Annotated in this window: 47 protein-coding genes, 2 tRNA genes and 1 other RNA gene (1 of these 50 running past the window's edge); 31 read left to right on the forward strand and 19 right to left on the reverse strand. The window is 58.5% G+C overall.

Annotated features, from left to right (window positions below):
• Positions 1–394: 394 nt before the first annotated feature.
• Together E1573_RS19415 and E1573_RS27040 are read left to right on the forward strand one after the other, a co-directional pair.
• Positions 395–646 carry a hypothetical protein gene (locus E1573_RS19415; protein WP_256659586.1) on the forward strand — a complete coding sequence of 84 codons (252 nt, stop codon included), beginning with the start codon at positions 395–397 and terminating at the stop codon, positions 644–646.
• 240 nt (positions 647–886) lie between these two features.
• Positions 887–1,180, forward strand: a complete 294-nt coding sequence (locus tag E1573_RS27040) for a hypothetical protein (protein ID WP_133216196.1) — start codon at positions 887–889, stop codon at positions 1,178–1,180.
• Between the two features lie 206 nt (positions 1,181–1,386).
• On the opposite strand, the gene E1573_RS19430 is transcribed toward E1573_RS27040, so the two are convergent.
• The 10 genes from E1573_RS19430 to E1573_RS19480 all read right to left on the reverse strand — a co-directional run bounded on the left by E1573_RS19430 (position 1,387) and on the right by E1573_RS19480 (position 16,734).
• Positions 1,387–4,557, reverse strand: coding sequence for a type I restriction endonuclease subunit R (locus E1573_RS19430; RefSeq protein ID WP_133216198.1), 3,171 nt, complete (start codon positions 4,555–4,557; stop codon positions 1,387–1,389).
• Position 4,558: 1 nt separating this feature from the next.
• Positions 4,559–5,797, reverse strand: a complete 1,239-nt coding sequence (locus E1573_RS19435) for a restriction endonuclease subunit S (protein WP_133216199.1) — start codon at positions 5,795–5,797, stop codon at positions 4,559–4,561.
• Positions 5,794–7,350, reverse strand: coding sequence for a class I SAM-dependent DNA methyltransferase (locus E1573_RS19440; RefSeq protein ID WP_133216200.1), 1,557 nt, complete (start codon positions 7,348–7,350; stop codon positions 5,794–5,796). The genes E1573_RS19435 and E1573_RS19440 overlap by 4 nt, the downstream gene beginning before the upstream one ends.
• A gap of 707 nt (positions 7,351–8,057) precedes the next feature.
• Positions 8,058–9,563 (reverse strand): YfjI family protein, encoded by a 1,506-nt coding sequence (locus E1573_RS19450; protein ID WP_133216201.1) that lies wholly within the window; start codon positions 9,561–9,563, stop codon positions 8,058–8,060.
• The gene (locus E1573_RS19455) at positions 9,560–9,808 is read right to left on the reverse strand and encodes an AlpA family transcriptional regulator (protein WP_133216202.1); all 249 of its coding nucleotides are present in this window, start codon (positions 9,806–9,808) and stop codon (positions 9,560–9,562) included. Before E1573_RS19455 ends, E1573_RS19450 begins: the two co-directional genes overlap by 4 nt.
• Positions 9,809–10,046: 238 nt before the next feature.
• Positions 10,047–10,438: a transfer-messenger RNA gene (gene ssrA, locus E1573_RS19460) on the reverse strand.
• 101 nt (positions 10,439–10,539) lie between these two features.
• Positions 10,540–10,812, reverse strand: a complete 273-nt coding sequence (locus E1573_RS19465; protein ID WP_133216203.1) for a hypothetical protein — start codon at positions 10,810–10,812, stop codon at positions 10,540–10,542.
• A 151-nt stretch (positions 10,813–10,963) separates the two neighbouring features.
• Positions 10,964–13,774, reverse strand: coding sequence for an FAD-binding and (Fe-S)-binding domain-containing protein (locus E1573_RS19470; RefSeq protein ID WP_133216204.1), 2,811 nt, complete (start codon positions 13,772–13,774; stop codon positions 10,964–10,966).
• Between the two features lie 80 nt (positions 13,775–13,854).
• Entirely contained in the window at positions 13,855–15,000 is a 1,146-nt protein-coding gene (gene lldD, locus E1573_RS19475; protein ID WP_133216205.1) for an FMN-dependent L-lactate dehydrogenase LldD, read from the reverse strand.
• A 69-nt stretch (positions 15,001–15,069) separates the two neighbouring features.
• Positions 15,070–16,734 (reverse strand): lactate permease LctP family transporter, encoded by a 1,665-nt coding sequence (locus E1573_RS19480; protein ID WP_133216206.1) that lies wholly within the window; start codon positions 16,732–16,734, stop codon positions 15,070–15,072.
• Between the two features lie 253 nt (positions 16,735–16,987).
• Between E1573_RS19480 and E1573_RS19485 the strand changes: the two genes are divergently transcribed.
• Positions 16,988–17,755 (forward strand): GntR family transcriptional regulator, encoded by a 768-nt coding sequence (locus E1573_RS19485; RefSeq protein WP_133216207.1) that lies wholly within the window; start codon positions 16,988–16,990, stop codon positions 17,753–17,755.
• A 78-nt stretch (positions 17,756–17,833) separates the two neighbouring features.
• On the opposite strand, the gene smpB is transcribed toward E1573_RS19485, so the two are convergent.
• Positions 17,834–18,316 carry an SsrA-binding protein SmpB gene (smpB, locus tag E1573_RS19490; protein WP_133216208.1) on the reverse strand — a complete coding sequence of 161 codons (483 nt, stop codon included), beginning with the start codon at positions 18,314–18,316 and terminating at the stop codon, positions 17,834–17,836.
• A 117-nt stretch (positions 18,317–18,433) separates the two neighbouring features.
• On the opposite strand from smpB, the gene E1573_RS19495 reads away from it, so the two are divergent.
• From E1573_RS19495 to E1573_RS19505, 3 genes are read left to right on the forward strand one after another with little or no spacing between them, the layout of a single operon-like run.
• Entirely contained in the window at positions 18,434–19,837 is a 1,404-nt protein-coding gene (locus E1573_RS19495) for a sodium-dependent transporter (RefSeq protein WP_133216209.1), read from the forward strand.
• A gap of 7 nt (positions 19,838–19,844) precedes the next feature.
• A complete protein-coding gene (locus E1573_RS19500) occupies positions 19,845–20,279 on the forward strand; it encodes a type II toxin-antitoxin system RatA family toxin (RefSeq protein WP_133216210.1) in 435 nt (144 codons plus the stop codon).
• Positions 20,272–20,589, forward strand: a complete 318-nt coding sequence (locus E1573_RS19505; RefSeq protein WP_133216211.1) for an RnfH family protein — start codon at positions 20,272–20,274, stop codon at positions 20,587–20,589. Before E1573_RS19500 ends, E1573_RS19505 begins: the two co-directional genes overlap by 8 nt.
• A gap of 160 nt (positions 20,590–20,749) precedes the next feature.
• Here E1573_RS19505 and E1573_RS19510 read toward each other — a convergent pair whose 3' ends face one another.
• A complete protein-coding gene (locus tag E1573_RS19510) occupies positions 20,750–21,286 on the reverse strand; it encodes an outer membrane protein assembly factor BamE (protein WP_133216212.1) in 537 nt (178 codons plus the stop codon).
• A gap of 97 nt (positions 21,287–21,383) precedes the next feature.
• On the opposite strand from E1573_RS19510, the gene fur reads away from it, so the two are divergent.
• Positions 21,384–21,788 carry a ferric iron uptake transcriptional regulator gene (gene fur, locus E1573_RS19515; protein ID WP_133216213.1) on the forward strand — a complete coding sequence of 135 codons (405 nt, stop codon included), beginning with the start codon at positions 21,384–21,386 and terminating at the stop codon, positions 21,786–21,788.
• A 66-nt stretch (positions 21,789–21,854) separates the two neighbouring features.
• On the opposite strand, the gene recN is transcribed toward fur, so the two are convergent.
• Positions 21,855–23,528 carry a DNA repair protein RecN gene (gene recN, locus E1573_RS19520; protein WP_133216214.1) on the reverse strand — a complete coding sequence of 558 codons (1,674 nt, stop codon included), beginning with the start codon at positions 23,526–23,528 and terminating at the stop codon, positions 21,855–21,857.
• A gap of 230 nt (positions 23,529–23,758) precedes the next feature.
• On the opposite strand from recN, the gene grpE reads away from it, so the two are divergent.
• The 8 genes from grpE to E1573_RS19560 all read left to right on the forward strand — a co-directional run bounded on the left by grpE (position 23,759) and on the right by E1573_RS19560 (position 34,146).
• The gene (gene grpE, locus E1573_RS19525) at positions 23,759–24,313 is read left to right on the forward strand and encodes a nucleotide exchange factor GrpE (RefSeq protein ID WP_133216215.1); all 555 of its coding nucleotides are present in this window, start codon (positions 23,759–23,761) and stop codon (positions 24,311–24,313) included.
• Between the two features lie 101 nt (positions 24,314–24,414).
• Positions 24,415–26,331 (forward strand): molecular chaperone DnaK, encoded by a 1,917-nt coding sequence (gene dnaK, locus E1573_RS19530; protein ID WP_133216216.1) that lies wholly within the window; start codon positions 24,415–24,417, stop codon positions 26,329–26,331.
• Positions 26,332–26,534: 203 nt separating this feature from the next.
• The gene (gene dnaJ, locus E1573_RS19535; protein ID WP_133216217.1) at positions 26,535–27,659 is read left to right on the forward strand and encodes a molecular chaperone DnaJ; all 1,125 of its coding nucleotides are present in this window, start codon (positions 26,535–26,537) and stop codon (positions 27,657–27,659) included.
• A gap of 13 nt (positions 27,660–27,672) precedes the next feature.
• Positions 27,673–28,476: a 4-hydroxy-tetrahydrodipicolinate reductase gene (gene dapB / locus E1573_RS19540; RefSeq protein ID WP_133216218.1), complete on the forward strand. Its 804-nt coding sequence runs from the start codon at positions 27,673–27,675 to the stop codon at positions 28,474–28,476.
• A gap of 303 nt (positions 28,477–28,779) precedes the next feature.
• The gene (gene carA / locus E1573_RS19545; protein ID WP_133216219.1) at positions 28,780–29,916 is read left to right on the forward strand and encodes a glutamine-hydrolyzing carbamoyl-phosphate synthase small subunit; all 1,137 of its coding nucleotides are present in this window, start codon (positions 28,780–28,782) and stop codon (positions 29,914–29,916) included.
• A gap of 102 nt (positions 29,917–30,018) precedes the next feature.
• Positions 30,019–33,240 (forward strand): carbamoyl-phosphate synthase large subunit, encoded by a 3,222-nt coding sequence (carB, locus tag E1573_RS19550; RefSeq protein WP_133216220.1) that lies wholly within the window; start codon positions 30,019–30,021, stop codon positions 33,238–33,240.
• On the forward strand, positions 33,237–33,719 hold the full coding sequence (gene greA, locus E1573_RS19555; RefSeq protein WP_177494593.1) for a transcription elongation factor GreA: 483 nt from the start codon (positions 33,237–33,239) through the stop codon (positions 33,717–33,719). Before carB ends, greA begins: the two co-directional genes overlap by 4 nt.
• Positions 33,697–34,146 (forward strand): MFS transporter, encoded by a 450-nt coding sequence (locus tag E1573_RS19560; protein ID WP_133216221.1) that lies wholly within the window; start codon positions 33,697–33,699, stop codon positions 34,144–34,146. The genes greA and E1573_RS19560 overlap by 23 nt, the downstream gene beginning before the upstream one ends.
• A gap of 12 nt (positions 34,147–34,158) precedes the next feature.
• On the opposite strand, the gene yhbY is transcribed toward E1573_RS19560, so the two are convergent.
• Complete coding sequence (gene yhbY / locus E1573_RS19565) at positions 34,159–34,467, reverse strand: ribosome assembly RNA-binding protein YhbY (RefSeq protein WP_133216222.1); 309 nt, start codon at positions 34,465–34,467, stop codon at positions 34,159–34,161.
• 100 nt (positions 34,468–34,567) lie between these two features.
• On the opposite strand from yhbY, the gene rlmE reads away from it, so the two are divergent.
• The 16 genes from rlmE to E1573_RS19645 all read left to right on the forward strand — a co-directional run bounded on the left by rlmE (position 34,568) and on the right by E1573_RS19645 (position 50,518).
• Entirely contained in the window at positions 34,568–35,191 is a 624-nt protein-coding gene (rlmE, locus tag E1573_RS19570; RefSeq protein ID WP_133216223.1) for a 23S rRNA (uridine(2552)-2'-O)-methyltransferase RlmE, read from the forward strand.
• A 212-nt stretch (positions 35,192–35,403) separates the two neighbouring features.
• The gene (ftsH, locus tag E1573_RS19575) at positions 35,404–37,302 is read left to right on the forward strand and encodes an ATP-dependent zinc metalloprotease FtsH (RefSeq protein ID WP_133216224.1); all 1,899 of its coding nucleotides are present in this window, start codon (positions 35,404–35,406) and stop codon (positions 37,300–37,302) included.
• An 8-nt stretch (positions 37,303–37,310) separates the two neighbouring features.
• On the forward strand, positions 37,311–38,162 hold the full coding sequence (gene folP, locus E1573_RS19580) for a dihydropteroate synthase (RefSeq protein ID WP_133216225.1): 852 nt from the start codon (positions 37,311–37,313) through the stop codon (positions 38,160–38,162).
• Positions 38,163–38,180: 18 nt separating this feature from the next.
• Complete coding sequence (gene glmM / locus E1573_RS19585; RefSeq protein ID WP_133216226.1) at positions 38,181–39,521, forward strand: phosphoglucosamine mutase; 1,341 nt, start codon at positions 38,181–38,183, stop codon at positions 39,519–39,521.
• Between the two features lie 66 nt (positions 39,522–39,587).
• Positions 39,588–40,343, forward strand: a complete 756-nt coding sequence (gene tpiA, locus E1573_RS19590; protein ID WP_133216227.1) for a triose-phosphate isomerase — start codon at positions 39,588–39,590, stop codon at positions 40,341–40,343.
• Between the two features lie 3 nt (positions 40,344–40,346).
• A complete protein-coding gene (secG, locus tag E1573_RS19595; RefSeq protein ID WP_133216228.1) occupies positions 40,347–40,733 on the forward strand; it encodes a preprotein translocase subunit SecG in 387 nt (128 codons plus the stop codon).
• A gap of 19 nt (positions 40,734–40,752) precedes the next feature.
• A tRNA-Leu gene (locus E1573_RS19600) sits at positions 40,753–40,838 on the forward strand.
• Positions 40,839–40,936: 98 nt separating this feature from the next.
• A tRNA-Met gene (locus tag E1573_RS19605) sits at positions 40,937–41,013 on the forward strand.
• Positions 41,014–41,142: 129 nt separating this feature from the next.
• A complete protein-coding gene (gene rimP / locus E1573_RS19610; RefSeq protein WP_165957365.1) occupies positions 41,143–41,601 on the forward strand; it encodes a ribosome maturation factor RimP in 459 nt (152 codons plus the stop codon).
• A gap of 59 nt (positions 41,602–41,660) precedes the next feature.
• Positions 41,661–43,142: a transcription termination factor NusA gene (gene nusA / locus E1573_RS19615; RefSeq protein ID WP_133216229.1), complete on the forward strand. Its 1,482-nt coding sequence runs from the start codon at positions 41,661–41,663 to the stop codon at positions 43,140–43,142.
• 27 nt (positions 43,143–43,169) lie between these two features.
• A complete protein-coding gene (gene infB, locus E1573_RS19620) occupies positions 43,170–45,686 on the forward strand; it encodes a translation initiation factor IF-2 (protein ID WP_133216230.1) in 2,517 nt (838 codons plus the stop codon).
• A 121-nt stretch (positions 45,687–45,807) separates the two neighbouring features.
• Complete coding sequence (rbfA, locus tag E1573_RS19625) at positions 45,808–46,206, forward strand: 30S ribosome-binding factor RbfA (protein ID WP_133216231.1); 399 nt, start codon at positions 45,808–45,810, stop codon at positions 46,204–46,206.
• Positions 46,207–46,209: 3 nt separating this feature from the next.
• Positions 46,210–47,127 carry a tRNA pseudouridine(55) synthase TruB gene (gene truB, locus E1573_RS19630; protein WP_133216232.1) on the forward strand — a complete coding sequence of 306 codons (918 nt, stop codon included), beginning with the start codon at positions 46,210–46,212 and terminating at the stop codon, positions 47,125–47,127.
• A 153-nt stretch (positions 47,128–47,280) separates the two neighbouring features.
• On the forward strand, positions 47,281–47,550 hold the full coding sequence (rpsO, locus tag E1573_RS19635) for a 30S ribosomal protein S15 (protein ID WP_009404303.1): 270 nt from the start codon (positions 47,281–47,283) through the stop codon (positions 47,548–47,550).
• 250 nt (positions 47,551–47,800) lie between these two features.
• Positions 47,801–49,906: a polyribonucleotide nucleotidyltransferase gene (gene pnp, locus E1573_RS19640; RefSeq protein WP_133216233.1), complete on the forward strand. Its 2,106-nt coding sequence runs from the start codon at positions 47,801–47,803 to the stop codon at positions 49,904–49,906.
• A gap of 258 nt (positions 49,907–50,164) precedes the next feature.
• Entirely contained in the window at positions 50,165–50,518 is a 354-nt protein-coding gene (locus tag E1573_RS19645) for a BON domain-containing protein (RefSeq protein ID WP_133216234.1), read from the forward strand.
• 84 nt (positions 50,519–50,602) lie between these two features.
• On the opposite strand, the gene E1573_RS19650 is transcribed toward E1573_RS19645, so the two are convergent.
• From E1573_RS19650 to acs, 5 genes are all read right to left on the reverse strand, one after another.
• On the reverse strand, positions 50,603–53,542 hold the full coding sequence (locus E1573_RS19650) for a DUF748 domain-containing protein (RefSeq protein WP_133216235.1): 2,940 nt from the start codon (positions 53,540–53,542) through the stop codon (positions 50,603–50,605).
• A gap of 91 nt (positions 53,543–53,633) precedes the next feature.
• Positions 53,634–54,650 (reverse strand): class I SAM-dependent rRNA methyltransferase, encoded by a 1,017-nt coding sequence (locus tag E1573_RS19655; protein WP_133216236.1) that lies wholly within the window; start codon positions 54,648–54,650, stop codon positions 53,634–53,636.
• Positions 54,651–54,729: 79 nt separating this feature from the next.
• Positions 54,730–55,908: an acetyl-CoA C-acetyltransferase gene (locus E1573_RS19660; RefSeq protein WP_133216237.1), complete on the reverse strand. Its 1,179-nt coding sequence runs from the start codon at positions 55,906–55,908 to the stop codon at positions 54,730–54,732.
• Between the two features lie 617 nt (positions 55,909–56,525).
• On the reverse strand, positions 56,526–57,401 hold the full coding sequence (locus E1573_RS19665; protein WP_133216238.1) for an oxygenase MpaB family protein: 876 nt from the start codon (positions 57,399–57,401) through the stop codon (positions 56,526–56,528).
• A 38-nt stretch (positions 57,402–57,439) separates the two neighbouring features.
• On the reverse strand, positions 57,440–57,671 hold the 3' portion of the coding sequence (acs, locus tag E1573_RS19670) for an acetate--CoA ligase (RefSeq protein ID WP_133216239.1). The gene runs 1,703 nt beyond the window's last position; the window shows 232 of its 1,935 coding nt (coding positions 1,704–1,935); its start codon lies off the right edge, out of view; the stop codon is at positions 57,440–57,442.

The raw sequence follows: 57,671 nt of genomic DNA on the forward strand, positions 1-57,671 counted from the left end.
CACGGGCTTTTTCCAGGTGGTTGGCGTTGTGAAGGGGTGTCGTCAAGAGGTGTCGTGAAAGGGTGTTGTGGCTGCAAGCCGCATGAATACTGGACTTCAGCGTTTTCACGGGCTTTTTCCAGGTGGTTGGCGTTGTAAAGGGGTGTCGTCAAGAGGTGTCGTGAAGGGGTGTTGTGGCCGCAAGCCGCATGAATACTGGGTTTTAGCGTTTTCACGAGACTTTCCAGGTAGTTGGCGTTGAAGCGCACTCTGATGCGGCTCAGGCGCTGAGGCTGGCAAACATGAAGCCAGCAATTGACTTAACCTTGCGGGAGCGGCATTGAGCTCTATGGTAGGTATGATTCGTGGAGGCCGCACGGGCCACATAGGACCGGTAGCGGACGGGGAAAATACTTTGAGTGCCGAATCGCTGATGATCGGCTGGGATGTTGGTGGCTGGAACTGCGACCGGAATCGCCTCAGCCGAGATGCTCCAGTGGTGGTTGACCAGGACCTGCGGATGCGAGGTAAGCCGTGGCGAGGAAATCTGCGCGAACAGATCAACCAGGCGAAGACTACTGACGATTTTGTGCGATCACTTCTATTCGCCTGTAATGTCGAGGGTGTCCGTCGCGACGCGACCGAGATGTGCTCACTGCTGCGCTGATTGCTTGGCTCTTCAGATTCGAGCTCGATCACTTGGTCTGGCCTCCGTCAAATGTGCCGGAACAGGAGGGATGGATTTTCGTACCTCAAGACTCACTGACAACGGCTCCAATCCTTTAGGGCTATATGCTGCCCGATAGTCGGATGAAGTACCCAATGCTTCACCATTGCCGTTGCGCTACGAGTCTCGTCGACTATGTTGGAGAGATATTCATCTAATACTACAGTCGCAGGGGGGCACATGCGTATACGGGGTGATGCTTTCTGGAATTGGGCAGATCCGACCCTTCACCACCGTACTCATGACGAGACTCTAGACGACGGCACGACCATCGATGTCCAAGTGCGCTTGTCGCGTACAGGCGTTACACAGTTGTTCATTGGTGTGTATGCGCGCTCCGGAATGATGTTTCACGAAGAAGCCTTGGACTCGCGACCTGGTGAATCCATGACTCGTATTTTGGCGTGGGGAGTGGGCCGCGCTAGACGGTTCGCTACCGATCCACATTTGACCCAAATACATGTGGCTTCATAAATACGCAGGGGGATCGGCGCATGGCCATGTCAATGAGAGTTGGACTACCCCCGGTACGATAGACGAAGACGCTCGCGAGATGGTTTTTGCTAATGGCCTATCGAAGCTGCCAATGCAGACAGGTAGATATCCTGATGGCCATGCCCGCGGCTATGCATCCCTGACAGATAGCTATGCAAGCCGCTAGTTGTCCATCCGAGCCAGCATTAGTGAATAGGCACGCCCTCGCCGGCATAGCGCCGCGTCACGAAGTCCCACACCTGGCTGACCTTTGCATTCCACAGGGCATCTGGATAGGGTTTCTGCGGCAATTCATTCAACCGCTGCCGGATTTCCGACCACACCGCACCACGCGTTTCCTGGGCGCGCAACCAGTCCAGGCCGTCCACTAGCTCGTGGAGCTTGGCTAGCAGCGCCCTCGCTACGCGTTTTACCTCCATCTCTTCGGTCGTGGTCAGCTTCGGCTCCGGGGTAGTAAGCAGGTCGAAGATCGCCAGTTCCTCCTCAGTCAGTCCTTCGCGGGAAGCGCGCTCCTCTTCCTCTGAGAGGTCGGCGACGAATGCTTTCAGCGCCTCGAAGAATTTCTCCGCGTCGATAGATCCGGCGTTGTATTCGGCGACCAGCTTTTCGAGCTTCCCGACAAGATCGACACGAGTGGGGTTGGCCTCGGCCATTTTCTTGATCTTGTTCTCAGCCTCCTCCCGCACAAGTTCGGCAGCGACGTTGGGGCTGTTTTCGAACAACTTGGCCAGCTTGTCGAAGTCAATGCCGGAGAGATCGACGCGTCCCTCGACTCCTGCACCTTCAACGATAGGCGTCAGAATCGCGACGCCTTCTAGTTTCTCGTCGAGTAGTTCAGCGATCTTCGCCTGGATGGCCGATATATCGATCGGCCCCAGCTTGGCCCTTACTGCGTCCGCCAGCATATGGAACACCGCTACCGGCTTGAGATAGGGGGCAGCCCGCTCGTCGGGCAGCACCGCCTTGTAGGCCTTAGTCACCGCGCTGGTAAGCTGACCAAACTCCCTGCGCCGCTCATCGGGTGCAACCAGTATCTCAACTGCCTTGGCAATCAGACCGAGACGGGAGAGCGCATCCGCCGCCATGATCGCATCACTATCGACGCCCAGCGGCCGTGTGAAGCTCCGCGCTTGTTCCAACGCCTCTTCCAACGCCTTGACCAAGGCTTCCTTGTCTTTGATCGGCGTTTCGTCCTTGTCCGTGCCGACCGCGCTGCCTGCGTAAATCGCCAACGCCTTTTGCAGATTGTTGAACACGCCCACGTAATCGACGATCACGCCGCTGGTCTTGCCGGGCGCGTTGCGGTTGGCGCGCGCGATAGTCTGCATCAGCGTGTGATTCTTCATCGGCTTGTCGAGATACACGGTACCGATGGTGGGTACGTCAAAACCAGTGATCCACATTGCACAGACGAAGACGAGTCGCAGCGGGTCGTTCTTGTCCTTGAATTTCTCCTCCAGGTCTTCCTTCTGCATCCGCTCGCGGTGAGGGAGGATATCGAGGCTCTTTTTCTTGAGGTCGTCGATCTCGTTCTGGCTCTGGCTGACAACCACAGCCATATCCAACTCGCGTAGCCACGAGAGCCGCTCGGCAATAGCCGCGCCTTCCGCCTCATGCGCAGTCTTGAGCGCCTTCTCATCCGCCGCGATCAGCCGGGCGACCGACGCTTTGACGCGATCATGCATGGAAACTGCAGTCGCCTTGTCGATGGCAACGAACATCGCCTTGCCACGATAGCCGCGCATGGCGAAGTGCAGCGCTACATCATCGGCCACCTTGTCGAGCCGGTCGGGGTTGGTAATGAGCGTATATTGGCGGCCGAATTCGCGTTGGAGCTTCTTCTCCTGCTCCTCGCTTAGCTCAACCTCATCGAGCAGCTCATCCAGCTCCGCCTTTAGCTCGTCAGCGTTGAGCTGAAGCTCGGGCTTGCGCGATTCATAGTAGAGCGGCACCGTCGCGCCATCGCGGACGGACTGGGCAAAGTCGTAGACCGAGACGTAATCGCCGAACACCTCACGAGTGCGGCTTTCCTCGCCCTGGATCAGCGGCGTGCCGGTGAAGCCGATGAAAGCGGCGTTGGGCAGCGCCACGCGCATATTAGCGGCGAGCTGGTCATACTGGCTGCGGTGCGCCTCGTCCGTAATCACGATGATGTCGGAACGTTTGGAGAGCACCGGCATCGGCTCCCTATCAGCGGTCGAGAATTTCTGGATCAGAGTAAAGACATAACGTTCGTTACCCGACAGCAGTTCTCGCAGATGAGCTCGGCTATCCGCCTGCACCTGCTGCGTTTCCTTGGTGAGCGCGCCAACGCTGGCGAATTGCCCGGCAATTTGGTCATCCAGCTCGGTGCGGTCGGTCACGATCACAAAGGTGTAATTGCCGGCCAGGCGCCGCAGCACCTTTTCGGCAAACATCACCATGGAGAGTGACTTGCCCGATCCCTGCGTATGCCAGAACACGCCGAGGCGGCCCTTGTTCTGGCCGACATGCTCCACCGCGACCATCGCGCGGTTTACGCCCAGCACCTGATGGTATTTGCCCACCACCTTGCGCAAGCCACCCTTGGCTTCATCAAAAAGCAGGAAGTTTTCGATCAGGTCGAGGAATCGCGCCGGCGCGCACGTGGCACGTAGCATCGTCTCAAGGCTAGGGTCTTCCGGGCCATCCTCATCGACGCGTTTCCACGGCGCAAAGAAATCGAAATCGGTATGCGAGCCACCCATCAGCGATTCATGACCGTTGGAAAGGATCACAAAGCAGTTGAACGGGAACAGCTGCGGGATAGTATCGCGATAATCGCGCAGATTTTCGTCGTACGCGTTGAAGATCGGCTTTGAGAGCGCCTTCCACTCTGCGTGGAGCAGCGGTAGACCATTGACGAAGCCGACGGTGTCCGGACGACGTTTGTGCAGCAAACCCTCGATCCATACCTGGCTGGCGACAAGGAAATCATTGGCCTCCACATTGCGCCAGTCGATCACGCGGACAGTGACGGTTTCGCTTTTGCCATTCTCCGGGCGCTTGACCTCGACTCGAACACCAGTACGCAGTAGGTGATACAGCTCGCGATTGGCGGCAATAGGAGAAAGTGCAGAGCGATCCTGTGTCAACACTTCCTCGGCAAGCTTCAGAGCTTCCGCCGGCTGGCCAGGGTTGAGTTTAGTGAGCGCCGCGCGCAATCGCGACGGAAGCCAAGTCTGACGAAAGCTAGTGCGGCCGGTGGGATTATCCGGTCCCGGCTTCTCTTCCATCAGGTTGATGTATTTCCAGCCCAGTTGCTGCAACAACGCCAGCGCCGGCTGCTCAACGGCCCCGTCTTCGGAAAACTCACTGGAGAGCGAAGGTAGTAGCATCTTAGGCGGCCTCCAATTCCCGCTCAGCCTGGGTGACTGAAAGCTGGCCGGAAATTAGGCGAGGGAGAAGCAGATTGCGTGCGGCAGCGAGCCGTTCGCTCGATAGTCCAATCTGGCCAACTAACTCCAACATTGGCCATGCTGCCTTCTCGAACCGCTCGAACAGGTTATTCGCTGCTGGAACAGCAATGGGAAAATCCGCCACGCTATCTGTTCGGGCGCGCTGCCTGCCGGATGCCCCGGACATGGACATGCGCGCATGTTCCCTGAAGGCAGGTAGCCGCGAAAGGCAATAGCAGAAGGCCGGCCCAACTCTCTCTCCTCGCATGACGATAAATTCGGTCGAGCCAAACCCAACGCCATCCGGGCCGGGCAGATTCCGCACCAGACCGGTTTTGCCATTTTCAAGACAGGGAGTGATCCGCGCGAACAGCGTATCGCCGTTCTGGAACTTTGCGCCAGCATTACCCGTGCGCGCCTCAGGCTCTGCGATCAGCGAAGTTGCAGTGTCGAGATGCCCCATCGGGATGAACGGCTTTTCGCCCTCGCGCGGAACTCGGGTTCGGGGGTCGAACTGTAACAAATCACCAGCGACTCCCCAGCTCCACCCTGCCGGCAGAGGTCCATTGGGGGTATCTTCGATGGCCGCGTTCTCATAGCCGGGAAAACGCAGGCGGGTGAACCATTCGCTGAACAACCCGCGAGCCATCTCCTCCAGCGCCGTAATTCGCCGCCGGTTGACCTCGATCAAATCGTCATAAGCCCCTAAAAGCCCCGCAATGCGGTGTTGAGTTTCGAGGGGGGGAGCGGTGATAGTAACGTCCGAAAATGCCGACTTATTGAGGATCGGAGTTGCGGCCCCGGCTGCCCGCGCCTTCAATTCTGCGGCCAATGTCCGAAGTGTGTAATAGACGAACCCTGAGTCAAAACGTGCCGGATCAACGATCACGCTGTTTACCTGCTGGTTCGTTTGGGACGATCTACTGGTCATGCAGATTTTGCCGATTGTCCCTCCAATGCAAACGACGCAGATTGCACCTTCCGGCAGCAATGTCCGCTGCTTGCCCCAAGCTGCCGAGACAAAGCGCTCGGTGCTAATGTGTCGTTGATCGTCAAACATATCACTCGGCGTGATAAACGGAATTTCCCCCTCGAACATTTCAGGCTGCGAAGAAGGAGGTGTCTTTCCGGTAACGACTCTCCCGAGGTCGCCTATTCGCAAAGTCTGCCATTCACTCATACTGTCAGCACCTCAGCGACATTCGCCGCGATCACCGCCTGCAATCGCTTAGCCTCGTCGTTCAGCCCTTCCAACTCCTCCTGCAAAGCCTCCAGCCGCTCGCGGAAGTCTTCGTCGTTGGGCTGCTCGCCCGGAGCAACGCCCACATAGCACCCAGGGTTCAAACTCCAGTCCTGCGCGGCGATCTCTGCGCGGGTGGCGATACGACACAAGCCGGGAATATCCTTATAACCTTCACCCCCAAAATACGCAGTCATGGACGGGTCGCTGCCCGCCGCCAGCTCCACTTCCTCGCCGCGCCAAAGGCGGACGATGTTACCCAAGAACTCGATCTGGTCGGGCGTAAAATCGCGATAGGCGCGCGTTACCTGGCGGAAGATATGGCGCGCATTGATGAACAGCACATGACCTTCACGTGAGCTACCCTTCTTCCCCTTGTCGAGGAACCACAGCGTCACCGGCAGAGTGACGGTGAAGAACATATTGGGCGAGGTGGAGATGATCACATCGACCACCCCGCTCTCAATTAGCTTGCGCCGCATCTCCCTCTCGGAACCGCCCGCGTCCGACGCGGAGTTGGCCATCACGAAGCCGGCACGGCCTTGATCGTTGAGAGCGGCATTGAACAGACCGATCCACAGGTAGTTAGCGTTGTTGACGCTGGGCACACCTAACGAAAAGCGCGCGTCCACATGCCCCGCCTCGTTCACCAGGCGGGCTGTATCCACCTCTTTTTGATTGAAGGGCGGATTGGCCATCACGAAATCGAACTTGGCCACCATCTGATGCGGATCTTCGTAATAGCTACTGGCGACGCGAATGTCGCCGGACAGGCCGTGGACCGCGAGATTGAGCCGGCACAGCTTCTGCGTATCTGCCATCTTCTCTACGCCATAGATGCTGATGGCACGCGCGGGGTTTTCATTGTGCCGCTTCACGAATTCCGCGGAATGGACGAACATGCCGCCAGAGCCGCAGGCGGGATCGAGAATGCGGCCATGAAAAGGCTCGATCACCTCGACGATCAGCTTCACTATGCTCGAGGGCGTGAAATACTCGCCGCCCTTCTGCATGAAGGCGGAGGCAAACTCGCCCATGAAATATTCGAAGATCAGACCGTAGGCGTCGCCTGTAATGGCAAGCGGTTGCAGCAGCCGCAGCAGCTCGCGCAGCACCGAATTGGGCAGTGAGCCGTAGCCCTGCGGCAGCACGCCGGTGAGATCGGGGTTGTACTCGGCGATGGCCTCCATCGCTCCGTTCAGCGCCTCGGCCAAATTCTCTGTTTCCGGCAGGCCAAGAAGATAAGAAAAGCGTGCATGCGGCGGCAGGAAGATTGCGCCCTTCGCATGGTAATCCGGCGGAGTGGGATTGCCGAGTCGCCCGCCGCGGGGAAGCTCGGCATCGACGACGTCGAAGCGTGCTTCCATCTGTCGTAGAGCAATCAGCGCCAACACGGGCTGCGCATACTGATCCGGCCTCAGCTCGGTATTGGTCCAGAGCTGGTTTGCCGTGGCGAACAGGCGCCGAGAAAGATCTTGAAGATCGACTGCCAATTTTTACTCCAGGGGGGGTGGTCATACGCCACCTGATAAGCCAATTTCGATTAACGCACTCAGCGATTATATCAATGCTACGCACATACTACTCGGTAGCTCCATTGCATTGCGCGAAAGGGCTTGGCTCTATGATTGATCCCCCTGCATCCGAAAACGTCTGCTGAGAGATCGGACTCTGCGGAGAAATATGCGGATCAGTTGAGTCGATATGTACCTGATCTCTCTCAATGTGAGCCACCGACTCGAATCAGACCTCCCGCCAATCGCGGATCTTGGACCGAGACTTCACGGCTTGAGCTGCCGACAATGACCGGTCTCAAGGAAGTCCGGCGACCGCTTTGGGTCGATTGTGTTGAAAAAGTCGACCCGGCCTGGCGACTCATGCGTGGGACGGTGAAAACGCCTTTTTACACATCACTACGTGAAATCTGTGCCCGGAATCCTCTACTCAAAGTAAAGATTTCAATCTCCAGCGCGCACTTTTCCGTCGTGGAAACCATGGCCGACTTTTTCAACAGAATCGGCCGTTAGCTGTCGCTGGCAAATTTATTTTTTGCCTGCTGCACTGGTGTAGATGTGCCTCTATACGAGCGCAGGTTATTCCTCCCAACCAAGGAGGGGCTACCTACGAAACCTACAGAACCAGGTTTCGTAGGTTTTGTAGGTCGCTCTGCCGGCCTTTTGAGTAAACAGGTGGGTAGGGGCTACGATTTTCGCCAGACATAGCGTGTCGATGGGCGGCCACCTTTCTCACTCGCAACCTCGTAGCCAACGATGAAGTGGTGTTCAGCCAGAACTGCGAGCGCATTATTTACGGCATCCTGCGAGCCCAATCCCGTCCAGTCTTTTTGGCGCACTTCTCTTGAGGTAAACGGTTCGGGTAACTTCTGCTGGCGCTCGAGGATCAGCCGTGCCCCGAGTAGTGGTGCGTTGATTGCCGCGCCGTACAGCCGCTGGGCATGGCTCATCAGGTAGTTCGCCCAGTCAATAGCCCGGGTAGTAGACTCTGCGCCCACAGTCTCCCGCCTACCTTCAATTAGCTCAAATAGTAGGGCCAAGCCTGCAATGGTTTTCGGCATTTTCAGATAATGAGATTGCAATGCTGGGTGAAGTTCTTCGCTCCGGATTTTCCGCATATGACGTGTATACCATACGTTAAATATTTCCTGTGCTTCTGGGTTGAACCTGATTGCAGTGCGATTTTCGGAGGGCAGCTGGTCGAGATGGTCAATAATCTGTTCCACGCGCTCAGCGGCAGTTTTGTTCGGCCAGCGATCGACCAGACGCCATTCACGGACATCGTCGGGATAAACGGCGAGTTGTAGGCGCTGAATCAGGCCGTCATCCAGTTCACCGCTGATCGCGGCGTTCACCAGGGATGCGATGCGTGAGGGTTGAATGCCACCGATCAGCGATAAACAACATGACTCGATGAACATGGTGCCTCGGCCAATACGGTCGTAGGTAAATGAGCCGTTGCCATCGAAGCATTCCAGGTAGAAGGCGCGCGCAACTGAGCCGTCCTCGCTCTGTATTGTTGCGAGCCAGCCCCCCAGTTCGTCACGCACTAGCAGCAGGCCGTTCGGGTTTTCGTTGAGTAGCTCCCCGAGCTTCTCGACCGTTGAATCGTTGACGGTGTAGCGATGCTGGACCGGAGTTTTTACGTCACTGGAAACTTTCGTGAGCTCCTCCCGCGCTCCAATTCTGTCGCCGCGGCCAATAAGTTTTGTGGCCTTACTCTTCGCGGACTTGCGCTCAATATCGAGCAACTCACTGTTGGTTCTGTACTCCTCCACCGCCATGTCGTGCTGTTTTCGCTCTCTTGCCTCCAAAGCATCCAAGGGACGCAGTGCTTGTTTGAGCGCCGGTGTTTTCATCGCCGACGGCCGCCCGATGATGACACCCCACTGGTTGGGAACGACTGTCCAATCATCGTGCTGTTTCGGGTGGATGGAGAATTTGCGCCCCACCACGGCACTGATAGCAACCACAAGCGCGACTCCAACAAAATCCGGCGGACACTGAGTCCGCTCAGCGACATCCCGCACGTACTCCTGAAGAGCAGTAGGTAGTAGGTCGTCATGCCATGGCATCACCCTGGCCAACCCGCTCGGGAGCGACTTTGGCACAATGCTTGGATTCAGGTATGAGTCCAGTGCCGGCTCGGGCATTTCTGCCAAGAACGACGGTATCTGTTCGTGTGTGGTCATTGGTCTTCACGCCCGGTGAGATCCAGAGTGACTCCATCACGCTCGCGGATCTTGCTCTCCAACCAGGCCTCGATGTCCGCGACGACGAAGTAAACGCCAGCCTGTTTGTTCGGGCCAAATTTTATGGGGCGTGGGAAATTGGGGTCCGCTTCGCGCAGCTTTTCGAGGCCGGAGCGGCTCTTGTCAAAGCACTGCTGCAGAGAGGTGTTGCTGATCAGGTATTTCTTGAGGGCATGTGTCGGCATGTTTGGGTCTCTGTGTGTAAGCCGGACACAGATTTAATAACCCTTTCAGACTCCTGGGGCGCGATTTCAAACCGGAAAAACGTCGGAAAACGCTTTGCCGGATGTTGAGGCAGCCGAGGATAGGTTTCGCGGGCAGGGAGGCTGTCATAAAGCTGGCATTCCCCAGCCAAAACAGCCCATTTGGACACAAAAAAGGCACTTGCGAGATTCGCTAAGTGCCTGATTTGTTTAACGTGTTTGGTGGAACCGGGGGGATTTGAACCCCCGTCCGCCAGTGTTCCGCTGTCGGTACTACATGCTTAGCCGTGTCTATTGAGTTAATCCGCAGCCGCCCGACGGGCAGGGTGCTTTGGACGAGTTGTGTAAGTTTTAGCCGATTCGTCCACAACGTACTGCACGGCGATCCTGTTCTGTATGACAATCATTTTGGGTTTACAGGCATCCCCTGATGATTGCTGGAGCCGAAGCTACCAGAAGAGCGGGCTCAGCTGCTTACGCAGCGAGAGCGTAGCCCTCGTAGTTTTCGTCATTGGCAACTATAGAAAGTTGCAACAGTGGATTTACGAGTTCTGTTACCAACTCGGCATGCACCTAGAGTTTCACTACCGGCGTCGAATCCTAATCGGCCCCATTTGTTTCGCTCTAGCTGAAGCATTTTTCAATGCTTGCGACGGAGTATACGCCATCGCTCGGGCGACGTCGACTGCGGTTCCAGTCGCCCTGGCAATTGACTACTGGCCGCCTTTTTCAACCTTCTCCAAACGTTCAAGCACTTTGCTGGTGATGGCGATGCAGTCTTTGTCGTTGCCTGCAGCCTGGGCCTTCTTGGCATCGTCGACATGGGTCTTGATGCTGTCGCCCAAGGCTTCCGAGGTGGCACCAGCGGTGGCCATCATGTCATCGATCTTCTGCAGGTTGGCTGCACACAGGTCGTCGGCGGCAAACACCGGTGAAGTAAGCAGTGCGGCACTCAAGAACAGTCCGGAAATCGCAATACGCTTCATGTGAATCTCCTTGGCGGGATGGCCTTGGGAGGAAGGCCTTACTGGGTGGACTGCGGTACTTTTCGGGGGTTCAGATTAATTTGATTTCGCGGGGCAAGCCCGCTCCCACAGGTGGTGATTGTGGTGGGAGCGGGCTTGCCCCGCGATGCATTCAAATAGCCCGTGCCCGGGTCACGCGGTCCACCAGATAAACTAGTCCGTGGTATTCAATCCCGCCATGGGTCGACAGGCCGATTTCGCAGGTGCGGCTGGTGGAGATCCCTTCGCTGCAATACTGCACCGCATCTTTGAGGCTGCGCAGTGAGTGGGCGTTGAGTTCAGGCGTGGTGAAGCCTTTGTCACCGGCAAAGCCACAGCAGTGGATGCCTTCTGGGATCACCACTTGTTTGCTGCAACGTCGCGCCAGGTCGATCAGGGCTTGGCTTTCTCCCAGGTGTTGGGTACTGCAGGTCACATGTACGGCTATCGGCTCGTCCTGGGGGGTGAACTCCAGTTTGTCGAGCAGGTGGGTGCGGATGAAACGCACCGGGTCATAGAGATCCAGGCGGGTTTCGGCCAGATCTTGAACCAGGCGCAAGGTGCATGGGCTGGTGTCGCAGTAGATCGGATCAAGCCCTCCGCGGCTGGCGTGGAGCAGGGCGTTGATCAGTTCCTGGCGTTTGTGTTCGGCCTGTTCGGCGTAGCCTTTTGAGGCAAACGGCTGGCCGCAGCAGAGGTTGTCCTGGTTCTCCGGGAACACCACTTGGTAGCCGGCTTTCTCCAGCAAGGCGCGGGTTTTGTCGAGCAATGAGGTTTGCTCGCGATCGGCCACCGCCGGGCCCATCACCCGTGAAACACAAGCGGCCAGGTACACCACCCGCGGCCGGGCGTCGTTGCTGGTGCCGTTGAATTCGATGGCTTTCAGGGGTTGTGGCATCGCCGCTGTCCACTGCGGCAGGCGGCCGTGGCTGAGTTTGCTCAGGTGGCTACTGAGGCGACTCAGGCGCGGTGCGCCAAGCAGTTTACGGGCACCGTTTGCCGCCGTCAGGGTAAAGCGTGCGCCGCTGAGTGCGGTGTGGAAGTTGTCAGCCAGCCAGTTGGCGGTTTTTACGTGCTCAGCGGACTGACCGCGCAGTTTCTTCACCAGTTCACCGGTGTTGATCCCCACCGGGCAGCGTTGGGCGCACAAGCCGGTGGCGGCGCAGGTGTCGATGCCTTGGTACTGGTAGTCGCGTTCAAGCTGACGGGTATCGCTGCCCGCGCGTTTCTTCGCCTGAATGTCGCGCCACATAACGATGCGCTGGCGCGGGCTCAGCGTCAGCCCTTTAGACGGGCACACCGGTTCGCAGAATCCGCATTCAATGCATTTGTCGACGATCTCGTCGGCAGCGGGCAGTGGCTTGAGGTTCTTCAGGTGCAGTTGCGGGTCGTCGGTCAGCACCACGCCGGGGTTGAGGATGCCGGCCGGGTCGAGCAGGCGTTTGAGTTGCCACATCAATTGATAGGCATCGCTGCCCCATTCCAGTTCGACGAAGGGGGCCATGTTGCGCCCGGTGCCGTGTTCGGCCTTCAGTGAGCCGCCATACTCGACGGCAACCAATTGGGCAACGTCGTCCATAAAGGCCGAGTAGCGCGCGACTTGCTCGGGGGAGTCGAAACCCTGGGTGAAGACGAAGTGCAGGTTGCCCTCTAGCGCGTGGCCGAACAGGATTGCTTCGTCGTAACCGTGTTTGTCGAACAGGGCGATCAGCCGGTTCACGCCTTCGGCCAGTTTTTCGACCGGGAAGGTCACGTCTTCAATGATCACCGTGGTGCCGGTTTCGCGCACGGCACCCACGGCGGGGAAGGTGTCTTTGCGGATGCGCCAGAGCTGGTTGTACACCACTGGGTCTTCGCTGAAGTCCACCTGCTTTTCCACCGGGAATTGGACGATGGAGGTGCTGATCTGGGCAAGCTGCTCGTGCAACAGCGATTGTGTCGCGGCGCGGGATTCGATAAGCAGTGCGCAGGCATTGGCCGACAGGCTCTTCACCCATGCTGGCATGCCTTGCATGTTTTCTACCGAGCGCAGGCTGCGGCGGTCGAGCAGTTCGACGGCAGACACCGGCTGCTGTTTAAGCACCGGTACCGCATTGCAGCAGGTTTCAACATCGGGGAAGACGATCAACGCACTGGCTTTGTGCGGATGGTCTGGCACGGTGTTGTAGGTCACTGCACTGATGAAACCCAGGGTGCCTTCGGAGCCCACCATCAGGTGGGTGAGGATATCCAGCGGTTCGTCGTAGTCGACCAGCGCGTTCAGCGACAGGCCTGTGGTGTTCTTCAAGCGGTATTTGTGGCGGATCTTGGCGGCCAGCTCGGTATTGGCACGGGTTTGCCGGCCCAGTTCGCAGAGTTGATCAAGCATCGCCCCGTGGCTTTCGCGAAAGCGAGTGACGCTGTCGGGCAGTTCACTGTCGAGCAGGGTGCCGTCGGCGAGCAGCAGGCGCATGCCGGCCAGGGTGTGGTAGCTGTTCTGCGCGGTGCCGCAGCACATGCCACTGGCGTTGTTGGCCACAATGCCGCCGATTTTGCAGGCGTTGATCGAGGCCGGGTCGGGGCCGATCTTACGCCCGAAGGGTGCCAGCCAGGCGTTGGCCTGGGCGCCGATGACGCCGGGTTGCAGGCGAATCTGTGTGCCACCGTCGCGAATGTCGCGGCCATTCCAGTTATCGCCGAGTACCAGCAATACCGAGTCGCTTACGGCCTGACCGGACAGGCTGGTGCCCGCCGCGCGGAAGGTGACTGCAACCTGATGGGCATGTGCGGCTTTGAGCAGGGTGGCGACTTCGTCTTCACGTTCGACGCGAATCACCAGTTTGGGAATCAAGCGGTAGAAGCTAGCGTCGGTGCCGAAAGCCAAGGTCGAGAGCGGGTCGTCAAAACGCCGCTCGCGGGGGATCAGGTGTTCAACCGTGTCGAGGAACGCGGCGGGCAGACTCATGCAATCTCCTCGCGGGGCCACGGCGTCTGGCGCGCCGGGTGCCCCGGTCAATCAGGCGGTGATTGGTGCGGGCGCGGCAATCAAGCGCCCAGTTCGCGTACCAGCGAATCGCGGGTGATCTCGCTGATGGTTTTGGCACCGGTCAGTACCATGGCCACGCGCATTTCTTTCTCGAACAGATCCAGCAGGTTCTTCACCCCGGCTTCACCAGCGGTGGCCAGTGCATAGAGGAAGGCCCGGCCAATCAGCACGGTGTCGGCACCCAGGGCAATCATGCGCACGACATCGAGGCCGCTGCGGATACCGGAGTCGGCAAGTATCTTCAGGTCGCCTTTTACTGCGTCGGCAATGGCCGGCAGGGCGCGGGCGCTGGACAGCACGCCGTCAAGCTGACGGCCGCCGTGGTTGGAAACGACGATACCGTCGGCGCCGAATTTAACCGCGTCTTTGGCATCTTGTGGGTCGAGGATGCCCTTGATCACCATCGGGCCGTCCCAGAACTCGCGAATCCATTCCAGGTCTTTCCAGGAAATCGACGGGTCGAAGTTGTTCCCCAGCCAGCCAATGTAATCGGCCAGGCCGGTCGGGCTGCCGCGATAGGTAGAGATGTTGCCGAGGTCATGCGGCTTGCCCAACAAACCTACGTCCCAAGCCCATTGTGGGTGGGTCATGGCTTGCCACACGCGACGCAGCGGCGCGTTCGGGCCGCTCATGCCGGAGTGGGCGTCGCGGTAGCGAGCGCCGGGGACTGGCATGTCGACGGTGAACACCAGCGTGGTGACGCCTGCCGCTTTCGCTCGCTCCAGCGCGTTGCGCATGAAGCCGCGATCTTTAAGCACGTACAGCTGAAACCACATCGGCCGGTTGATCGCCGGGGCGACTTCTTCGATCGGGCACACCGACACCGTCGACATGGTAAAGGGGATGCCTTTAGCCGCGGCGGCGCGGGCAGCCTGCACTTCACCGCGACGGGCATACATGCCGGTCAAACCGACAGGGGCCAGGGCTACCGGCATGCTCAACGTTTCGTTGAACAGCTGGGTTTCCAGGCTCAGCTCAGACATGTTTTTCAGCACGCGCTGGCGCAGGGCGATGCCGGCCAGGTCTTCGACGTTGTGGCGCAGGGTGTACTCGGCGTAAGCACCACCGTCGGCATAATGGAACAAGAACGGCGGCAGCTTGCGTTGCGCTGCTGCGCGGTAGTCGGTAGAGGCAGAAATGATCATGTGGTCTCGCTGCGTCGGTTGAAAGGGCAGATGCCGGGCGCGCTCGAACGCACCCGGCCATCAGTCACTTTAGTGAACCAGCATGCCAGTCAGCCAATAAGCCTGGACCAGAGTGATCAGGCCGACGATGGTGGCGAAGAACAGGCTGTGTTTGAGGGTGAAGCGGAACAGGTCCGATTCTTTGCCAACCAGGCCGGTGGCCGCACAGGCTACGGCGATCGACTGTGGCGAAATCATTTTGCCGGTCACGCCGCCGCTGGTGTTGGCTGCAACCAGCAAGGTGTCGTTGACGCCAATCTGGTGCGCGGTGGTGGCCTGCAGCGAGCTGAACAGGGCGTTCGACGAGGTGTCGGAGCCAGTCAGGAACACACCCAGCCAGCCGAGGAACGGCGAGAAGAACGGGAACGCCGCGCCGGTGCCAGCCAGTACCAGGGCCATGGTCGAAGACATGCCCGAGTAGTTGGTGACAAAGGCGAAGGCCAGCACCATGCCGATGGACAGAATCGGCCAGCGCAGCTCGACGAAGGTCTCTTTCAAAGTGGTCAGACCAGTTTTGAAGTTGATCTTCAGAACCAGCATTGAGATCAGCGCCGAGAAGAAAATCGCAGTGCCGGTGGCGGAAATCGGGTCGAGTTTGAACACGGCCGGAATCGCAGTCGGGTTCGCAACAATCGGAGCGGTTTTGATCACCAGTTGATCAAGGTGCGGGATGGCGAAGTTGAACACCCAGCTGTACATCGAACCACCGGCAGCGAAGGCCGCTTTGAAGGGTTTGAGGGTCCAGATGGTGACCAGCACGGTCAGGATCAGGAACGGCGACCAGGCTTTGAAAATTTCGCCCAGACTGTACGGCGAAGGCTGGCTGCCGCCTTTGACAACAGCGGCGCCGACGCTGCCGGTGGCATCGGCGAACGAGCGCTTGGGCTGCCAGACTTTCAGGAACAGAGTCAGCGAAATCAGGCTGGCCAGGGCCGAGGTGATGTCCGGCAGTTCCGGGCCGATGAAGTTCGAAGTGAAGTACTGGGTCACGGCAAAGCTCAGGCCAGCGACCAGGGCGGCAGGCCAGGTCTCTTTGACGCCGCGCAGGCCGTCCATCATGAACACCAACCAGAACGGTACGAACAACGACAGCAGCGGCAGTTGGCGGCCGGTCATAGCGCCGATGTGGAAGGCGTCGATACCGGTGACCTGACCCGCAACGATGATCGGGATACCCAGGGCGCCGAATGCTACGGGTGCGGTGTTGGCGATCAGGCACAGGCCGGCGGCGTACAGCGGGTTGAAGCCCAGGCCAACCAGCAGGGCGGCGGTAATTGCCACCGGGGCACCGAAGCCTGCTGCACCTTCAAGGAAGGCGCCGAAGCAGAAACCGATCAACAGCACCTGCAGGCGTTGGTCGTCGGTAATCGACAGTACGGAGCTGCGGATCACTTCGAACTGGCCACTCTTGACCGTCAGTTTGTAGAGGAACACCGCCGCAACGATGATCCACGCGATAGGCCACAGGCCGTAGGCGAAGCCGTAACCGGCGGCGGCAAAGGCCATGTCGGCAGGCATCTGGAAGGCGAAGATCGCAACCAGGATCGACAACGCGAGGGTGATGCTACCGGCGACGTGCCCCTTCAGACGGAATACCGCCAGGGCGAGGAAGAAAAATACGATCGGGATGACTGCCGCGAGTGCGGACAGACCAAGACTACCAAGCGGGCTGTAGAGCTGTTGCCAGGTTTGCATATGGGGTGGCCCCTAATTGTTGTTGGTCAGCACTGGCATTGGATAATTGGTCAGACCAATTTACAATGTCGAGGCGCTAGGTTAAAAGCCTCGTTATGGGTGTGTCAATTTGTCCTACGAAAACTTTCGTCGGATGGGTGTAGGAATTCGGGCCTGAGCGGCAGGGAAAGTTGCGATCTGATGGGTGTCGTCAGCGTGCGGATAGGCCAGAATAGACAGCCCCGAACGCACTCGGGATTGTGGAGAGCATGTGATGGTTTTTGATCAGGTCCGCCAACGCCGTTTGTCCGACGATATTGTCGAGCGGCTTGAAGGGATGATTCTTGAAGGCACCCTGAGTGCCGGTCAGCGCCTGCCTGCCGAACGAACGCTCGCTGAACAGTTCGGGGTGTCGCGGCCGTCGCTGCGTGAAGCGATCCAGAAGCTGGTGGCCAAAGGATTGCTGGTTAGCCGTCAGGGTGGTGGTAACTACGTGGCTGAGTCATTGGGTTCAACCTTCAGTGACCCTTTGTTGAAGTTGCTGGAGTGCAACCCCGAAGCGCAGCGCGATTTGCTGGAGTTCCGTCATACCCTGGAGGCATCGTGTGCCTATTACGCCGCGATCCGCGCAACCGAGCCTGACCGTTTACGGCTCAAGGCGGCGTTCGATACCCTGCAGGATTGCTACACCCGTAAAGACGAAGTCAGCCGGGCAGAAGAGGGCGTGGCCGATGCCAGTTTTCACCTGGCCATTGCCGAAGCCAGTCACAATGCGGTGCTACTGCACACCATTCGCGGTCTGTTCGACCTGCTCAAGCGCAACGTGGTGACCAACATCGGCGGCATGTACAAGCAGCGTGCAGAAACCCGCGACATGCTGATCGATCAGCACCGGGAGCTGTATCTGGCAATTGTTGAGGGGCGTGCCGAAGATGCCCGTGCGGTGTCGAGCCGGCACATTTTGTACGTGCAGGAAGTGCTGGAAGAAGTGCGTGAAGAAGCGCAGCGAACTGCGCGGGCCGAGCGGCGTAGTGCGCATTAGGTGAAATTTAATCGCGGGGCAAGCCCGCTCCTACGGGATGGCTGAGCACCCGGTGGGAGCGGGCTTGCCCCGCGACAATCAGTCTTCCTTGCCCTTGTTGCGCACGGCACGCTGCAATTCGCGGTCAGAATCACGCTCGCGCTGAGTATCGCGCTTGTCGTATTCCTTCTTGCCCTTGCCGAGCGCGATCTCGCACTTGATCAGGTGCTTGCTCCAATAAATCGACAAGGCCACGCAGGTGTAGCCCTTTTGCTGGACGGCCGCATGCAGGCGCTCCAGCTCACGTCGATTGAGCAGCAGTTTGCGGGTACGTGTAGGGTCGGCGATGACATGCGTACTGGCAGTGGTCAGTGGCGTGATATGGCTACCCATCAGCCAGGCCTCGCCATCTTTGAGCACCACGTAGCTGTCAGTCAGATGCGCCTTGCCGGCACGCAGACTTTTTACTTCCCAACCGGACAGGACCAATCCGGCCTCGAACTTATGCTCGATGAAGTAATCGTGTCGCGCTTTTTTATTCTGCGCGATGGTCCCTGTCGGATGTTTCTTTTGTTTAGCCATAGGGGCGGCATTATAGGCAGTCGTTGCGCTGTCGGCTACGGGGTAGCAGTGCGCTTGAGCCTGTGAGTTGAATCCCGGACAATGCGCGCTCTTTTTTTTGCACAGTTGAGCGTGTTGATGTCGACGGACAAGGTTTCTGTCCATGGTGGCTGGGCCAGTCGCTGGGTGTTTGTGCTGGCGGCAACCGGTGCTGCGGTGGGGTTGGGGAGTATCTGGAAGTTCCCCTACATGGTCGGCGTCTATGGTGGCGGTGCCTTTGTCCTCGTGTTTCTCGCTTGCATCGCACTTATCGGTATTCCAGTGATGCTCGCCGAAACCCTGATCGGCCGACGCACCCGCCAGAGTCCGGCTAACGCGTTGCGCGACCTGGCTGTAGAGGCCGGGCATTCACCGCGGTGGTCCTGGTGGGCCTTCGCCGGGATGATCACAGCGTTGCTGATTCTGTCGTTCTACAGCGTGGTGGGTGGCTGGTCGTTCGACTACATCATCAATATGGGCCGGGGCGATTTTCAAGGCGTGACGGCGGACCAGGTCGGTGGCTATTTCAATGGTGTCATCAGTGACCCTTGGCGCCTCGTGCTGTGGCATAGCCTGTTCATGTTGCTGTCGGCTGCGGTGATCGCACGCGGCGTGGTCGCCGGGTTGGAGAAAAGCCTGCGGATCATGATGCCGCTGCTGTTTTTGCTGTTGGTGATTTTGTTGGGCTATAGCCTGACCACTGGGCATTTCATGCAGGGCCTGCATTTCATGTTCGATTTCGACACCTCGCGCCTGCTTGATGGCCTGCTGCCGGCCATGGGGCATGCCTTCTTTTCCTTGAGTGTCGGGGTGGGCTCGCTGTTGATCTACGGGGCTTACATGCCTAAAGGGTCTTCTATTGGCGGCACCATCGTTGCCGTTGCCCTGCTGGATACCTTTGTGTCGCTGTTGGCAGGTTTGGCCCTGTTCCCGATTGTATTCGCCGCCGGCTTGAACCCCAGTGAGGGGCCGGGGTTGATGTTTGTTGCCTTGCCCTTTGCCTTCGGAAATGTGGCCTTTGGCCAATTGATGGGCGTCGTATTCTTTGTTCTAGTGGCAGTGGCTGCCTGGAGTTCCGCGATTTCGCTGCTTGAACCCATGGTGGCGTACCTGGTGGAGCGTACCGGTGTACGACGTGGCTGGATTACCACCTGGCTGGCGTTCAGTTGCTGGCTGGTGGGCCTGGGAACGGTGTTTTCGTTCAACATCTGGCAGCAGGCGCGCTTCTTTGTGAATGACGACAGCGGCTTTCAGCTCTATCAATGGGGTGTAAGCGGTGGGTTGGATTTCTTTGGCGTCATCGACTTTTTCACCTCGCGGATCATGCTGCCGCTGGGTGGTTTGTGTTTTGTGATTTTCGCTGGTTGGATCATGGGGCGTGAGGCCGTGCGCGACGAGTTGGCGATGCGCAGCCCGCTGCTGTTTGCTCTTACCTTCTTCTTGATGCGCTACGTGGCGCCACTCGGCATTCTGGTTGTGTTTGCCGCTCAGCTTTGGAAGTGACACCTGGATGACTACCCATATTCAACGTTCGGCCCTGCTGCCTTATCCGGCACAAGCGTTGTACGACCTGGTCAACGATGTTGCGCGGTACCCGGAGTTCCTGCCTTGGTGCTCCTCCAGCACCATCCTTGAGGAAAGCGACACGCTGATGCGCGCCAGCCTGGAAGTGGCCAAGGGCGGCATGAGTCAGAAGTTTGTTACTCGCAATGTATTGGTGCCGGGTCAGTCGATTGAGATGAATCTGGAAGAAGGGCCGTTCAATCAGTTGCATGGTTTGTGGATCTTCAAGCCGCTCGGCGACAAGGCCTGCAAAATCAGCTTGGACCTGTCTTTCGACTATGCCGGGCCGCTGGTGCGGGCGACACTCGGCCCACTGTTCAATCAGGCCGCCAACACGCTGGTGGACGCCTTCTGCCAGCGAGCCAAGCAAATCAATGGCTGAGGCGCTGCTGCAAGTCGAGGTGGTTTACGCTACCGCTGAGCAGCAATGGCTGCTGGTGGTAGAAGTGGCACCCGGCACTACCGTGCGTGAGGCAGTGCGTGTGTCGGGGATCGCCGAGCAAGTGCCGGGGCTGGATATAGAAGCCTGCCCTTTGGGCATTTTCGGTAAGGTTGTCAGCGAGAGCGCGCAGCAGGCCGTTGCCGAGGGTGACCGTATCGAGTTGTACCGGCCGTTGCTGGTCGATCCCAAAGAAATCCGCAAGCAGCGCGCCGCCAAGGTGGCCAGGGTGTTCAAGAAAGCCAAGCGTTAATGTCTGCTGGGGCTTGGTGGGAGCGGGCTTGCCCCGCGATTGCGTTTCGTCAGTCAAATCGCATCGCGGGGCAAGCCCGCTCCTACAGGATAAGCAAGACAGTGCTCAACAGGCACAAAAAAGCCCGGAAGATCCGGGCTTTTCTTTGCCTGCAGAAAATTTACTGAGGCGAAGTCTCGATTGGAGCAGGGGTCGGTACCGGAATCGTTTCGATGGTATCGACTTCGCGCTGGATCTTTTCTTCCAGCGAGCCAGGCTTGGCTGGGGTTTCTTTGACCGGTTCGACCTGTTCGGTGGTGCTTGGCTGTGCCGGGCTGACGCTGGTGTCACCACTGCCACCCAGGATTTCCTGGTCGCGGCTGACACCTGGCATGAAGTCACCTGACAGGCTGACCAACTGATCGCTTTCGTTAAAGAAAATGCTCATGCGTTCCTGCTGGCGTTGGCCGCCACCAGGCTGCAGGCTGTACAGGTAATCCCAACGATTAGTGTGGAAGGTATCCTGGATCAGCGGGTTGCCCATGATAAACCGTACTTGCCGACGGGTCATTCCAGGGCGTAATTGGTCTATCATATCTTGCGTGACGACATTGCCCTGCTGGATGTCGATTTTGTAAACCCCGGGGAACGAGCAACCGGCGAGTGCGAGCAGTCCCACAAAGGTGAGGCTGGTTAGCAAGAGCTTGGTGTTTTGCATCGGTGGGCGACTTCCACTATCTTGGCTGGACAACGTAAACCCCGATCATACCCGTATTCAGAGAAGCTGCGAAGCAGCATCGGCGAGAAAGCTGACCATGGTTGAAAATAGCGAACTGCGCAAAGCCGGTCTCAAGGTGACACTGCCTCGAGTTAAAATTCTACAGATGCTCGACTCTACCGAGCAGCGTCACATGAGTGCTGAGGATGTCTACAAGGCGCTGATGGAGGCTGGCGAAGATGTCGGTCTGGCCACGGTGTACCGTGTTCTGACCCAGTTCGAAGCCGCTGGCCTGGTTGTGCGCCATAACTTCGACGGCGGTCACGCCGTATTCGAGCTGGCCGATGGCGGCCACCACGACCATATGGTCAACGTGGAGTCTGGCGAGGTTATCGAGTTCTTCGACGTGGAAATTGAAAAGCGTCAGAAAGAGATCGTTGCCGAGCACGGCTTCGAGCTGGTTGACCATAATCTGGTCTTGTACGTGCGCAAGAAAAAGTAAGCAAACGTTTCTTGCTGTACAGCAACAAAGGCGACCCGAGGGTCGCCTTTGTGCTTTTCGGGGGTATCACGCCTTGCTGGTAACGACCATCTTGCGGGCATGGGCCAGCGATTCTTTGGTCAGATCGATACCGCCCAGCATCCGTGCTACCTCTTCGACCCGCTCGCGCTTGCCCAGGCTGGCCACTGCGGTATGTGTGGCGTCGCTGTTACGCACCTTGTGGGCAAACAGGTGGTGATGGCCTTGCGCGGCGACCTGGGGGAGGTGGGTTACGGTCAATACCTGGCCTCGTTCACCCAGGCGCCGCAGCAACTGGCCGACGATTTCCGCAGTAGGGCCACCGATACCCACGTCCACTTCGTCGAACACCAGTGTCGGAATGCGCGAGGTCTGCGCGGTGATGACCTGAATGGCCAGGCTGATACGCGAGAGCTCGCCACCGGAGGCGACCTTGGCCAGGCCTTTAAGTGGCTGGCCTGGGTTGGCGCTGACCAGCAATTCAACCTGTTCCAGGCCGTGAGGCGATAGATCATCGCTGCCGTTAGCGTGCAGCTCGATGCTGAAGCGGCCGCCAGGCATGCCCAGGCGCTGAATTTCCTGTTCGACCGCAGCGGACAGCTGGCTAGCGGCCTGACCGCGTAGAGCGCTCAGCTCGCTGGCTTTGTCCTGGTAGTGGCGGGCATAGGCAGCGAGTTCCTCGCCGAGTCGCTCGATCGATTCGTCATTGGCATTGAGCCCTTCGAGTTCGTCCATCAGCCGCTGTTGCAGGTTGGCCAGCTCGGTGGGGTGCACGCGATGCTTGCGGGCGAGGGTATAGATAGTGTCGAGACGCTCTTCAAGTTGCTGTAAGCGAGCAGGATCGGCGTCGAAGTTGTCCAAAAAGCGGTTCAGCTCACCCACGGCCTCTTCAACTTGAATCTGCGCGCTGGCAATCATATTGGCCGCTTCGCCCAGGGCCTTGGGCGCATTCTGCACTGCGGTTAGCCGATTGAGGCTAGCGGTCAGGGCGTTGAGCACATTCCCGGAGTCACTTTCGCTGCAGTGATCGATGACCTGGCGGCAAATGCCGAACAGCGCTTCGGCGTTGGTCAGGTTCTTGTGCTCCTGTTCCAGCTGTTCCAGTTCGTTCTCGCCCAGGCCCAGGTTGTCGAGCTCTTCAAGCTGATAACTGAGCAGTTGATGCTGGGCGCGCTGTTCGTCGCCGGAGTTGGAGAGCCGCTCAAGTTCCTGGCGAGTCTGGCGCCAGCGCTGGGCAGCCAGTTGAACCTGGCGCGCCAGGTCGGTGGCGCCTGCGTATTCATCGAGCAGGCGGCGATGAGTGTCGGACTTCAGCAGCGACTGGTGCTCATGCTGGCTGTGGATATCAATGAGCAGCTCGCCGAGCGCCTTGAGGTCGCCGAGAGGGCATGGCGTGCCGTTGATGTAACCGCGGCTGCGGCCTTCGGCGGTAATGACACGGCGCAGAATGCATGGGCCGTCGTTATCTAAATCGCGCTCGGCCAGCCAGGTGCGGGCTTCGGGGATGTCGCCGAGGTCGAAGGTGGCCAGAATGTCGGCCTTATCGGCGCCTGGGCGCACCACGCCGCTGTCGGCGCGATCACCCAGGGTCAGCCCCAGGGCATCGAGCATGATCGATTTACCGGCCCCGGTTTCACCGGTGATGACACTCATCCCACGGGCGAGCTCGAGGTCCAGGTGTTCGACGATGGCGTAGTTGTGTACGGACAGGTGCACCAGCATTGGGGCGGCTCCCAGGCGTTAAGTCTGGTTATTTATACAGTGTTTTTAAATCGGCTGACAATGCTGATATTTAGTTCAATTTGGTTATCAGGACGGCGTTCTGATCGCCAGGGGTTATGAGCGGATGTGTACAAGCTGCGCGACAGCCCTTGAACCTGGGTTTTACGACCCCATATAGGCGGCAGAAGCGCGAGTACGACTCGCTGACACCATTCGAGAGGAGAGATTTTATGGCTGACGAACAGCTGGATGAACAGAATCTGAACGCCGAAGCCACTGGCGACCAAGAGCTGAGCGCCCGCGTGCAGGTGCTCGAAGAGCAGCTGGCGGCGGCCCAGGATCAATCCCTGCGTACCGCGGCTGACCTGCAGAACGTGCGCCGTCGCGCCGAGCAAGATGTAGAAAAGGCGCACAAGTTCGCCCTGGAAAAATTCGCCGGTGACCTGCTGCCGGTCATCGACAGCCTCGAGCGTGGTCTGGAACTGTCCAGCCCGGACGACGAGAGCATTCGCCCGATGCGTGAAGGCATCGAGCTGACCCTGAAAATGTTCCACGACACCCTCAAGCGCTACAACCTTGAAGCGATTGACCCGCACGGCGAACCGTTCAACGCCGAGCAGCACCAGGCCATGGCTATGCAAGAAAGCGCCGAGGTCGAGCCTAACAGCGTGCTCAAGGTGTTCCAGAAGGGCTATCAGCTCAACGGTCGCCTGCTGCGCCCGGCCATGGTCGTGGTCAGCAAGGCCCCTGCAGCGGTTTCGCCGTCGATTGACGAGCAGGCTTGAAATCGTTTCGGGCGCCCCCATTTAGGTGTCAAGCATTCAAGTATTACCGCGGGTAGCCACCACTGCTGCGGCAACCAAATTCAAGTTTCGGGAGAGTTAACATGGGCAAAATCATCGGTATCGACTTGGGGACCACCAACTCGTGTGTCTCCATTCTGGAAAACGGCAACGTTAAAGTTATCGAAAACGCTGAAGGCGCGCGTACCACGCCGTCGATCATCGCTTACGCCAACGATGGCGAGATCCTGGTAGGTCAGTCGGCCAAGCGTCAGGCTGTCACCAACCCGCACAACACCCTGTACGCGGTAAAACGTCTGATCGGCCGTCGCTTCGAAGAAGAAGTGGTGCAGAAAGACATCCAGATGGTTCCGTACAAAATCGTCAAGGCTGACAACAACGACGCCTGGGTTGAAGTCAACGGCCAGAAAATGGCACCACCTCAGATCTCTGCCGAGATCCTGAAGAAGATGAAGAAGACTGCCGAAGACTACCTCGGCGAGCCAGTCACCGAAGCGGTCATCACCGTTCCGGCCTACTTCAACGACAGCCAGCGTCAGGCCACCAAAGATGCCGGTCGCATCGCAGGCCTGGACGTAAAACGTATCATCAACGAACCAACCGCAGCTGCACTGGCTTACGGTATGGACAAGGCTAAAGGCGATCACACCGTGATCGTTTACGACCTCGGCGGTGGTACCTTCGACGTTTCGGTTATCGAAATTGCTGAAGTTGATGGCGAGCACCAGTTCGAAGTACTGGCCACCAACGGTGACACCTTCCTCGGTGGTGAAGACTTTGACATTCGTCTGATCGACTACCTTGTCGACGAATTCAAGAAAGAAAGCGGCATGAACCTCAAAGGTGACCCGCTGGCCATGCAGCGCCTGAAAGAAGCTGCTGAAAAAGCCAAGATCGAGCTGTCTTCGAGCCAGATGACCGATGTCAACCTGCCGTACATCACTGCAGACGCCACCGGTCCTAAGCACCTGAACGTGAAGATCTCCCGCGCCAAGCTGGAGTCGCTGGTTGAAGACCTGGTTCAGCGCACCATCGAGCCATGCCGTATCGCTATGAAAGATGCCGGTATCGACGTCAGCAAGATCGACGACGTGATCCTGGTTGGCGGTCAGACCCGTATGCCGCTGGTACAGAAAGCTGTTACCGATTTCTTCGGTAAAGAAGCTCGTAAAGACGTCAACCCTGACGAAGCTGTTGCCATGGGTGCTGCGATCCAGGGTGCGGTACTGGCCGGTGACGTGAAAGACGTACTGCTGCTGGACGTCAGCCCGCTGACCCTGGGTATCGAAACCATGGGTGGCGTGATGACCGCGCTGATCGAGAAGAACACCACTATCCCGACCAAAAAGTCGCAAGTGTTCTCGACTGCCGATGACAACCAGAGCGCTGTGACCATTCACGTGCTGCAAGGTGAGCGTAAGCAGGCTGCACAGAACAAGTCCCTGGGCAAGTTCGACCTGGCCGAGATTCCACCAGCACCACGTGGCGTGCCACAGATCGAAGTAACCTTCGACATCGACGCCAACGGCATTCTGCACGTAGGCGCCAAAGACAAGGCTACTGGCAAGACTCAGTCGATCGTGATCAAGGCCAACTCCGGTCTGTCTGATGAAGAAATTCAACAGATGATCCGTGACGCTGAAGCGAACTCGGAAGAAGACCGCAAGTTCGAAGAGCTGGCCGCTGCCCGTAACCAGGGTGATGCACTGGTTCACTCGACTCGCAAAATGGTCGCTGATGCCGGTGACAAGGTCACTGCTGAAGAGAAAACCGCAATCGAGGCTGCTGTTGTTGCCCTGGAAGCCGCTGTTAAAGGCGACGACAAGGCCGCAATCGACGCCAAGGTTGAAGAGCTGTCGAAAGTGTCGGCTCCGGTTGCTCAGAAAATGTACGCCGAGCAACAGGCCGAACAGCCACAAGCTGGCGCGCAGCAGGCTGAAGAAGCTAAGCACGACGACGTCGTTGACGCTGAGTTCGAAGAAGTCAAAGACAACAAGTAATTGCTACAGGTTGTCGGCCAGCCAGCTGCGGTTTAGCAGTTGGCTGGTAGGATGTCGCCGCGCGGGGGCTTGCTCCCGCGTTGGCGTGTCTGGAATACCCGAAATTTTACAGCATCTGTCTGATCCATCTGGCGGGCGGGTGCTGGCGGCACAGCGCGGAATGCGCAGAGGTTTGCCGAACGTCCTCAAGAGTGCAAAGACTTATGGCAAAGCGTGACTATTACGAAGTTCTGGGAGTTGAGCGCGGCTCCAGTGAAGCGGACCTGAAGAAGGCCTATCGTCGTCTGGCGATGAAGCATCACCCGGACCGTAACCCTGATGACAAAGAGTCGGAAGAGAAATTCAAAGAAGCCAACGAGGCTTACGAAGTGCTCTCCGATGCCAGCAAGCGCGCAGCCTATGACCAGTATGGTCATGCGGGTGTCGATCCGAGCATGGGTGGCGGCGGTGCCGGCTTCGGTGGCGCGAACTTCTCCGACATTTTCGGTGATGTGTTCAGCGACTTCTTCGGTGGTGGCCGTGGTGGCTCGCGCGGTGGTGCCCAGCGTGGCAGCGACCTGCGTTACACCCTGGAGCTGAATCTGGAAGAAGCAGTGCGCGGTACCACCGTTAATATCCGGGTGCCGACACTGGTCAACTGCGAGCCGTGCGATGGCTCTGGTGCCAAGAAAGGTTCCTCGCCTTCGACCTGCCCGACCTGTGGCGGTATCGGCCAGGTGCGGATGCAGCAGGGCTTCTTCTCGGTCCAGCAGACCTGCCCGCGCTGCCATGGCCAGGGCAAGATCATCACTGACCCGTGCAATTCCTGCCACGGCGAAGGTCGTGTCGAAGAGTACAAAACCCTCTCGGTCAAAGTGCCGGCGGGTGTTGATACCGGCGACCGTATTCGCCTGTCTGGTGAAGGTGAAGCCGGCTCTCACGGTGGGCCGACCGGTGACCTGTACGTTGTCATCAACGTGCGCGAGCACCCGATCTTCCAGCGTGATGGCAAGCACCTGTACTGCGAAGTACCGATCAGCTACACCGATGCTGCGCTGGGTGGCGAGCTGGAAGTGCCGACGCTCGATGGTCGGGTGAAGCTGAAGATCCCGGAAGGTACCCAGACCGGCAAGCAGTTCCGCTTGCGTGGTAAAGGTGTTGCCCCGGTTCGTGGCGGCGGTGCTGGCGACCTGATGTGTCGCGTTGCGGTCGAAACTCCGGTCAACCTCAGTCGGCGTCAGCGTGAGCTGCTCGAAGAGCTGCGCGACTCGCTGGATGGTGACAGTTCCCACTCGCCCAAGGCCAATGGCTGGTTTGAAGGCGTAAAGCGCTTCTTCGGCGACTTGTAAGAAGGAATAGGGCATGCGACGTATAGCGGTAATGGGCGCGGCAGGGCGCATGGGTAAAACCCTGATTGAAGCCGTGCAGCAAACGCCAGGGGCCGGATTGACGGCGGCGATCGATCGTCCTGACAGCTCGCTGGTTGGGGCTGATGCGGGTGAGTTGGCGGCGCTGGGTCGGATCGGTGTGCTGTTGTCCGATGATCTGGCCAAGGTTGCCGATGAGTTCGACGTGTTGATCGACTTCACGCACCCGTCGGTCACCTTGAAGAACCTGGCGTTTTGCCGCAAGGCAGGCAAGGCCATGATCATCGGTACTACCGGCTTCACCGTCGAAGAAAAGCAGTTGCTGGCCGAGGCCGGTAAAGACATCCCGATCGTGTTTGCTGCCAACTTCAGCGTGGGTGTCAACCTGAGCCTGAAGCTGCTGGACATGGCTGCGCGCGTGCTGGGTGATGATGTAGATATCGAAATCATCGAAGCGCACCACCGCCATAAAGTCGATGCCCCGTCGGGGACCGCGCTGCGCATGGGTGAAGTCGTTGCCAATGCCTTGGGGCGTGACCTGCAGGAAGTGGCTGTTTATGGTCGCGAAGGCCAGACTGGCGCCCGTGATCGCAAGACCATTGGCTTTGCCACGGTCCGCGCTGGTGACGTGGTCGGTGATCACACTGTGCTGTTCGCCGCTGAGGGTGAGCGCCTGGAAATCACCCACAAGGCTTCCAGTCGCATGACCTTCGCCAAGGGGGCCGTACGTGCTGCCCTGTGGCTGGACGGTCGCGAGCCTGGCCTGTACGACATGCAAGACGTGCTCGACCTGCGTTGAGCGGGGTTTTTTCATATCTGGTGGGAGCGGGCTTGCCCCGCGATGCGATGTCACTGACAAGCTTCAATCGCGGGGCAAGCCCGCTCCTACAGGTACTTTCCCGTCCTACTGTCGCAATCCTGTGCCTTTCGGGCACATCAGTGGTAGACCAAAAAAGCGTTTTTCTGTAAGCTACAGCTTTAGTGTGTCCACTAAAAGCGCGCAGATAATTCGACGAAGAAAGCGGGGTGACGTGTCTATACGTCATTCCGCTTTTTTGCAACCTGCGATCGCCCCTTCAGGCTTTATTTTTGGGAGGTCTTCTTGACTAAGCCAGCCATACTCGCCCTTGCCGATGGCAGCATTTTTCGCGGTGAAGCCATTGGAGCCGACGGTCAGACCGTTGGTGAGGTGGTGTTCAACACCGCAATGACCGGCTATCAGGAAATCCTGACTGACCCTTCCTATGCGCAGCAAATCGTTACCCTGACTTACCCGCACATCGGCAACACCGGCACTACGCCGGAAGACGCCGAGTCCGACCGTGTCTGGTCGGCTGGCCTGGTGATTCGCGACCTGCCTCTGATTGCCAGCAACTGGCGTAACAAGCAGTCGCTGCCTGATTACCTTAAAGCCAACAATGTCGTAGCGATCGCCGGTATCGATACGCGTCGTCTGACGCGCATCCTGCGTGAGAAGGGCGCGCAGAATGGCTGCATCCTGGCTGGCGACAACATCACTGAAGAGGCCGCAATCGCAGCCGCTCGCGGTTTTCCAGGCCTCAAGGGCATGGATCTGGCGAAAGTCGTCAGCACCAAGTCCGCCTACGAATGGCGCTCCAGCGTCTGGGAACTGAAAACCGACAGCCACGCGACTGTCGACGCTGCCGAACTGCCGTACCACGTGGTTGCCTACGATTACGGCGTCAAGCTGAACATCCTGCGCATGCTGGTTGCGCGTGGTTGCCGCCTGACCGTGGTGCCTGCGCAAACCCCAGCCAGCGAAGTCCTGGCACTCAATCCTGATGGTGTGTTCCTGTCCAACGGCCCTGGCGATCCGGAGCCATGCGACTACGCCATCCAGGCCATCAAAGACATCCTCGAAACCGAAATCCCGGTGTTCGGTATCTGCCTGGGCCATCAGTTGCTGGCTCTGGCTTCCGGTGCCAAGACTGTGAAAATGGGTCATGGTCACCACGGTGCCAACCACCCGGTCCAGGATCTGGATACCGGCGTCGTGATGATCACCAGCCAGAACCACGGTTTTGCGGTCGATGAAGCCACCTTGCCAAGCAACGTGCGCGCCATTCACAAGTCGCTGTTCGACGGCACCCTGCAAGGTATCGAGCGCACCGACAAGAGCGCGTTCAGCTTCCAGGGTCACCCTGAAGCCAGCCCAGGCCCGACCGATGTCGCGCCACTGTTCGACCGTTTCATCGACGCCATGGCCAAGCGCCGCTGAGCATCTGGTGAGAAGGCCCTGAACCGGTGCAAGCCGCGTTCAGGTGCCCCCAAGAATGTTCAATGCGGCTTGCCGACTGACCTGCGGAATTGAGTGATACCCATGCCAAAACGTACAGACATTAAAAGCATCCTGATTCTCGGCGCTGGCCCGATCGTTATCGGCCAGGCCTGTGAGTTCGACTACTCCGGCGCCCAGGCCTGTAAAGCCCTGCGCGAGGAAGGCTACCGCGTCATCCTGGTTAACTCTAACCCAGCGACCATCATGACCGACCCGGCCATGGCCGACGCTACCTACATCGAGCCGATCAAATGGCAGACCGTTGCCAAGATCATCGAAAAAGAGCGCCCTGATGCGCTGCTGCCGACCATGGGTGGCCAGACTGCTCTGAACTGCGCCCTGGATCTGGAGCGCGAAGGCGTTCTGGAAAAATTCGGCGTGGAAATGATTGGTGCCAACGCTGACACCATCGACAAAGCTGAAGACCGTTCGCGCTTCGATACCGCGATGAAGGCCATTGGCCTGGAGTGCCCGCGCTCCGGCATCGCTCACAGCATGGAAGAGGCCAACGCGGTTCTCGAGAAGCTGGGCTTCCCATGCATCATCCGTCCATCCTTCACCATGGGTGGCACCGGTGGCGGTATCGCATACAACCGCGAAGAGTTCGAAGAAATCTGCGCCCGTGGTCTGGACCTGTCGCCGACCAAAGAGCTGCTGATCGACGAATCGCTGATCGGTTGGAAAGAGTACGAGATGGAAGTGGTCCGTGACAAAAAGGACAACTGCATCATCGTTTGCTCCATCGAAAACTTCGATCCGATGGGCGTGCACACCGGTGACTCGATCACCGTTGCTCCAGCGCAGACCCTGACCGACAAGGAATATCAAATCATGCGCAACGCCTCGCTGGCGGTGCTGCGTGAGATCGGCGTTGAAACCGGCGGTTCCAACGTTCAGTTCGGTATTTGCCCGAACACTGGCCGTATGGTCGTGATCGAGATGAACCCGCGTGTGTCGCGTTCCTCGGCGCTGGCTTCCAAAGCTACCGGCTTCCCGATCGCCAAAATCGCCGCCAAGCTGGCGGTTGGTTACACCCTCGACGAGCTGCAGAACGACATCACTGGCGGCCGCACTCCAGCGTCCTTCGAACCGTCGATCGACTACGTCGTTACCAAGCTGCCGCGCTTTGCCTTCGAGAAATTCCCGAAAGCCGACGCCCGCCTGACCACCCAGATGAAATCTGTGGGTGAAGTCATGGCCATCGGCCGCACCTTCCAGGAATCGCTGCAGAAAGCGCTGCGTGGTCTGGAAGTGGGTGTTTGTGGTCTGGACCCAAAAGTCGATCTGGCCAGCCCTGAAGCTACCAGCATCCTCAAGCGTGAGCTGACCGTTCCGGGTGCAGAGCGTATCTGGTACGTCGCAGACGCTATGCGCTCCGGCATGACCTGTGACGAAATCTTCGCCCTGACCGGTATCGACCACTGGTTCCTGGTGCAGATGGAAGACCTGATCAAAGAAGAAGAGAAGGTCAAAACCCTGGCCCTGTCGGCCATCGACAAAGACATGATGCTGCGCCTGAAGCGTAAAGGCTTCTCCGACCAGCGTCTGGCCAAGCTGCTGGGTATCACCGACAAGAACCTGCGTCGTCACCGCCACAAGCTGGAAGTATTCCCGGTTTACAAGCGCGTTGACACCTGCGCCGCCGAATTCGCCACCGACACCGCCTACCTGTACTCGACCTATGAGGAAGAGTGCGAGGCCAACCCGTCGACCCGCGACAAGATCATGATCCTGGGTGGTGGTCCTAACCGTATCGGCCAAGGTATCGAGTTCGACTACTGCTGCGTACACGCGGCACTGGCGCTGCGTGAAGATGGTTACGAGACCATCATGGTCAACTGCAACCCGGAAACCGTTTCAACTGACTACGACACCTCTGATCGCCTGTACTTCGAGCCGCTGACCCTGGAAGACGTGCTGGAAGTGGTGCGCGTCGAGAAGCCAAAAGGCGTGATCGTTCACTACGGTGGCCAGACTCCGCTGAAGCTGGCTCGCGCCTTGGAAGAAGCTGGCGTACCGATCATCGGTACCAGCCCGGATGCTATTGACCGCGCCGAAGACCGTGAGCGCTTCCAGCAGATGGTTCAGCGTCTGAACCTGCTGCAGCCGCCAAACGCCACCGTGCGCAGCGAAGACGAAGCCATTCGCGCCGCTGGCCAGATCGGTTACCCACTGGTTGTGCGTCCGTCCTATGTACTGGGCGGTCGAGCCATGGAGATCGTCTACGAGCTGGATGAGCTCAAGCGCTACCTGCGTGAAGCGGTACAAGTGTCCAACGACAGCCCGGTGCTGCTCGATCACTTCCTCAACTGCGCCATCGAAATGGACGTGGATGCGGTCTGCGACGGCACTGATGTGGTGATCGGCGCAATCATGCAGCACATTGAGCAAGCGGGTGTTCACTCCGGTGACTCGGCATGTTCGCTGCCGCCGTACTCGCTGCCAGCCCACGTTCAGGACGAAGTCCGCGTACAGGTCAAGAAAATGGCCCTGGAACTGGGCGTTGTCGGTCTGATGAACGTGCAGCTGGCTCTGCAGGGCGACAAGATCTACGTGATTGAAGTCAACCCGCGTGCCTCGCGTACCGTGCCTTTCGTGTCCAAGTGCATCGGCACTTCGCTGGCGATGATTGCTGCCCGCGTCATGGCTGGTAAATCGCTGAAAGAACTCGGCTTCACCCAGGAAATCATTCCTAACTTCTACAGCGTCAAGGAAGCGGTATTCCCGTTTGCCAAGTTCCCAGGGGTTGACCCGATCCTCGGCCCTGAGATGAAATCTACGGGTGAAGTCATGGGTGTCGGCGATAGCTTCGGTGAGGCCTTCGCAAAAGCTCAGATGGGTGCCAGCGAAGTGCTGCCGACCGGCGGTACTGCGTTCATCAGTGTGCGTGATGACGACAAGCCTCAAGTGGCGGGTGTTGCGCGTGACCTGATCGCCCTGGGCTTTGAAGTGGTTGCCACTGTCGGTACCGCCAAGGTTATCGAAGCGGCGGGCCTGAAAGTGCGTCGCGTGAACAAGGTGACCGAGGGCCGTCCGCATGTGGTCGACATGATCAAGAACGACGAAGTGTCGTTGATCATCAATACCACTGAAGGTCGCCAGTCGATCGCTGACTCCTACTCGATTCGTCGCAATGCGTTGCAGCACAAGATTTACTGCACCACCACCATTGCGGCCGGTGAAGCCATCTGCGAAGCGTTGAAATTCGGCCCTGAAAAGACCGTTCGTCGCTTGCAGGATCTGCATGCAGGACTCAAAGCATGAGCATTACCAAGTACCCGATGACCGTCCAGGGCGCTCGCGCCCTGGAGGAAGAGCTTCTTTTCCTGAGCAAGACCGAGCGTCCGCGTTTGAGTCAGGCAATCGGTGAAGCCCGTGAGCTGGGCGACCTCAAGGAAAACGCTGAGTACCATGCTGCCCGCGAAGAGCAAGGCATGGTCGAGGCGCGTATCCGTGATATCGAAGGTCGTCTGCAGAACTCGGTCGTGATCGATGTGACCACCATTGCCCATACCGGCAAGGTCATCTTCGGTACCACCGTAGACCTGGAAAACACCGAAACCGGCGATCAGGTGACTTACCAGATCGTTGGCGAAGACGAAGCCGACATCAAGAAAGGCAAGCTCTCGGCCAGTGCACCAATCGCCCGCGCCATTATCGGCAAGGAAGAGGGTGACGCTGTCGTCGTCAAGACGCCAAGTGGCACGGTCGAGTACGAGATTGTCGAAGTCAAACACATCTGACCGGCGCCTGCAGGCGCCAACCCTCGAGGGTATCCTCTGGCAGCTGGCCCAGGTTTTCTGGGTTGGCGGCCTGTGGGTGTTTCATGTGGGGTTGGTGCCGGCGCTGAAAGTCAGTGGTCTGGCGCCGCTATTGGTGCAGGACGTTGCTGTGCAGATTGACCGCTGGTTGATCGGCGTAGCTGCAGTCGGCCTGTTGACCCAGTTGGCGGTGTTGGTGAGGTTGCGTGGAGTGGCTGCCTGGTGGCAGACATTCAGCGGCCAGATGCTGCTGGTGGGGTTTGCCGCCTGCGTCGGCTACTACACCTTGCGCTACGGTATTTCCGTCGGAGAGCGTTGGCAGATGTTCTGCTTCGTGATCCTGGGGATCAGCGGTATCGTGCTGGCGGCTCAGCCAGTCCCGACCAGGGCGCGTGATTCGCGCCGCTGATCGGAGCCACTGTTACTTGTAACGGTGGATGTTGGACAGTTGCTTGTTCGGTTGTGGGTTCTTGCGGTACAGCAGCACCATCTTGCCGATGATCTGAACTTGCTCTGCGCGACCGACCTTGCTCAGTTCGTCCATCACGGCCTTGCGCTCTTCGCGATCTTCGAGCTTGACCTGGACCTTGATCAGTTCATGATCAGCCAGGGCACGCTCCAGTTCGGCGAGGACACCTTCGGTCAAGCCATTGCCCGCCACGATCAGAACCGGCTTCAGGTCGTGACCAATGGATTTGTACTGTTTCTTCTGCTCGTTATTGAGCGGCATAATCTGACCCTTTGTCTGATTCTGTAAAAATGGCGGCCATTTTACCCGAGGGCCCGTGGATCCGCCCAGTTAATCACGACCCTTATCATCGAGGTGCCCAGTGGCGCGTTCCAAGACAAGCAAAAAGTGGCTGGAAAGGCATGTCAGCGACCCCTATGTGAAACAGGCACAGAAGGACGGTTACCGCTCGCGTGCGAGCTACAAGCTTCTGGAAGTTCAGGAAAAATACAAGCTGATCCGTCCAGGCATGAGCGTCGTTGACCTCGGCGCAGCCCCGGGTGGCTGGTCGCAGGTGACCAGTCGTCTGATCGGCGGTCAGGGCCGCCTGATTGCCTCGGACATCCTGGAAATGGACAGCATTCCCGACGTTACCTTCATCCAGGGTGACTTTACCCAGGATGAAGTGCTGGCGCAGATTCTTGAGGCGGTAGGTAATTCGCACGTAGACCTTGTGATTTCCGACATGGCCCCCAATATGAGTGGAACGCCTGCCGTGGATATCCCCAAGGCCATGTTTCTGTGCGAACTGGCGCTCGATCTGGCTACCCGGGTACTCAAGCCGGGCGGTGATTTCCTGATCAAGATCTTCCAGGGCGAAGGGTTTGATGTTTACCTGAAGGACGCTCGTCAGAAATTCGACAAGGTCCAGATGTTCAAACCTGACTCTTCACGGGACAGTTCCCGCGAACAGTACTTGCTGGCACGGGGTTATCGCGGCGAGTAAGGCTTCAGGCCGGTGACTTTCAGGGTAACCGATAGTATTTTCCAATCGGCTGTCCTGCCTGACCTGGGTGAACATCGTGTAGTCTAGGTTTCACAAAGGGTTACAGACGGCGCCTGCAGATGTGTAGGTAATGTAGTAAGTTAGGCCGGTGAATATCATGCGAGGCACGGCTGCGCCGTCAGCCGGCTTCAGAGGGTAGCTAATTGAACGATATGGCAAAGAACTTGATCCTGTGGTTGATCATCGCGGCTGTCCTGGTGACAGTGATGAACAACTTCTCCAGCCCGAATGAGCCACAGACCCTCAACTATTCCGACTTCATTCAGCAGGTCAAGGACGGCAAGGTCGAGCGCGTAGCGGTCGACGGCTATGTCATTACCGGCAAACGTACCGATGGCGACAGCTTCAAGACCATCCGTCCAGCCATTCAGGACAACGGTCTGATTGGCGACCTGGTCGACAACCATGTTGTGGTCGAAGGCAAGCAGCCTGAGCAGCAGTCCATCTGGACCCAGCTGCTGGTAGCCAGCTTCCCGATCCTGGTGATCATCGCCGTATTCATGTTCTTCATGCGCCAGATGCAAGGCGGTGCAGGCGGCAAGGGCGGGCCGATGAGCTTTGGTAAGAGCAAGGCTCGGCTGTTGTCCGAAGATCAGGTGAAAACCACCCTGGCCGACGTTGCAGGTTGCGACGAAGCCAAGGAAGAAGTGGGTGAGTTGGTCGAATTCCTGCGCGATCCGGGCAAGTTCCAACGCCTGGGTGGTCGTATTCCTCGCGGTGTGCTGATGGTCGGCCCGCCAGGTACCGGTAAAACCCTGCTGGCCAAGGCCATTGCTGGTGAGGCCAAGGTGCCGTTTTTCACCATCTCTGGTTCTGACTTCGTTGAAATGTTCGTGGGTGTTGGTGCAAGCCGCGTCCGTGACATGTTCGAGCAGGCCAAGAAACACGCGCCGTGCATTATCTTCATCGACGAGATCGACGCCGTTGGTCGCCATCGTGGCGCTGGCATGGGTGGCGGTCACGACGAACGTGAGCAGACCCTCAACCAGTTGCTGGTAGAGATGGACGGCTTCGAAATGAATGACGGCATCATTGTCATTGCTGCAACCAACCGTCCGGACGTTCTCGACCCAGCGTTGCTGCGTCCTGGTCGTTTCGACCGTCAGGTTGTGGTCGGCTTGCCGGATATCCGCGGTCGCGAACAGATCCTCAAAGTACACATGCGTAAAGTGCCGGTTGGCGAAAACGTCAATCCTGCGGTCATTGCGCGTGGCACCCCTGGTTTCTCCGGTGCCGACCTTGCCAACTTGGTCAACGAAGCTTCGCTGTTTGCTGCTCGCGCAAGTAAACGCGTTGTAGAAATGAAAGAGTTCGAGCTGGCCAAAGACAAGATCATGATGGGCGCTGAGCGCAAAACCATGGTCATGTCCGAAAAAGAGAAACGCAATACCGCTTACCACGAAGCTGGTCACGCCATTGTTGGTCGCGTTGTGCCTGAGCATGACCCGGTCTACAAGGTGTCGATCATTCCGCGTGGCCGTGCCCTGGGTGTCACCATGTTCCTCCCTGAAGAGGATCGTTACAGCCTGTCCAAGCGCGCACTGATCAGCCAGATCTGTTCGTTGTACGGCGGCCGTATTGCCGAGGAAATGACTCTTGGCTTTGACGGCGTGACCACCGGTGCCTCCAACGACATCATGCGGGCCAGTCAGATCGCCCGGAACATGGTTACCAAGTGGGGCCTTTCTGAGAAGCTCGGCCCGTTGATGTACGCTGAAGAAGAGGGTGAAGTGTTCCTCGGTCGCAGTGCAGGCTCGCAGCATGCCAGTGTCTCGGGTGAAACGGCCAAACTGATCGACTCCGAAGTGCGCAGCATCATTGATCAGTGCTACGCCACCGCCAAGCAGATCCTTACGGACAACCGTGACAAGCTTGATGCGATGGCCGATGCGTTGATGAAGTACGAGACCATTGATGCCGAGCAGATCGACGACATCATGGCGGGGCGTACTCCACGCGAACCGCGTGATTGGGAAGATGGCTCGGGCACTCCTGCTCCGCAGAGTGATCGTCCGGAATCGCCAATCGGCGGCCCAGCGGCGCAAATCTAAGGGCTCCTATGACGTCACAGCAGTACCCAACCCGGTTGCCTTGCGGCAACCGGGTTCTTGATTTGTCTCGTACCCATGTCATGGGTATCCTCAATATCACCCCTGATTCCTTCTCCGATGGCGGACGCTTCAATCAGCGTGATGCTGCCTTGCGCCATGCCGAAGCAATGGTAGCGGCGGGCGCAACCCTGATCGATATCGGCGGCGAGTCCACACGCCCTGGTGCCAGGGCGGTTTCCGTGCTTGAAGAGTTGGAGCGCGTAGCGCCCATGGTTGAAGCCATCAACCGCGAGCTGGATGTGGTCATCTCGGTCGATACTTCGACCCCGGCGGTCATTCGCGAGTCGGCCAGGCTTGGTGCCGGGCTGATCAACGATGTCCGTTCGCTCAGCCGCGATGGCGCGCTGGATGCGGCAGCGGCGACCGGTTTGCCGGTGTGCTTGATGCATATGCGCGGCGAGCCGGGCGACATGCAAGACAATCCTCATTACGAAGATGTCACCAGCGAAGTGGCGAGCTATCTTGAACAACGGATGGCAGCGTGTGCAGCGGTGGGCATCGATGCTGAGCGGATCATCCTCGATCCGGGCTTCGGTTTTGCCAAGACCCTTGCGCACAACCTCAGTCTGTTTAAGCACATGGAGTCTCTGTATCGATTGGGGCGTCCGTTGTTGGTGGGCGTTTCACGCAAGAGCATGATCGGGCAAACCCTGGATCGTCCGGTCGAACAACGACTCTACGGCAGCCTGGCACTGGCTGCATTGGCGATGACTAAAGGGGCGAGCATCCTGCGCGTTCATGATGTCGCTGAAACCGCCGATGTAGTGCGAATGATTGCCGCGGTTCAAGCCGCCGAATAAAAGTGTGATGGAGCATCTATGAGCAGAAAATACTTTGGTACCGACGGCATCCGTGGCCGCGTCGGCGAATACCCGATCACACCTGACTTTATGCTCAAGCTCGGCTGGGCTGCCGGTATGGCGTTCCGAAAGCAGGGTGCTTGCCGGGTTCTGGTGGGTAAAGACACACGAATTTCCGGTTACATGTTTGAGTCTGCCCTGGAGGCTGGTTTGTCCGCTGCAGGCGCAGATGTGATGCTGCTCGGGCCGATGCCAACCCCGGCCATTGCCTATCTGACACGTACTTTCCACGCCGAAGCCGGCATTGTCATCAGTGCTTCGCATAACCCGCACGATGACAACGGCATCAAGTTTTTCTCCGGTCAGGGCACCAAGCTGCCAGATGAAGTCGAGAAAATGATCGAAGAATTGCTCGATCAGCCGATGACTGTGGTGGAGTCGAGCAAGCTCGGTAAAGTGTCGCGCATCAATGACGCCGCTGGTCGCTACATCGAATTCTGTAAAAGCAGTGTGCCAACCAGCACCGATTTTGCCGGCCTCAAGCTGGTGGTCGATTGTGCGCATGGGGCTACCTACAAAGTGGCGCCAAGCGTGTTCCGTGAGCTCGGCGCCAGTGTCACTGTGCTGTCGGCGCAGCCGGATGGTCTGAATATCAACGAAAACTGCGGCTCGACCCACATCGAGTCGCTGCAGGCGGCGGTTCTGGTCGGCCATGCCGATCTGGGTATTGCCTTTGATGGCGACGGCGACCGGGTGCTGATGGTAGACCATACCGGGGCAATCGTTGATGGTGATGAGTTGCTGTACATCATCGCTCGCGACCTGCAAGAGCGCGGCAAACTTCAGGGTGGGGTGGTTGGCACCCTGATGAGCAACCTGGGCCTGGAGCTGGCGCTGAAAGATCTCGACATTCCGTTCGTTCGCGCCAAGGTGGGCGACCGCTATGTGATGGCCGAGCTGTTGGAGCGCGAGTGGGTGCTCGGGGGCGAGAACTCCGGGCATGTGGTGTGCTTCAACCACACCACCACGGGCGATGCGATCATTGCCGCGCTGCAGGTGCTGATGGCCCTCAAGCGCCGTGATGAGACGCTTGCTCATGCGCGCCAGGGGTTGCGCAAGTGCCCGCAAGTGCTGATCAATGTGCGCTTTGGTGCAAGCAAGGTTGACCCGCTGGAGCATCCGGCGGTGAAGGAAGCCAGCGCCCGGGTAACCGAGGAAATGGCTGGGCGTGGTCGCGTGTTGTTGCGCAAGTCCGGAACAGAGCCGCTGGTGCGTGTAATGGTCGAAGGTGACGACGAAAGTCAGGTTCGCGCGCACGCTGAAGCCCTGGCAAAACTGGTAAGTGAAGTTTGCGTTTGAAATACGCTTGCCAGCAGTGATCGGGTTGGGTAACATCTGCGCCCACTTTGACCGACGAGGTAAAGCATGCGTCGCCCTATGGTAGCTGGTAACTGGAAGATGCACGGTACCCGCGCCAGCGTCGCTGAGCTGATCAAGGGTTTGAGTAATCAGACCTTGCCGAGCGGTGTTGAGGTCGCGGTGTTTCCTCCCTTGCTGTACATCAACCAGGTGGTTGAAGGGTTGCAAGGAAAGTCGATCGCCGTTGGCGCTCAGAATTCTGCGGTACAGCCTGAACAAGGCGCATTGACCGGTGAAATTGCACCGAGTCAGTTGGTTGAGTCAGGTTGCGAACTGGTACTGATTGGGCACTCGGAGCGCCGCCAGATCATTGGCGAGAGTGATGAGGTTCTCAATCGCAAGTTCGCTGCGGCACAGGCTTGTGGTTTGAAGCCAGTGCTCTGTGTAGGGGAAACCCTCGAAGAGCGCGAAGCGGGTAAGACGCTAGAGATTGTTGGGCGTCAGTTGGACAGCGTCATCGAAGCATTCGGTGTCGGTGTTTTCGCCAATGCGGTGATTGCCTATGAGCCTGTATGGGCCATCGGTACAGGGCTGACAGCCTCGCCACAGCAGGCTCAGGATGTGCATAAGGCCATTCGTGAGCAGCTGGCGGCAGCGGATCCTGAAGTTGCGAAGAATGTGCGGCTTCTATACGGCGGCAGCGTGAAGGCGGCCAATGCGGCTGAGCTGTTCGGCATGCCGGATATCGATGGGGGCCTGATTGGTGGGGCTTCCCTGAACGCAGACGAATTCGGTGCAATTTGTCGCGCCGCAGGAAACTGAAAAATGCTGGAAACAGTGATCGTTGTGTTTCATCTGTTGGGCGCACTGGGTTTGGTAGTGCTGGTGTTGCTGCAACAGGGTAAAGGTGCGGAAGCGGGTGCATCTTTCGGCGCAGGTGCTTCAAATACTGTGTTCGGAAGCCAAGGTTCTGCTACCTTTCTGAGTAAGTTTACTGCTATACTAGCTGCCTCTTTCTTCTTAACTGCTCTTGGGTTAGGATACTTTGCTAAAGAGAAAGCTCATGAGCTGACTCAAGTAGGGTTGCCAGATCCAGCGGTACTTGAAGTGAAGCAGCAAAAACCGGCAACAGATGATGTACCGGTGCTCCAGGAGCAGAAGGGCGAAGCCACTAACACTGGCGATGTTCCTCCAGCTCAAGAGCAGAAGTAACGGGTTTCAAAGTAGTATTGCCGAGGTGGTGGAATTGGTAGACACGCAACCTTGAGGTGGTTGTGCCCATAGGGTGTAGGGGTTCGAGTCCCCTTCTCGGTACCAATTGAAACAAGATAGCCCGCTACAGCGGGCTTTCTTGTAGGTGGAGGTTAGATTGACCCTCTATAGGGTTCGGTCGTATACTTTCGCCCCAGCTTTGTCGCGGGGTGGAGCAGTCTGGTAGCTCGTCGGGCTCATAACCCGAAGGTCGTTGGTTCAAATCCAGCCCCCGCAACCAGTTTCAGCGGAGCCCCTTTTTCAGGGGCTTTTTCTTGGCTGAACAGTCATAACGCCGGTATTCAACGGCGTATCAGGGATGGGCGCTTTGCCCATTTTTTATTTGCATAGCATGCACGAGGGGGTTCAGGTGTCGAGCAAGCTAGAACAGTTGCAGGCCTTGTTGGCCCCGGTGGTCGAGGCTCTTGGCTATCAATGCTGGGGGATCGAATTCATCTCTCAAGGCAAACATTCGGTCCTGCGTATCTATATCGATAAAGAGGACGGCATTTTGGTTGATGACTGCGCAATCGTCAGTCACCAAGCCAGCGCCATTCTTGATGTAGAAGATCCAATTTCTTCCGAATATACCCTTGAAGTGTCCTCTCCTGGCATGGATCGCCCACTGTTCACTTTGGAACAGTACGCTTCGCATGCCGGCGAACAAGTGAAGATCAAGCTGCGCACGCCCTTTGAAGGTCGTCGTAACTTTCAGGGCCTTCTCCGCGGCGTGGAGGACCAGGATGTGGTTGTTCAGGTAGACAACCAAGAATTCCTGTTGCCGATCGATTCGATCGACAAGGCCAACATTATTCCCAGTTTTGACTGAGACGTGCCGGATCTCGCGGACCGCGCGGATCCAATGGCTTGCGAAAGGCGAGGCGTACGATGAGCAAAGAAGTACTGCTGGTTGTTGAGTCGGTATCCAACGAAAAGGGCGTACCGGCCGGCGTAATTTTTGAAGCGCTGGAAGTGGCACTGGCCACTGCAACCAAAAAACGTTTTGACGACGAAGTCGACCTGCGTGTGGAAATCAACCGCCACACCGGTAGCTATGAAACCTTCCGTCGCTGGACAGTCGTCGAGGAAAAGGATCTGGACGATCCGGCTATTGAAGTTTGGCCGGCCAAGATCAAAGACACTCACCCTGAGGCTAAAGTCGGCGACGTGATCGAAGAGAAGATCGAGTCGATCGAATTCGGCCGTATTGCTGCCCAGACCGCCAAGCAAGTCATTGTCCAGAAGGTCCGTGAAGCCGAGCGCGCTCAAGTGGTCGATGCTTACCGCGAGCGTCTGGGTGAGATCATCTCCGGTACCGTCAAGAAGGTCACGCGTGACAACGTCATCGTTGACCTGGGCAACAACGCCGAGGCGCTGCTTGCTCGTGAAGATATCATCTCCCGCGAGACATTCCGGGTCGGTGTGCGCCTGCGCGCCCTGCTCAAGGAAATCCGCACCGAGAACCGTGGCCCGCAGCTGATCCTGTCGCGTACTGCGCCGCAGATGCTGATCGAACTGTTCCGCATCGAAGTGCCGGAAATCGCCGAGGGCCTGATCGAAGTCATGGCCGCGTCCCGTGATCCGGGTTCGCGTGCCAAAATCGCCGTACGCTCCAAAGACAAGCGCATTGACCCGCAAGGTGCCTGTATCGGCATGCGTGGTTCGCGCGTCCAGGCAGTGTCCGGTGAACTGGGCGGCGAACGTGTAGATATCGTCCTGTGGGACGACAACCCTGCACAGTTCGTCATCAACGCAATGTCGCCGGCTGAAGTCGCGGCGATCATCGTCGATGAAGATGCCCACGCCATGGACATCGCTGTGGGTGCAGACAACCTGGCCCAGGCGATTGGTCGTGGTGGCCAAAACGTGCGTCTTGCCAGCCAGTTGACCGGCTGGACCCTGAACGTGATGACCGAATCGGACATCCAGGCCAAGCAGCAAGCTGAAACCGGTGACATCCTGCGCAACTTCATCGACGAGCTGGAAGTCGACGAAGAGCTGGCACAGGTGCTGGTCGATGAAGGCTTCACCAGCCTGGAAGAGATTGCCTACGTACCGTTGGAAGAAATGCTCAACATCGACGGCTTTGACGAGGAAATCGTCAATGAGCTTCGTGCTCGCGCCAAGGATCGCTTGTTGACCAAAGCCATCGCTACTGAGGAAAAGCTGGCAGACGCCCATCCGGCCGAAGACCTGCTCTCGCTTGAGGGTATGGACAAGGATCTGGCGGCGGAACTGGCGGTGCGCGGCGTAGTTACCCGCGAAGACCTGGCCGAGCAGTCGATTGACGACCTGCTCGACATCGACGGCATCGACGAAGAGCGTGCCGGCAAGTTGATCATGGCCGCCCGAGCCCACTGGTTCGAGTAATTAGGCGCGGCCTGAGGAGAGAAGTGCATGACGCAAGTCACGGTGAAAGAATTGGCCCAAGAGGTCGCTGCACCGGTAGAGCGCCTGCTGCAGCAGATGCGTGAGGCAGGTCTGCCGCACACCGACGCCGGTCAGGTAGTGACCGACAATGAGAAGCAGGCTCTGCTGGCTCATTTGAAGAGCAGCCACAAGGCGAAAGTGGAAGAACCGCGCAAGATTACCTTGCAGCGCAAGACCACCAGCACCCTGCGTGTTGCCGGTAGCAAAAGCATCAGCGTAGAAGTACGCAAGAAGAAGGTATTCGTTCAGCGCAGCCCGGAAGAAATCCAGGCCGAGCAGAAGCGTGAGCTGGAAGAGCGCCGTGCAGCCGAGAATGCTGCGCGTGAAAAAGCCGACGCTGAAGCACGTCAACGTGCCGAAGAAGAAGCCCGCCGTCAGGCTCCGGCCGCACCAGCAGCCCCTGCTGCACCTGCGGCTGCTGCTCCGGTTGCCCCGGCGCCTGCCCCGGTGATCGAGGCTGCCGAAGCCGCTCCGGCGCCGGTTGCCGAGCGCAAGAAAGACGATGCGCGTCGCAACGACAAGTCGCGTGACGAAGAGCGTCGTGGCGGTGAGCGCCGCAACGAAGCACCGCGCGTTTCGGTCAAGGTCAAGGAAAAGGAAAAGGCGCCAACGCCGCGTGCTGCTCCGCGTACCACCGACGAGGAAAGCGATGGCTTCCGTCGCGGCGGTCGTGGCAAAAGCAAGCCGAAGAAGCGTAACGCCCACGGCTTCCAGAGCCCGACTGGCCCAGTCATTCGTGACGTGCAGATCGGCGAGACCATCACGGTTTCCGACCTGGCGAACCAGATGTCCGTCAAGGGCGCCGAAGTCGTCAAGTTCATGTTCAAGCTGGGTACTCCAGTCACCATCAACCAGGTGCTCGACCAGGAGACCGCACAGCTGGTCGCCGAAGAGCTGGGCCACAAGGTCACCCTGATCAGCGACACCGCCCTGGAAGACTCCCTGGCTGAATCGCTGAAGTTTGAAGGCGAGACCGAGACCCGTGCACCGGTTGTGACCGTAATGGGTCACGTTGACCATGGTAAAACCTCGCTGCTCGACTATATCCGTCGTGCCAAGGTCGCTGCCGGCGAAGCCGGTGGTATCACCCAGCACATCGGTGCTTACCACGTAGAAACCGACCGCGGTATGGTCACGTTCCTCGACACCCCGGGCCACGCAGCGTTTACCGCCATGCGTGCACGTGGTGCCAAGGCCACCGACATCGTGATCCTCGTGGTCGCGGCGGACGATGGTGTGATGCCGCAAACCCGTGAAGCTGTCCAGCACGCCAAGGCTGCTGGTGTTCCACTGGTTGTTGCAGTGAACAAGATCGACAAGCCAGGTGCTGACCTCGATCGCATCCGTAACGAACTGTCCGTCGAAGGCGTAACGTCTGAGGACTGGGGTGGAGACACGCCGTTCGTCAAGGTTTCCGCGAAGATGGGTACTGGTGTCGACGAACTGCTCGAAGCGGTACTGCTGCAAGCCGAGATCCTTGAGCTCAAGGCCACCCCATCGGCTCCAGGCCGTGGTGTTGTCGTTGAATCGCGTCTGGACAAAGGCCGCGGTCCAGTAGCTACCGTGCTGGTTCAAGACGGTACCCTGCGTCAGGGCGATATGGTTCTGTGTGGTTCGAACTACGGCCGTGTACGTGCCATGCTCGACGAAAACGGCAAGCCTGTTAAAGAAGCCGGCCCAGCCATTCCGGTCGAGATCCTCGGCCTGGACGGTACCCCGGATGCGGGTGACGAGCTGTCGGTAGTGGCGGACGAGAAGAAAGCCCGTGAAGTTGCCCTGTTCCGTCAAGGCAAGTTCCGTGAAGTCAAACTGGCTCGCGCACATGCTGGCAAACTCGAAAACATCTTCGAGAGCATGGGCCAGGAAGAGAAGAAGACCCTCAACATCGTTCTCAAGACCGATGTACGAGGCACGCTCGAAGCGCTGCAGGGCTCCCTGGGTGGCCTGGGCAACGACGAAGTGCAGGTGCGTGTGATCGGCGGCGGTGTCGGTGGTATCACCGAAAGCGACGCTAACCTGGCACTGGCTTCCAATGCAGTACTGTTCGGCTTCAACGTGCGTGCCGATGCCGGCGCGCGCAAGATCGTCGAACAGGAAGGTCTGGATATGCGTTACTACAACGTGATCTACGACATCATTGAAGACGTCAAGAAAGCCCTCACCGGTATGCTCGGTAGCGATGTCCGCGAGAACATCCTGGGCGTTGCCGAAGTGCGTGACGTGTTCCGTTCGCCGAAGTTCGGCGCCATCGCTGGCTGTATGGTCATCGAGGGTACCGTGTACCGCAACCGTCCGATCCGCGTACTGCGCGAAGACGTGGTGATCTTCGAAGGCGAGCTGGAATCGCTGCGTCGCTTCAAAGACGATGCCTCCGAAGTGCGTAACGGCATGGAGTGCGGTATCGGCGTGAAGAGCTACAACGACGTCAAAGTCGGCGACAAGATCGAAGTCTTCGAGAAAGTCCAAGTGGCTCGTACGCTCTAAGCATCGAGCATGGGAGATGCGAAACGCCCGTCACACGGCGGTCGTCAGCGCCTCTGAACGCAACGCCCGATCAGGCCTCCGCCTGGTCGGGCGTTTGCCGCTTTAGTTACAGGTAGCAAAAATGGCAAAAGAATATAGCCGTACCCAACGCATTGGCGATCAGATGCAGCGTGAGCTGGCGCAATTGATTCGTCGCGAAGTCAAAGATCCACGTGTCGGCCTGGTGACCATCACCGCTGTCGACGTTAGCCGCGATGTTGGTCACGCCAAGGTGTACATCACTGTGATGGGCGCGGACGGTACTGAAGACATCAAGCAAAGCCTCAAGGTGCTCAACGCCGCTGCAGGTTTCCTGCGTATGCAATTGGGCAAGGAAATGAAATTGCGCAGCGTGCCGCAACTGCACTTCCATTACGACGAAAGCGTTACCCGCGGTGCCCACCTGTCGGCACTGATCGAGCGTGCAGTTGCCGAAGACAACCTGCACCAGGACGCCGATACTCCGGACACCAAGGAGTAAGCGGTGGCCCAGGTCAAACGAATTCGTCGTAACGTCAGCGGTATCATTCTGCTCGACAAGCCGTTGGGCTTTACTTCCAACGCTGCCTTGCAGAAGGTTCGCTGGCTCCTCAATGCCGAGAAGGCCGGCCATACCGGCAGTCTCGACCCGTTGGCCAGTGGCGTGCTGCCACTGTGCTTCGGTGAGGCCACCAAGTTTTCCCAGTACCTGCTCGACTCCGACAAGGGGTACGAGACGGTGATGCAACTGGGGCAGACCACCACCACGGGCGACGCCGAAGGTGAGGTGCTGCAAACCCGCGATGTGACCGTTGGTCGCGCCGAAATTGAAGCGGTTCTGCCACAATTTCGTGGTGAAATCAGTCAGATACCGCCGATGTACTCGGCCCTCAAGCGCGATGGTCAGCCGTTGTACAAGCTGGCGCGTGCAGGGGAAGTAGTGGAGCGTGAAGCGCGTTCTGTTACTATTAACCGCTTGGAGCTGCTCGAGTGCGACGGCACCCGGGTTCGCCTCTCGGTTGGTTGCAGTAAAGGTACCTACATCCGCACTCTGGTCGAAGACATCGGCGAGCTGTTGGGATGTGGCGCCTATGTTGCCGAATTGCGTCGTACTCACGCCGGGCCGTTCGAGCTGGCACAGACCGTGACCCTCGAAGAACTCGAAGCGGTCCACGCTGAAGGTGGCAATGAAGCGGTAGATCGCTTCCTGATGCCTTCCGACAGCGGTCTGCAAGACTGGCCTTTGCTGCAGTTCTCCGAGCACAGTGCGTTTTACTGGCTGCATGGTCAGCCGGTCAGAGCCCCCGATGCGCCGAAGTTCGGTATGGTCCGGGTGCAAGATCACAACGGTCGCTTCATCGGTATCGGTGAAGTGAGCGAAGACGGGCGCATTGCGCCACGTCGACTGATTCGGTCGGAATGATCGAAACCTTCAGTAGCAGGCTACGGCCTGGTGCTGGTGGTAAAGAGGATGGCTGTTAATAGGCATGGTCATGCCTCACTTTATGAATACAGGGATTTGTCCCTGGCCTATTGGAAACCGTTTGTTCGGTTTCCCTTGATTTGGAGAAGCCAGATGGCACTCAGCGTTGAAGAAAAAGCTCAGATCGTTGCCGACTACCAGCAAGCTGCCGGTGACACCGGTAGCCCAGAAGTGCAAGTTGCACTGCTGACCGCCAACATCAACAAGCTGCAAGGCCACTTCAAGGCCAACGGCAAAGACCACCACTCCCGTCGTGGTCTGATCCGTATGGTTAACCAGCGTCGTAAGCTGCTGGACTACCTGAAGGGCAAAGACACCACTCGTTACAGCGCCCTGATCGGTCGCCTGGGTCTGCGTCGCTAATAGCGGCCTGGCCAGTGGTGTGCACGGCGTGCTGCATTCATCGCTTCCGGTGCCTGGCATCGGAAGCGATGAGCACGCCGCGCGTATCTATGAGGTTGGCTGTCTGTCTCGTCTGAGCGGTTTACCGCGAGGGCTGGGCAGGCTCCCAACCTCTAGTTTTATCTGGACTGCCAACAGGGCCGATTCCCTGTGCTGCCCAAGAATTCGTAAGAACCAGTTCCCCCAGAGCCACTGAAGAAGGTAGGAAACCGTGAACCCGGTAATCAAGAAATTCCAGTTCGGTCAATCGACCGTTACCCTCGAGACGGGCCGTATTGCCCGTCAAGCGTCCGGCGCCGTATTGGTCACCGTCGACAACGATGTCACCGTACTGGTGACCGTGGTCGGTGCCAAGCAGGCCGATCCAGGCAAAGGCTTCTTCCCCCTGTCTGTTCACTATCAGGAAAAGACCTACGCCGCCGGTAAGATCCCTGGTGGTTTCTTCAAGCGTGAAGGCCGTCCTTCCGAGAAAGAAACCCTGACCTCGCGCCTGATCGACCGTCCGATCCGTCCGCTGTTCCCAGAAGGTTTCATGAACGAAGTGCAGGTTGTCTGCACCGTCGTTTCCACCAGCAAGAAGACCGATCCGGACATCGCTGCGATGATCGGTACCTCGGCCGCCCTGGCTATCTCCGGCATTCCATTCGAAGGCCCGATCGGCGCCGCGCGCGTTGCTTTCCACGAAAGCACCGGCTACCTGCTGAACCCGACTTACGAGCAACTGGCTGCTTCGAGCCTGGACATGGTCGTTGCTGGTACTTCCGACGCTGTACTGATGGTTGAGTCGGAAGCCAAAGAGCTGACTGAAGACCAGATGCTGGGCGCTGTACTGTTCGCTCACGATGAATTCCAGGCTGTAATCCAGGCTGTCAAAGAGCTGGCTGCCGAAGCTGGCAAGCCGACCTGGGACTGGAAGCCTGCTGCTGCCAACACCGAACTGTTCAACGCCATCCGCGCTGAGTTCGGCGAAGCCGTTTCCCAGGGTTACACCATCACCGTCAAGGCCGACCGCTACGCGCGCCTGGGCGAGCTGCGTGACCAAGCTGTTGCCAAGTTCTCCGGTGAAGAAGGTCAGCCATCGGCTGGCGAAGTCAAAGAGATCTTCGGTGAAATCGAATACCGCACCGTTCGCGAAAACATCGTTAACGGCAAGCCACGTATCGACGGCCGTGATACCAAGACTGTTCGTCCGCTGAACATCGAAGTCGGTGTTCTGCCAAAAACTCACGGTTCGGCTCTGTTCACCCGTGGCGAAACCCAGGCTCTGGTCGTTGCGACCTTGGGTACTGCCCGTGACGCTCAGCTGCTGGACACCCTCGAAGGCGAGAAGAAAGACCCCTTCATGCTGCACTACAACTTCCCTCCGTTCTCGGTGGGCGAGTGTGGCCGCATGGGCGGTGCTGGTCGTCGCGAAATCGGCCACGGCCGTCTGGCCCGCCGCTCGGTTCAGGCCATGCTGCCTGCAGCTGACGTGTTCCCGTACACCATCCGCGTCGTATCGGAAATCACCGAGTCCAACGGTTCCAGCTCCATGGCTTCGGTTTGCGGTGCTTCCCTGGCTCTGATGGACGCTGGCGTACCGATGAAGGCTCCAGTTGCCGGTATCGCCATGGGTCTGGTTAAAGAAGGCGAGAAGTTCGCTGTTCTGACCGACATCCTCGGTGACGAAGACCACCTGGGCGATATGGACTTCAAAGTGGCCGGTACCGCTAAAGGTGTTACCGCGCTGCAGATGGACATCAAGATCAACGGCATCACCGAAGAAATCATGGAAATCGCCCTGGGCCAAGCCCTGGAAGCGCGCCTGAACATCCTCGGTCAGATGAACCAGATCATCGGTCAGTCCCGTAGCGAGCTGTCGGAAAACGCTCCGACCATGATCGCCATGAAGATCGACACCGACAAGATCCGTGATGTTATCGGTAAAGGCGGCGCGACCATCCGTGCCATCTGCGAAGAAACCAAGGCTTCGATCGATATCGAAGACGACGGTTCGATCAAGATCTTCGGTGAAACCAAAGACGCCGCTGAAGCTGCTCGTCAGCGCGTACTGAGCATCACCGCAGAAGCCGAGATCGGTAAGATCTACGTCGGTAAAGTCGAGCGCATCGTTGACTTCGGTGCCTTCGTCAACATCCTGCCTGGCAAGGATGGTCTGGTTCACATCTCCATGCTGAGCGATGCTCGTGTTGAGAAAGTAACCGACATTCTCAAAGAAGGTCAGGAAGTTGAAGTACTGGTACTGGACGTGGACAACCGCGGCCGTATCAAGCTGTCGATCAAAGACGTTGCTGCTGCCAAGGCATCGGGCGTCTAATCTGACGCGGTAAAGAAAAGGACCCTTCGGGGTCCTTTTTTTATGTCCGCTACACTGGCTGGGTGGACTTGCATCTTGCACGCAAAATTTTTCCAAGGCTTGCAAATTGCACGACCACGGTTTTTTCGTAACTTCATAAGTTACTGATTTAAAAGGATTTAATTTTATGGAAAAGCTGGCACAGGCCCTGCAATAGTACTTGCACCCCTGCTGCCAGGACTTACGGCGCAGACTTTTCGAAAAACAGGAGTGTCTCGTATGAAGAAGTTCGCTATTGCTGCCGCTACTGCCACCGCCCTGACCCTGACGCTGGCCAATGCGGCATTCGCCCAACAGCCCGCTACCCAGGGTCCGCTGACCGTTGCTGCTGGTGAAATGGACAAAGCAACGGGCGCGACCAAAGACACCTGGATCACGACCAAGGTCAAAGCTGATCTGATGACTGAAAAAGGCATCCCAGGCAGCGACATCACAGTCGAGACCAACAAAGGCGTTGTGTCCCTGTCTTCGGATACTCAAGTGACCAAAGCACAAAAAGAAACTGCGGTCGCTATCACCAAGAAAATTGATGGTGTGACGGCTGTGTCGGCTGATGGTCTGAAAACCGACTAAACACGTGTATCAGATCGCGGGGCAAGCCCGCTCCTACCAGTAGAAATCCGGTGGGAGCGGGCTTGCCCCGCGATCGCTTTTACCTCACTCAGCATCCAGATGCAGCGGCGTGATCACCCGCCCATCGGCCTCGGCCTGTCCAAGGCTGGCATCAATGAAATAAACCCGATCATCCTCCAGCTTGCCTTTGTCGACCAGGTAGTCCTTGATGCTGCTGGCCCGAGCCTGGCCCAGCTGACGAAGCAGCAGGGCACTTTCACCCCACGACTTGAGCACCGCATCGCGCAATTGGGTGGTGCGTTGTTCGCGGTCGAGTTGTTCCCATTCGGCCGGTGGCTGCTGCTTCATACGGGCGCGGTAAATACCTTCAAGCATTGACGGTTTGTCGCCCTCAGGCACCTGCAGGTCCGCGGCCTGGGCAGGAACTTTGTCGCCACGGCGCTGGAGCATTTTGTAGTAAGTGCTCTGATACTCACGTTCCAGGCGCTGTTGGGCTATCAACGGGCCGTCGCTGCTCTGAGCACTGGTGCCTTCGATCTCCAGGCGCAGGGCAGGGCGTTCTTTGAGCGCGGCAGCCAGCTTGTCGAGGGCGCTTTTGGCATCGGGCGCCAGTTCGCTGGAGCCCGCGGCAAAGGCCACACTGCCCAAGTCCTGAGCATCGCCACCGCTGATCAGGCCACCGATGAATTTGAACGGCGCCTGGGCCGCCCGCAGTACCAGATTGCGCAAGGTTTGCCAGACAATCGGCATGACGCTGAACTGCGGATCGTTCAAATCACCGGTCACTGGTAGTTCGATAGAGATCTTGCCTTCAGTGTCCTTGAGCAAAGCCACCGCGAGGCGGATAGGCAGGTCGACGGCGTCGGGGCTCTCAACCTTCTCACCCAGTTGCAGTTGTTCGACCACGACCTTGTTTTCGGCTTTTAGCTTGCCCTGGGTAATGATGTAGTGCAGATCGATGTTCAACCGGCCTTTGCGGATGCGGAAACCAGCGAATTTGCCTGAGTAGGGCGTCAGGGTGGTCAACTCGACGCGTTTGAAGCTGGTCGCGATATCCAGGCTGGCCATCGGGTCGAACGGATTCAGTGCGCCTTTAATCGTCACAGGGGCATAGCGATCCACCTTGCCCTTGATATCGACCTTGGCCGGTTTGGGCTGACGGTTGTCGATAGTGCCAATCTGGCCGTTGAGCTGCTGGATGGCAGTGGCGAAGTTAGGCGTCAGGCTGAAGTCGGCAAAGTTCGCCGAGCCGTCGTTGATGTCGATCGCGCCTATTCGAATGCCCAGCGGCTTTTCGCTGCTGGCGGGCGCTTTGGTTTTGGCCTGGCTGCTGGATTGTGTAGTGGCCGGCTGCGGGATCAGCAAGTCATCGACGTTGGTGGTGCGGTCTTCGTTGATCATGAAGCGCGCGTAGGGCTGCTTCAGGCTGACTTTGCCAATGCTCAGGGCATCACCATGGCGGTAAGACAAACCATCCAGGTTCAACTGCTGCCATTTGACGAAGTCACGGTCTTTGATGGTGTCCAGGGTGTGCAGTTGGTTGACTTGTGCCTTGCCATCAATGGTGAAGGCCAGAGGCTCGGTGCTTTTGAGGTCTACTTTAAGATCGCTGCCCAGCATGCCGCTGCGCAGTTCCAGGCGTATGAACGGTGTGATGTAGGCCTGGGCGATGCGCAGGTCGATGTCCTGAGTACTGACATTGAGCTTGGCGGTCACCGGTGCGAGGTTAACCTCACCGGCGGCTTGCAGCTTGCCTTGCTTGCCCACACCGGTGTCGAGCTTCAGGCTGAACGGCGACTGGTTGAGGCTATCGAAGTTTTGCAGGTCGAGGTTCAGCGGTCCGACATCCAGGGCAACTGGCTCTTTCTGTGAACGGTCGGCCAGATGCACCTGGTAACTGCGCAGTTGTACATCCTTGAGCAACACCTGCCAGGGCTTGCCGGGCTCGGCAGCTTTTGCTTCTGCTTTGTCAGGCTCGGCGGCGGCAGGCTCGGCTTTCTCTTTCGGCGTGGCTTTGGCTGGCTGGCTGGCAAACAGTTTCTGCCAGTCGAGTTGTCCATCAGCCTCCAGCGCTGCCCAGGTTTCAAGCTTTTCGCTGCGGATTTTGCCAACCGTGACCAGTTGCTTGGCGAGGTCTACTGATGTTTCGCTGACATCCAGCTTGGCCAGTCGTACCAATGGGCGGCCATCCGGCGCCTTGATGGCAAACGGCGCAATGCTCACCGAGGTTTTGTCGAGCAGCAGCTCGGTTTCCTTCGACAAGTTCAGTTTGTAGTGGGTATCGAGGCTGACGACGCCTTCTTCCAGCACCAGTGGCACTGCGTCGCGCACATACGGCCAAAAGGCCTTCATCTTGCCTTCGGTGACCTTCAGGGTGCCTTCAGAGGCCATCGGCACCAGGCTGAAGCTACCGCTCCAGTCGATGCGTCCACCGTGAGGCCCGATGGCCACCAGGGTCATGTCCGAGCTGTCGTCAGGCAGGGTGCTGAGGTTTTTCAGTTCCAGGTTCATCGAGTCGTACAGGAACTCGATAGGCTCACTGGGGCGCAAGTCCTGGAAGTGCAGGTAGCCCTCATTGAGCTTGATGCTGCCAATTCGGACCGGAAACGGGTCGCTGGGCGGCTCGTCAGGTTTTGGCTCACTGGGTGGCAACTTGAACAGCTGGCTGAGGTTGAGGCTGCCATCCTTGGCGAACAGCAGCTCGGTACGCGGTTTGTCCAGCTCGACGCCCACCAGATGCAGCGCGTCCGTCCACAGACTGTCGAGCTCCAGGTTGGCATACAACCGTTCGAAGCCGACCTGCTCCTTGCCCGGCTCGCCGATCTGTAGGCCCCACAGGGTCAGCTCGAGGCTGAACGGGTTGAGCTCGATACGATTCAAGTGCGCGGGCACAGTGGCGTAGTTGGCCAACTGTTGGTTGGCGATTCGCAGTGCCACTCCTGGGAGAATCAGAAAACCAAGCAGGCTATACAGGGCCAAAGCGGCCAACATGGCGCCGAGGGCGCGTTTCAATCCTTTGTACATGTGCGGCGTCGTCTGTCTGGAACGGGAGTGCTTGGAGTATGGCACGTAAAAACGGTTCCGAAGATCGCTCGGAAATGATCAGGTTTTTGTTTTAAAGCTGAAGAATCAGGGTCTTCAGTGGTGGTTGGCCGTCCTGCGACGGAAAGTCGCTGGCCGGTTTGAGTACTTGCCAGTCGCGCACGGGGCGGCCGGCTTTCTCGGCACAGCGCAGTACTTGCTCGCGCCAGTCGTCGAGATTGACCTTGGCCAGATTGTTACAGCAGATCAGTACGCCGTCTTCGGCGGTACTCAACAGTGCCGGTTTGAGTAGGCTCTGATAGTCGCGCAGCAGGTCGACGGTGCCGAAAGCGCTCTTGGCCCAGGCTGGCGGGTCGAGAAACACCAGATCGAACTCACGCTGTTCCAGGCGCGGGTACGCGGGCAGCTTTTGACCGCGGCGCTGGCTGATCGGCAGGCCGGCAAACTGGCGGATAGCCGGGAAGTAGTCTGACTGAACAAAGCTCATAGCCGGCAGTTGCGGGTTGAGTGCGGCGTTTTCCTTGCCTACGGCCAGGTTGCCTTCAGCGAAATCCAGATTGCATACCTCACGGGCCCCGCCTGCTGCTGCACTGAGACCGACGCCGCAGGTATAGGCAAACAGGTTCAGCACACGTTTGCCGGTACTGTGCTGTTTGACCCAGCCACGGGCATTGCGCAGGTCGAGGAACAGTAGCGGATCTTGCCCTGCATGGCGGCCACGCACGCGATAGTTCAAGCCCCATTCATGGCCGACATGATCAGCCAGGGCTGCTTCGCTGGCCTGAAACACCGGGTCACGGCGATCAATGCGGCTGTTACCTTGCGAGCGATCGTTGTAGACCAGCAACAGTTCCAGGCCCAGTTGCGCTTCTACCAGCGCCTGCAGCTCAAGCAGCGCGCTAGCCTCAAGCGTCTGGTGGAAGCTCTGTACCATTAGCTGTGGGCCGTAGCGGTCAACGGTCAGGCCGCTGGCGCCTTCCTGGCTTCCATGAAACAGGCGATAGCAGTCGGTGCCTTGGGCGTGGAGCTCAGCGATAAGGCCCTGGCGGGCGTCGAGGGCGGCGCGCAGCGCCTGATTCAAGAGGGACATGCACGTGGCCTTGGTTTGCGGACGTGCAGTTTATCAGTTCAAGCCAGGGGAGGGGCCGTTGCGGCCCCTCCCGCTGCAATCAGCGCTCGATAGCCAGGGCTACGCCTTGACCGCCACCGATGCACAGGGTGGCCAGGCCTTTGCTGGCGTCACGTTTGATCATCTCGTGCAGCAGGGTCACCAGTACCCGGCAGCCCGAAGCACCAATCGGGTGGCCCAGGGCGATGGCGCCGCCGTTGACGTTGACCTTGCTGGCGTCCCAGCCCAGTTCTTTGCCCACCGACAAGGCCTGGGCAGCGAAGGCTTCGTTAGCTTCGATCAGGTCAAGGTCGGCCAATTCCCAGCCGGCTTTTTCCAGGCAGCGGCGGGTGGCGCTGACCGGGCCGATGCCCATGATGGCCGGATCGACGCCGGCATTGGCGTAGGCCTTGATACGTGCCAGTACTGGCAGGCCCAGCTGCTGGGCCTTGGCTGCGCTCATCAGCAGGACGGCGGCGGCGCCGTCGTTGAGTGACGAGGCGTTACCGGCCGTAACTGTGCCGTCCTTCTTGAACGCAGGCTTGAGCTTGCCTAGCGATTCTGCGGTGGTGCCTGCGCGCGGCTGTTCGTCGGTGGCGAAGGCAATCGGGTCGCCTTTGCGCTGCGGGATCAGGATCGGGGTGATTTCGTCGACAAAGCGTCGGGCTTCGATCGCGGCAGCGGCTTTCTGCTGGGAGGCAGCGGCGAAAGCATCCTGCTCTTCACGGCTGATGCCGTACTTTTCCACCAGGTTTTCGGCGGTGATACCCATATGGTAGTCGTTGAAGGCGTCCCACAGGCCATCACTGATCATGCTGTCGATCAGTTGGCTGTGGCCCATGCGCAAACCGGTACGGGCGCCCGGCATCACGTAGTTGGCCAAGCTCATGTTTTCCTGACCACCGGCGATGATCACCTCGGCGTCACCGCAACGAATGGCCTGGGTAGCCAAGTGCAGGGCCTTGAGGCCAGAGCCGCAGACTTTGTTCAGGGTCATGGCTGGCACGGCATGGGGCAGGCCGGCCTTGATCGCGGCCTGGCGTGCTGGGTTTTGCCCGGCACCGGCGGTCAGCACCTGGCCGAGGATCACTTCATCGACCAGTTCGCCGTCGATTCCGGTCAGGGTCAACAATTGGCGAATCACAGCAGCGCCCAGGTCGACGGCGGGAATGGCAGCCAGCGCTCCCTGGTAACTACCGACAGCGGTCCGGGTAGCGGCAACGATAACAACATCTTGCATGGCGCAGGTCCTCACTCTTATTCGATTTGGCGTCAGAACAGCACAGGCCCCAGTGGGGCCATCGTAGAGGGCAATGGTGGCACAGATGTGCTGGCTACCGCCAACGGGTAGATCCGCTAGGCGCGGGCTTGCCCCGCGCTTGCGGTTTGGCTGTCTTAGCGCATCGCGGGGCAAGCCCGCTCCTACCGGGTGTTACGACCCATCCGCCGCCGTGCATGGCGCAGGTCCTCACTCTTATTCGATTTGGCGTCAGAACAGCACAGGCCCCAGTGGGGCCATCGTAGAGGGCAATGGTGGCACAGATGTGCTGGCTACCGCCAACGGGTAGATCCGGTAGGCGCGGGCTTGCCCCGCGCTTGCGGTTTGGCTGTCTTAGCGCATCGCGGGGCAAGCCCGCTCCTACCGGGTGTTACGACCCATCCGCCGCCGTGCATGGCGCAGGTCCTCAATCTTATTCGATTTGGCGTCAGAACAGCACAGGCCCTCAGTGGGGCCATCGTAGAGGGCAATGGTGGTACAGATGTACTGGCTACCGCCAACGGGTAGATCCGGTAGGAGCGGGCTTGCCCCGCGCTTGCGGTTTGGCTGTCTCGCCGCATCGCGGGGCAAGCCCGCTCCTACCGGGTGTTACGACCCATCCGCCGCCGGGCGCGATGCGCCGAGCCGTCGTGCATGGCCCAGCGCAGCACGGGGGCGGTGGTGTTGATGCCCAGGCGAATCAGGCGTTGTTGTAACGGATGCTGCCGCAGCTCCAGCATATCGCTGGCCCATGTGGGCAGCAGGTCGATACCCGCCTTCAGCATCAGGCTTGCCACGGGTTTGGCCAAGCGGCTGGGTGCGGGGGCATCCAGTAGCACCTGGACCACCTCATGACTGCGCTCGTCACACTGCAGTGTCGGGCGCATTGCCTCCAGGTAGTCGCTCACTTGCTGGCGCGAGCGCGGTACATCGAGGGCACCCAGGCGTTCAGCGATCAGAGCAATTTCGGCGTAATAGGCGTCTTGTTCGGCGAGTGGCAGGTTCGGGTTGCGGTAGCGCAGGTGGGCGGCAAGAAAGCTGCTGACTTCGGCCACATGCACCCAGGTCAACAGTTCGGGATCGCTGGCGGCGTAGGGGCGCCCATCGGCGGCGGTGCCGACTACTTGCAGGTGAATGGTACGGACCTTCTCGATCAGCCAATTGGCATCGCCCGTGGCGCCGAAGGTGGTACCGGAGATGAACTGGCTGGTGCGGCGCAGCCGGCCAAGCAGGTCGTGGCGAAAGTTGGAGTGGTCCCAAACGCCCGCCAGTGCCAGGGGGTGCAGCAATTGCAGAAGCAGGGCACTGATGCCACCGATCAGCATGCTTGGGAAGTCGCCGTGTACACGCCAGCTGGCACTATCAGGGCCGAACAGCCCGGGATCGCCTTTGGGATTTTCCAGATCAAGTTGCCCCAGGGACAAGCCGGTCAGGCTCATCACCTGGGTTTCGATGCGGCGGCGTATCGCTTCCATGGTTACCTGCGTGCGAGGCAGCCACGAAGCGCTGCCGGTTATGTATTGAATCGGTTGTCGATCAAGCCCTGAACCACGCTGGGATCAGCCAGCGTCGACGTGTCACCCAGGCTGTCGAGTTCATTGCAGGCGATTTTGCGCAGAATGCGGCGCATGATCTTGCCTGAACGGGTCTTGGGCAGCGCGGGTGCCCATTGGATCAGTTCCGGTTTGGCGAAACTGCCAATTTCCTTGCTGACCAGCGCCAGCAGCTCCTGCTTGAGCGTGTCA

This window comes from Pseudomonas sp. H9 (assembly GCF_004353925.1).
In the GTDB taxonomy this organism is placed as follows: domain Bacteria; phylum Pseudomonadota; class Gammaproteobacteria; order Pseudomonadales; family Pseudomonadaceae; genus Aquipseudomonas.

What these genes read in the sequence shown, in the direction of transcription:
- E1573_RS27040 (WP_133216196.1), top strand. Translation starts at nt 887, where the DNA reads ATGCGTATACGGGGTGATGCTTTCTGGAATTGGGCAGATCCGACCCTT.
- E1573_RS19430 (WP_133216198.1), bottom strand. Translation starts at nt 4,557, where the DNA reads ATGCTACTACCTTCGCTCTCCAGTGAGTTTTCCGAAGACGGGGCCGTT.
- E1573_RS19435 (WP_133216199.1), bottom strand. Translation starts at nt 5,797, where the DNA reads ATGAGTGAATGGCAGACTTTGCGAATAGGCGACCTCGGGAGAGTCGTT.
- E1573_RS19450 (WP_133216201.1), bottom strand. Translation starts at nt 9,563, where the DNA reads ATGACCACACACGAACAGATACCGTCGTTCTTGGCAGAAATGCCCGAG.
- E1573_RS19455 (WP_133216202.1), bottom strand. Translation starts at nt 9,808, where the DNA reads ATGCCGACACATGCCCTCAAGAAATACCTGATCAGCAACACCTCTCTG.
- E1573_RS19465 (WP_133216203.1), bottom strand. Translation starts at nt 10,812, where the DNA reads ATGAAGCGTATTGCGATTTCCGGACTGTTCTTGAGTGCCGCACTGCTT.
- E1573_RS19470 (WP_133216204.1), bottom strand. Translation starts at nt 13,774, where the DNA reads ATGAGTCTGCCCGCCGCGTTCCTCGACACGGTTGAACACCTGATCCCC.
- lldD (WP_133216205.1), bottom strand. Translation starts at nt 15,000, where the DNA reads ATGATCATTTCTGCCTCTACCGACTACCGCGCAGCAGCGCAACGCAAG.
- E1573_RS19480 (WP_133216206.1), bottom strand. Translation starts at nt 16,734, where the DNA reads ATGCAAACCTGGCAACAGCTCTACAGCCCGCTTGGTAGTCTTGGTCTG.
- E1573_RS19485 (WP_133216207.1), top strand. Translation starts at nt 16,988, where the DNA reads ATGGTTTTTGATCAGGTCCGCCAACGCCGTTTGTCCGACGATATTGTC.
- smpB (WP_133216208.1), bottom strand. Translation starts at nt 18,316, where the DNA reads ATGGCTAAACAAAAGAAACATCCGACAGGGACCATCGCGCAGAATAAA.
- E1573_RS19495 (WP_133216209.1), top strand. Translation starts at nt 18,434, where the DNA reads ATGTCGACGGACAAGGTTTCTGTCCATGGTGGCTGGGCCAGTCGCTGG.
- E1573_RS19500 (WP_133216210.1), top strand. Translation starts at nt 19,845, where the DNA reads ATGACTACCCATATTCAACGTTCGGCCCTGCTGCCTTATCCGGCACAA.
- E1573_RS19505 (WP_133216211.1), top strand. Translation starts at nt 20,272, where the DNA reads ATGGCTGAGGCGCTGCTGCAAGTCGAGGTGGTTTACGCTACCGCTGAG.
- E1573_RS19510 (WP_133216212.1), bottom strand. Translation starts at nt 21,286, where the DNA reads ATGCAAAACACCAAGCTCTTGCTAACCAGCCTCACCTTTGTGGGACTG.
- fur (WP_133216213.1), top strand. Translation starts at nt 21,384, where the DNA reads ATGGTTGAAAATAGCGAACTGCGCAAAGCCGGTCTCAAGGTGACACTG.
- recN (WP_133216214.1), bottom strand. Translation starts at nt 23,528, where the DNA reads ATGCTGGTGCACCTGTCCGTACACAACTACGCCATCGTCGAACACCTG.
- grpE (WP_133216215.1), top strand. Translation starts at nt 23,759, where the DNA reads ATGGCTGACGAACAGCTGGATGAACAGAATCTGAACGCCGAAGCCACT.
- dnaK (WP_133216216.1), top strand. Translation starts at nt 24,415, where the DNA reads ATGGGCAAAATCATCGGTATCGACTTGGGGACCACCAACTCGTGTGTC.
- dnaJ (WP_133216217.1), top strand. Translation starts at nt 26,535, where the DNA reads ATGGCAAAGCGTGACTATTACGAAGTTCTGGGAGTTGAGCGCGGCTCC.
- dapB (WP_133216218.1), top strand. Translation starts at nt 27,673, where the DNA reads ATGCGACGTATAGCGGTAATGGGCGCGGCAGGGCGCATGGGTAAAACC.
- carB (WP_133216220.1), top strand. Translation starts at nt 30,019, where the DNA reads ATGCCAAAACGTACAGACATTAAAAGCATCCTGATTCTCGGCGCTGGC.
- greA (WP_177494593.1), top strand. Translation starts at nt 33,237, where the DNA reads ATGAGCATTACCAAGTACCCGATGACCGTCCAGGGCGCTCGCGCCCTG.
- yhbY (WP_133216222.1), bottom strand. Translation starts at nt 34,467, where the DNA reads ATGCCGCTCAATAACGAGCAGAAGAAACAGTACAAATCCATTGGTCAC.
- ftsH (WP_133216224.1), top strand. Translation starts at nt 35,404, where the DNA reads ATGGCAAAGAACTTGATCCTGTGGTTGATCATCGCGGCTGTCCTGGTG.
- folP (WP_133216225.1), top strand. Translation starts at nt 37,311, where the DNA reads ATGACGTCACAGCAGTACCCAACCCGGTTGCCTTGCGGCAACCGGGTT.
- glmM (WP_133216226.1), top strand. Translation starts at nt 38,181, where the DNA reads ATGAGCAGAAAATACTTTGGTACCGACGGCATCCGTGGCCGCGTCGGC.
- tpiA (WP_133216227.1), top strand. Translation starts at nt 39,588, where the DNA reads ATGCGTCGCCCTATGGTAGCTGGTAACTGGAAGATGCACGGTACCCGC.
- secG (WP_133216228.1), top strand. Translation starts at nt 40,347, where the DNA reads ATGCTGGAAACAGTGATCGTTGTGTTTCATCTGTTGGGCGCACTGGGT.
- nusA (WP_133216229.1), top strand. Translation starts at nt 41,661, where the DNA reads ATGAGCAAAGAAGTACTGCTGGTTGTTGAGTCGGTATCCAACGAAAAG.
- infB (WP_133216230.1), top strand. Translation starts at nt 43,170, where the DNA reads ATGACGCAAGTCACGGTGAAAGAATTGGCCCAAGAGGTCGCTGCACCG.
- rbfA (WP_133216231.1), top strand. Translation starts at nt 45,808, where the DNA reads ATGGCAAAAGAATATAGCCGTACCCAACGCATTGGCGATCAGATGCAG.
- rpsO (WP_009404303.1), top strand. Translation starts at nt 47,281, where the DNA reads ATGGCACTCAGCGTTGAAGAAAAAGCTCAGATCGTTGCCGACTACCAG.
- E1573_RS19645 (WP_133216234.1), top strand. Translation starts at nt 50,165, where the DNA reads ATGAAGAAGTTCGCTATTGCTGCCGCTACTGCCACCGCCCTGACCCTG.
- E1573_RS19650 (WP_133216235.1), bottom strand. Translation starts at nt 53,542, where the DNA reads ATGTACAAAGGATTGAAACGCGCCCTCGGCGCCATGTTGGCCGCTTTG.
- E1573_RS19655 (WP_133216236.1), bottom strand. Translation starts at nt 54,650, where the DNA reads ATGTCCCTCTTGAATCAGGCGCTGCGCGCCGCCCTCGACGCCCGCCAG.
- E1573_RS19660 (WP_133216237.1), bottom strand. Translation starts at nt 55,908, where the DNA reads ATGCAAGATGTTGTTATCGTTGCCGCTACCCGGACCGCTGTCGGTAGT.
- E1573_RS19665 (WP_133216238.1), bottom strand. Translation starts at nt 57,401, where the DNA reads ATGGAAGCGATACGCCGCCGCATCGAAACCCAGGTGATGAGCCTGACC.